The organism is Pseudomonas flavescens (assembly GCF_013408425.1).
GTDB lineage: Bacteria > Pseudomonadota > Gammaproteobacteria > Pseudomonadales > Pseudomonadaceae > Aquipseudomonas > Aquipseudomonas fulva_A.
In genome coordinates this window covers 4,634,808-4,691,413 of the sequence record NZ_JACBYV010000001.1, presented here as the reverse complement: position 1 = coordinate 4,691,413, position 56,606 = coordinate 4,634,808, and the positions used below count along the sequence as shown (strand labels likewise).

Genomic DNA, 56,606 nt, shown 5'->3' with positions numbered 1-56,606 from the left:
TGAAGGCCGCAGCGGCGGCGAAGAGGCTGAAGCGCTTGGTCAGTCGCATGGTGTTTCTCCGTGATTATTCTTGTCAGAGAGCCGGTGCGGGATCGATGACCAGAGAGAACGGAGAGCGGCGAACAGAGAGCAAAATCACGCTGCCGCTGACGACCTGTTGTCTTTGTTATGGTCACCGACTCGAATGCCGGTTGCCCAAGCGACATTGCAGATGCCATGCCAGCGCCCAGAATGCCCGTGCCAGAGCGGTAGAGGGTTTTCGCAGCGACTGAAACCAGCGAAAGCCCGCCTATTCGCGGACCGGCGACCGGCAAGATTCCGCCCAGAAAGACCGACGCTTCTCAGAAGCGGACGCAGAGCGTCCAGGCGGCGTTGTTCCCACGCAGAGCGTGGGAACGATCTGGCAACTCCACTATTGGTGGGCTGAAGCCCACCCTACACGGGGAGCGCGCAGACGTCGGTTGGGCCGGGCAGCAATCCGCCTCAGACGTAGGGTGGGCTTCAGCCCACCAGCAAGGGTGAACGGCCCATCAGGTGCTGCTCAATCCTCGTCGCCGCTTCCGGCGGGGCGATAGGTGCTGCGTTGCAAACCATGGCGCTGCATCTTTTCGTTGAGGGTACGGCGGGGTACCTGCAGCAGTTCCATGGTCTGCAGGATGCTGCCGCGACAGCGCAGCAGCGCGTTGTGCAGGCACTGCGCCTCGAAGGTTTCCATCTGCCCGGCGAGGGACTGGCCGGCCTGTTCCTGCGCCGCACCGCTCAGCCCCAGGGCGTGGCGCTCGGCGGCGTTGACCAGCTCGCGTACGTTGCCCGGCCACTCATGCCCGAGCAACGCGGCCAGCTCGGCGGGTGTCAGTGGTTCGAGGCTGCGACCGTGGCGTTGTGCGGCCTCTTCGGCGAAATGCTCGAAGAGCAGCGAGATGTCTTCACGACGCTCGCGCAACGCCGGAATCTGCAAGGTGGCGACATTCAGCCGATAGAGCAGATCCTCGCGGAAACGCCCGGCTCTCACTTCATCGAGCAGGTCCGGCTTCACCGCGCTGATCACCCGCAGGTCGACGTGGATGCTGCGGTTGGACCCCAACCGTTCCAGGGTTTTCTCTTGCAGCACGCGCAACAGCTTGACCTGCTGCGCCAGCGGCAGGCTTTCCACCTCGTCGAGGAACAGGGTGCCGCCGTCGGCATGTTCGATACGGCCGATGCGTTTGCTCTGGGCACCAGTGAAGGCGCCGCTCTCGTGGCCGAACAGCTCGCTCTCGAACAGATGCTCGGGAATCGCGGCGCAGTTGAGGGCCACGAAGGGCTTGTCGGCACGTTCGCTGAAGTCGTGCAGGCAGCGCGCCACGCGCTCCTTGCCGGAACCGGTCTCACCGCGGATCAGCACGTTCACGGAGGTGCCGGCCAGGTCGAGGATCTGTCGACGCAAGCGCTCCATGGGCCGCGACACGCCGAGCAATTGCGCGGCGATACCGTCCTTGAGGGCGAACTGCTGGCGCAGGCCGCGGTTCTCGCAGACCAGGCGACGTTTTTCCAGAGCTCGGCGCACGGTGTCGAGCAGGCGATCGGGGGTGAAGGGCTTTTCGATGAAGTCATAGGCGCCCTGCTTGAGCGCCTGCACGGCCATGGGCACATCGCCGTGCCCGGTGATCATGATGACCGGCAGATCGCGGTCGCAGGCGACCACCTTGTCCAGCAGTTGCAGGCCATCGGTGCCGGGCATGCGCACATCGCTGATCAGCACGCCGGGAAAATCCACGTCGATCAGGGCCAGCGCCTGGGCGGCGTTGGCGCAGGTACGCACGCTGAAACCGGACAGCTCCAGCCATTGCTGCGCCGCTTCGCGGATCGCTGCCTCATCGTCGACGACGATTACCTGACCACCCATATCACCTCCTTATTCTTGGATCGCGCAGTGTAGCGCCCGGTCATCGGCCCGCCAGCCACGGCGTCGTTACACGAAATGCCAAACCCGCCCGGTTCACCCCGCGCGCGGCAGGCGCAGGATGAAGATGGCGCCGTCAGGACCGTTGCGCGCCTCCAGGCTGCCGCCCAGATCACGCACGATGCCGTAGGAAATCGCCAGGCCGAGTCCGAGGCCCTCGCCCACCGGCTTGGTGGTGAAGAACGGCTCGAAGACGTTACCCAGATGCTCTTCGGGAATGCCGCCGCCCACATCGCTGACCTCCAGCGCACAGCTGTCGCCAAGCAACTCGATGGTCACCCCGAGGATACGCCGCGGGCTGTCGACCATGGCGTCCAGAGCATTGTTGAGCAGGTTGAGCACCACCTGCTCCAGGCGAATGGCATCGCCGGAAACCCGGGCCTCGCTGCGAATTTCGCGGCGCAACTCCACCTGCTCGCTGCGCAGGCGTGGCGCCAGCAGCAACAGCGCCTGCTCCAGCACATCGCTGAGCAACAGACGCTCGTTGAGCCCCGCCGGGCTCTTGCGGGCGAAGGTCTTCAGATGGCCGGTCAGACTGGCCATGCGCTGCAACAGACCATCGATGCGGATCAGGCCTTCGCGCACCTCGCGCTCGCGGCCGTTGTCGAGCAGCAGGCCGAGGCTGCCCAGATGCATCTGGATGGCCGTCAGCGGCTGATTGATCTCATGGGCCATGGCCGCCGACATCTGCCCCAGCGCCGCCATCTTGGCGGCATGTACCAGGCCTTCCTGGGCCTCTCGCAATTCGGCGGTACGCAGGGTCACCTCACGTTCGAGGTTCTCGCGGATGCTCGCCTGCAGGCGCTGGTTCTTGTGACGCTGGACCAGAAACAGCACCAGGAATACCAGGGTCAGCCATACACCGGCCGCGGCCAGACGATAGCTGCGCGCGGTGTCGCCCAGGCTGTTTTCCTCGATCAGCAGGTGCAGCGTCCAGGCTTCGCTGGTCAACTCCTGGCGCTGCCACAGGTAACTCTGCCGGCCATCCGGACCATCGATGTTCATCCAGTCCGCATTGCCCTCGAAGTACGGGCCGGGCTCCGTGGACAGCACCTCCAGGGGGCGCTCGGCGTACTTGCGCACCTCCACCAGCTCGGCGTGATCGAGTTCGTCGAGCTCATCCAGGGCACGGAAACGCCAGGCCGGCCGGCTGCTGAGAATCACCACGCCGTAGCTGTCGGCCACCAGCAGCACGCCGGGCTGGCCCACCCACTCGCGCTGCAGTTCCTCCAGCTCCAGCTTGACCACCAGCACGCCGATCACCGCGCCGTTATCGTCGTACACCGCATGGGAGAGAAAGTAGCCGGGCACGCCAGTGGTCACCCCGACCGCGAAATAGCGACCTGCGGTGCGGTGCAGCGCATCCTGGAAGTAGGGGCGGAAGCCATAGTTGCTGCCGACGAAGCTGCTCCACTCGTTCCAGTTGCTGGCCGCCAGGGTGAGGCCCTGGCGGTCGATCAGGTAGAGCACGCTGGCGCCAGCGGCGGCGTTGAGCATTTCGAAGCGACGGTTGAGCTTGTCGCGTAACTGCGGATCGTCCGGTGCCTGCAGCAGTGCCTGAATATCACCGTCCATGGACAGCAACTCCGGCACCGAACGGAAGCGGTCGACCAGGGTCTGGATCGATTGCGCATACAGCTGCAACTGGCCGTGTGCCTCGCTGCTGCGATCCTCCCAGGCCCGCTGCTCGGCATAGCGGCTGGCCAGCCACAGGCTGACGGCCAGGCCAAGGATCACCAACAGCACGATGGCAACGATGCGATAACGCAGAAACAGGGCGGTCATGCACGACTCGAATTTTTATGATGCCGGCATGTTAGCCCGAAATCACTTCAGGTCGAGTAGGGGATGCAGCCGCCGATGTAGCCTGGATTAGCCGAAGGAGTAACCCGGGGCAGCAGGTTCGGGCTGCTCAAGAGACCCGGGTCTCGCTACGCTCAACCCGAGCTCCAGGCGATACCGGTCAGGGGCGCGCCATCATCAGTTCGGGCACCGCACGGCCAGCGACCAGTTGCTCGTCGACCAGGCGCACCACGTCTTCCTCGCTATGCACCTGATACCAATGACCCGGCGGGTAGACCGTCAGCGTCGGGCCCTGATCGCAGGGAAACTGGCACTGGGTACGGGTGATATGCACGCCACCCTCGCACTCCAGACGGCCAGCAGCCTTGACCTTCTCCCGCAGCATTTTCCACAGCGGCAGAGCGCCACGGCGGGTGCAGCGCGGGCCGTTGCACAGCAGCACACGGTACTGGTGAGCGGGAATCTTCGACCAGGCGTGGCTGCCGGGCAGCGCTGGCACATCGAGGCAACTCAGGTGCAGCTCCGGGCGTTCGAGCAATGCACAGGCGGCCCCGGCTGCATCGGCATCGAGCTGGCCGAACAGGCTGGTGACAGACACCCGTGCAGGCTCGGTCAGGCGCGCCAGCTCGCTGCGCAGCCAGTCGACATGCTGGCTGCTGCTCTGCGCCTCCAGGTCGATCACCAGCAGCCTGCCGCTGCCCTCCTGCACGCGCTGCCAGAGGCCGTCATAACCGGCACCGGTATCGACGATTTCGGCCAGCGCAGGCTCGCCACGCAGCTCGACCAGGCGGGCACGAAACAGCTCGGCAAAGGAGCCGTCGAGCAGATCCGGACCAGCGAACAGCACCTGAGCGTAGGGCGTGGTAGTCATGGGTAGGCTCCGGGAAAAGGGCGGCAGTCTAGCAGTGAGCTAGACACCGTTGGTCAGCAACGCCTGCCAGAGCACTTCGGCTTCGGCGAACTCGCGATCCACAGCGGGCAAAATCGGCCGCTGCAACACCAGCACCGGCACACCACGCTCACGGGCCACCTGCAACTTGTGCTCGGTGGCAGCGCTGCCACTGTTCTTGCTCACCAGCACATCGCAATCGAGGCGCTCGAACAGCGCGCGCTCATCGTCCAGGCTGAACGGCCCTCGGGCGCCGATCACTTCGGCGCGGGGCGTGGCAGGCTGGCTCTGCAGGCAGCGCACGGTCCAGTGCTGGTGGGCGGGAATCTCGTGCAGATGCTCCAGTGGCTCGCGGCCAAGGGTGAACAGCGGGCGCTGAAAGTCGCCAAGCGCGGCGATCAGGCTGGGCCAGTCGAACACCTCGCGCCAGTCATCCTCGGAAGAGGCCTGCCAGCCCGGACGACGCAGCGCCCAGCAGGCGATCCCGGCCTGTCGCGCGGCATGGGCGGCGTTGTGGCTGATCTGCGCGGCGTAGGGATGGGTGGCGTCGACCAGCAGGTCGATACCCTGCTCGCGGATGAAGGCAGCCAGACCATCGGCCCCTCCAAAACCGCCGACGCGCACCTGGCAAGCGAGGTCATCCGGCACCTTGCCCAACCCGGCCAGGCTGTAGACATGCGCCGGGCCGAGGCGCCGGGCGAGGTTCAGCGCTTCGCCGATCCCGCCCAGTAGCAGGATGCGGCTCATAACGGCTTGCTGACCTGCAGCAGGGTGATCGGCAACGCGGCGCGCCAGGTGTCGAAACCGCCGAGCGGGCGCGCCTGGGCCACTTCGATACGGGTCAGCTCGCCGCCCTTTTCGCCACGAAAGGCGATCAACGCCGCCTCGCTCTGCAGGGTCACGGCGTTGGCCACCAGCCGACCGCCGGGCTTGAGCGCGCGCCAGCAGCTTTGCAGCACGCCGGGCGCGGTCACCCCGCCGCCGATGAAGATGGCGTCTGGCGCCGCCAGCCCGGCCAGCGCCTCGGGTGCACGCCCGGCCACCAGTTGCAGGCCCGGCACGCCAAGGGCATCGCGGTTGTGGGCGATATGGCCCTGGCGGCCTTCGTCGGCCTCGATGGCGATGGCCCGACAAGCGGGGTGGGTACGCAGCCACTCGATGCCGATGGAGCCGCAGCCGGCTCCCACGTCCCAAAGCAGTTCGCCGGGCAGCGGCGCCAAGCGCGCCAGGGTGATGGCGCGCACGTCGCGTTTGGTGAGTTGCCCGTCGTGGCGATAGGCATCGTCCGGCAGGCCCGGCGTGAGCGGCAAGCGCATGGCGTCATCACCGGCCACGCAGTCGATCGCCACCAGATTCAGATCAGCGGAGCGAGCCAGCGACCAGCCATCAGCCAGGCCATCGATACGCCGCTCGCGCTCACCGCCCAGGTGTTCGAAGACGCTCAGCCGACTGGGGCCGAAACCACGCTCGCGCAACAATCCGGCGATGGCCGCCGGGCTCTCGCCATCGTTGCTCAGGACCAGCAGGCGCACGCCGGGATGGATCTGCGTATTGAGCGCCGCCAGCGGGCGGCCAACCAGCGACACCAGAGGCGTGCTCTGCAACGGCCAGCCCAGGCGAGCCGCCGCCAGCGAGCAGGAAGAAGGCGCCGGCAGAATGTGCAGTTCCTCGCTCGGCAGCTCACGGGCCAGGCTGGCACCGACACCAAAGAACATCGGGTCACCGCTGGCCAGCACGCAAACCGGCGTGCCGCGGCGCTCGAGTACCGGGGCCAGGGAAAACGGCTTCGGCCAGGGCAGGCGTGTGGCACGGATACAGTGCGGCAACAGTGCCAGTTGGCGCTCGCTACCGAACACCTGCTCGGCGGCCAGCAACGCATGCCGCGCCGCCTTGCCGAGGCCGGGGTAGCCGTCTTCGCCAATGCCCACGACGGTCAGCCAGGGTGTCATGCGTTTTTCCTCATCCTAGAAACAGCCATAAGCTGCAAGCCTCAAGCGACAAGCCAACGAGTCGTCAGCAACCTGTTTCCGGCTTGGCGCTTGCCGCTGATCCACACGGCTTTTCATCCGGGTGGGCAAAGCGGGCATAATAGCGCCTTCGTCGGTGTCCGTCGGCTGCGTGGTACGTAGGCGCGGGCCTAAGAGGGAACACGATATAAAACGTGTTCAATATCTAGCGAGCTAGAGCCATGCAAGGCAGAAAGGGGCGAGAAAGCGGAGTTTACGACTGTAAATGAGCATTTCGAGTCGCTTTCTAACGCAGCAGGGCCGACGCGCAGCAGATATTGAGCAGGTTTTCAGCCGTGGCTGCCCCCGCAACTGTTGCAGCGAGCGCCTGTGCCAATCGCCACTGGGAAACCGGGAAGGCCGGCCACGCGCCATGACCTGCGAGCCAGGAGACCTGCCGACGGATTCAGTCGCATGTGCCCACACCGGGCGGGGTGTCCCGGTGATAGAAGCTCGTCCTTCTCTGGCCTATCCTCGAACGGATGCCCATGTGACCCGACCCCGGTGATCCGTTGAAACAGGCTTTTTGCATTCCATCCCCTGCTGTTCGCCCCTCGGCCTGTCCGGGGTTGCTGCGTATCGTGCAGGCGAAGGACGGCGGCATCTGCCGGATCAAGCTGGCCTGCGGGCGCCTCGATGCCACCGGAGCTGAGCGCATCGCCAGGGCCGCACAACGCCATGCAGGCGGCGTGATCGAAGCCACCAACCGCGCCAACCTGCAGATCCGCGGCATCCACGCCGGCAGTGAAGACGCGTTGATCGGCGAGTTGCTGGCCGCCGGCCTCGGCCCGCGCTCACCCGCTGCCGACGATGTGCGCAACCTGATGGTCAGCCCGGCCGCAGGCGTGGATCCGCAAGCGCTTGTGGATATCTCGCCACTGGCCATGCAGTTGCTGGCGACGCTGGAAAACACAGCGCATCTGCATGCCCTGTCGCCGAAGTTCGCCCTGCTGCTCGACGGCGGCGAACGCCTCGCGATGCTCGAACACCCCCACGATATATGGCTCAGCGCGCTGCCGCTGAACGGCGGTATCGGCTATGCATTCGGGCTGGCCGGCTGCCCGCCCTTCGCAGAAGAAGATGCAGCCGCGTTGGCTGTCGTGCCGCAAGCCTCTGCTCACGAACTGATCATCGCCTTGCTCGACCTGTTCCTGGAGCTGGCCACGCCAGAGCAGACGCGCATGCGGCATCTGCTGGAAAACCATTCTCCTGCCGATCTGCTGCAGCGTCTGCAGATACGGTTGGGAGATGTGCTGCTGCCTGCAGGCAACTGGCGCCGCACCCCGGCGCAAGACAATGCCCATCTCGGTATCCATGAGCAGCGTCAGCCGGGTCTCGTGCATATCGGCGCCGCCGCTGTGCTCGGTCGGTTGGATGCCGAACAGTTACTCGGCCTGGCAGATCTCGCCCGCCGTTACGGTGATGGCAGCATGCGTCTGACGCCCTGGCAAAGCGTATTGCTGACCAATATCCCCGAGACGGCTGCCGATGCAGTCATGCACAGCCTGCACGCACTCGGCCTGCTGACCGATGCCAGCGCGCCGCTGACCCGTATCATCGCCTGCACCGGCGCCAGCGGCTGTGCCAAAGGCCAGGCCGACACCAAGGCCGATGCCCTGCGCCTGGCCGACCGGCTACCCGCTGGCAGCGGGCAGCCGGGCATTCACCTCACGGGATGCAGCCGCTCCTGCGCCGCCGCCCATCGCACACCCTTCACCTTATTGGCTGTGGCCGAGGGTCGTTACGACCTGTTCGCCCGCCAACCGCTCGGCACCGGCTTCGGCCAATTGCTGGGCCACCACCTGACACCTGACGAAGCCGCCGAATTGCTGGCCTCGCTCACCGCTACCCGGAGTTTCACCCGATGACCGATTACATCCGCGATGGTCAGGAGATCTATCGCCATTCCTTCTCCATCATCCGCGCCGAGGCCGACCTGAGCGCCATTCCGGCGGATCTCGAGAAGCTCGCGGTGCGGGTCATCCACGCCTGCGGCATGGTCGATGTGGTGCAGGATCTACGCTTCTGCGCGGGTGCCGGTGCGGCCGGCCGCCAGGCCCTGGCCAATGGCGCGGCGATTCTCTGCGACGCGCGCATGGTTGCCGAAGGGGTGACGCGCACGCGCCTGCAGGCCGGCAATCCGGTGATCTGCACCCTCAACGATGCCGGCGTACCGGAGCTGGCCAAGAAGCTCGGCAATACCCGCTCGGCGGTAGCCCTGGAGCATTGGCGCGAGCATCTCGAAGGCTCGGTGGTGGTGATCGGCAACGCCCCCACCGCGCTGTTCTATCTGCTCGACATGCTCGCTGCAGGCGCCCCCAAACCAGCGCTGATTCTCGGCTTCCCGGTGGGCTTCGTGGGCGCTGCTGAGTCCAAGGACCTGCTCGCCAGCACCTTCGCCGAGCATGGCGTGCCCTACGTGATCGTGCAGGGCCGTCGGGGCGGTAGCGCCATGGCCGCCGCCGCGGTCAACGCCCTGGCCACGGAGGTCGAATGATGACCGGCATGGACCGCCCCGGCAAAGGCCGCCTGCTGGGCCTGGGCGTTGGCCCGGGCGACCCCGAGCTGATCACCCTCAAGGCCCTGCGCCTGCTCAAGTCGTCACCCGTGGTCGGCTACTTCGTGGCCAAGGCCAAGGCCAATATCGGCCAGGGTGGCAACGCCTTCGGCATCATCGAAGGTCACCTGGACGACAGTCAGCAGCGCCTGCCACTGGTCTACCCGGTGACCACCGAAAAGCTCGAGCCGCCGCTGTCCTACGAGGACGTGATCAGCGACTTCTACGACACCTGCGCCGCCCAGGTCGCCGAGCACCTCGACGCGGGCCGCGACGTGGCGGTGATCTGCGAAGGCGACCCGTTCTTCTACGGCTCCTACATGTACCTGCATGACCGCCTGGCCGAGCGCTACGAGGCTCAGGTGATCCCCGGCGTGTGCTCGATGCTCGGTAGCGCGGCGGTGCTCGGCGTTCCCCTGGTGTACCGCAACCAGAGCCTGTCGGTGCTTTCCGGTGTGCTGCCCGAAGACGAGCTGCGCGAGCGCCTGCGTGATGCCGAAGCCGCCGTGGTGATGAAGCTCGGCCGCAACTTCGAGAAGGTCCGCCGGGTGCTGCAGGACCTCGGCCTGCACGACCGTGCTCACTACGTGGAGCGGGCGACCATGGCCAACCAGCGCATCGTGCCGCTGGATGAAGTCGAACCCATGGCCTCGCCGTATTTTTCGATGATCGTGGTGCCCGGTGAGAAATGGCGGGGTTGAACCGAAACAGCTGTCTCGCAATAGGCACCTTTTCCGTAGGAGCCAGCTTGCTGGCGATATCGATGGCCAAATCGATAGCTGTGTTGCGGTTCGGATCGCTTCGCCGGCAAGCCAGCTCCTACATGATTGCAGCGAACTCGCCTGCCTGTTCCTGACAGTGGATAAACCATGACCTCTTCACCCGCCATCGTCATCCTCGGCCCCTCTGCGCTGGCCACTGCGCGGCGCATGCAGACACTTTATCCACAGGCCGTGATCCATGGTCTGCGCGGGCGGGTCGAGGCCGACCAGGCCTACGAAGACTTCGGCGACACCCTGCGCAGCCTGTATCGCAGCGGCACGCCGATCATCGCCCTGTGCGCCGCCGGTATCGTCATTCGCAGCCTGGCACCGCTGCTCGCCAGCAAGGGCGCCGAGCCACCGGTGCTGGCCGTAGCCGAAGACGGCAGCGCCGTGGTGCCGCTGCTCGGCGGCCTGGGCGGCGTCAACCGCATGGCCAGGGAGATCGCCACGGCACTGGATACCCGCGCGGCCATCACCACCAGCGGCGAACTGCGCTTTGGCACCTGCCTGCTCGATCCGCCGAGCGGCTATGCCCTCGCCGACCTGGAGCAGGGCAAGCGCTTCGTCTCCGACCTGCTGGGCGGCGAAAGCCTGCGCATCGATGGCACCGCGCCGTGGCTGAACGATGCCAGCCTGCCGCTGGCCGAAGATGCCGGCCGTACCGTACGGATCACCACCGAACAGCGCCCGACGCAGCCTGACGAACTGCTGATCCATCCACGCACGCTGCTCGTTCTGGTCGACAAGGCAGATGACCTTGCCGCGGCCATCCGCCAGGCATTCGAACAGTCGCGCCTGGCGCCGAAATCCCTGGCGGCTCTGCTCGCCCCCCAGGCACTGATCAGCGACAAGCGCCTGGCCCAGGTCGCCAGCGAGCTCGCCGTACCACTGCGCTTCGTCCGCGCTGACGATGGACTGCCACCTCGGGTGCACCGCAGCGAAAACCTGCAGGTGCTGCAGGCCGACTCGCCCGAAGCGGCGCAATCCATGGGCCGCCCCCGCGGTCGCCTGAGCGTGATCGGCCTGGGCCCCGGCGCCGCCGAACACATGACCCCCGCCGTTCGCCGCGCGCTGGACGAAGCCGAAGATCTGCTCGGCTACGAAACCTACGTGAAAATGGCCGAGCCGTTGCGCCCGGAACAGGTGCGCCACTGCAGCGACAACCGTGAAGAGCTGCAACGGGCCCGCCATGCCTTCGAACTGGCGGCCAGCGGCCGCCGCGTGGTGGTGATTTCCTCCGGCGACCCCGGCGTATTCGCCATGGCAGCGGCGGTGCTGGAGGCGTTGGAAGAAGCGGGCGCACCGATCGACTGGAACAGCGTCGAGCTGGAAATTCTGCCCGGTGTCTCCGCTGCCCTGGCCACCGCCGCCAAGGTCGGTGCGCCGCTGGGTCACGACTTCTGCCTGATCTCCCTGTCGGACAATCTCAAACCCTGGGCGGTGATCGAAAACCGCCTCGACCATGCCGGCGCGGCGGACCTGGCGATGGCCTTCTACAACCCGATTTCCAAAGCTCGCCCCTGGCAACTCGGCCGCGCCCTGGAAATCGTCCGCCAGCACCGTACGCCCGACACCGTGGTGGTGCTCGGCCGCGACATCGGCCGCCCCGCCGAAGCCCTGCGCGTGCTCGACCTCGGCGAGCTGACCCCGGACATGGTCGACATGCGCACCCTGGTGATCATCGGCTCCAGCCAGACCCGGCGCTTCCCCCGAGGCGATGGCGGTGAGTGGGTGTACACGCCGCGCAGTTATCCACAGTCCTAGCCTGCCTATGACCAACATTCTGTTCATCTGCAGCCGCAACCAGTGGCGCAGCCCCACCGCCGAAACAGTATGGAGCAAGCATCCAGGGCTCAGCGTGCGCTCCGCAGGCACCAGCCCGAGGGCACGGAGGACGGTGAGCGCAAGCGATATCCAATGGGCCGACGTGGTGTTCGTCATGGAGCACAAGCACAAGAGCCGATTGCTGGCCGACTTCGCTCGGCTGCTGAGCCATAAACGGCTGCACGTTCTGGATATTCCGGACGAGTATCAGTACATGGACGCTGAGCTGGTGCAGATTTTCGAGGAAAGCGTCGCCGCCTACCTGGGCCTCGACTGACGATAGGCCGGTTCAGGCCTCCTTTACACCAGCTTTACATCTGCCTGACGTCACCTTGCACAGGCCTCCCGATAATCGATCCTGCCCAACCGTCTGGTCGGGCTGTCGATTCTCTGGAGCCCATGATGAAAGCAAGTCTCCCCCGTACCGCCGTCGCCGCACTGTTGCTGGCGACGCTTTCCCTGAACGCGGTGGCTGGTCCCGGCGGGCCGGGTGGTGGCCCTGGGGGTCCGGGCGGATATCACGGGCATGGCGGCCCGGGACCAGGCTGGGGTGGCCCGGGGCCGCGGCATGGCCATGGCCTGCCGGACTACGCTCGTGAGCTGTGGATCGGCAGTGCGCTGTACTTCGTCGCGGCCGGCACCTACTACATGTGGAACGCCGATCGCAGGCAGTACATCGTGGTCGAGGCGCCGCCGGTAGCAGTGGCGGCCCCTGCGGCCAATTACAACGTGATCGCCTATCCGGCCCGCGGTCAGAACGCGGACTTGCAGGCCCGCGATCGCTACGAGTGCCACAGCTGGGCGGTCGGCCAGAGCGGTTTCGACCCGGCTACCGCCGTCAGTGCACCCGCCGCCAGCGCCACCGACTACTACCGGCGCGCCTTGGGTGCTTGCCTGAGCGGGCGCGGTTACAGCATCAATTGAGCAGCGCCTTGAGGTCGTCGTAGAGCGCCTGGGGAATCTGTACACCGTCGATGAGGCTGCGTGCGCGGGCATCGTAGCGGCGCTGCGAGGGCAGGCGCGCGCCCTGCCCCTCGATGCCGTCGAACAGCGCCTCGGCCCTTGCCAGATGCTGATCGGCAGCCGCACTGAGAAAGCGCTGCGGGTCGAGGGCGATGATCAGTTCGCCGTGATAGGGCGACGATTTGCTGCCGGCGTCGTAGGCCAGGGACTCGGCGCTGGTCAGGTCACCGATCAGCGGCCCGGCGATCAGCTCCACCATGGCCGCCAGCGCCGAGCCCTTGTGCCCGCCAAAGGTCAGCATGGCGCCGTTCATGACCGCCTCGGCGTCGGTACTCGGCTGGCCGCCGGCATCGATGCCCCAGCCCTCCGGGATGGCCTTGCCGGCACGACGGTGCAACTCGATGTCGCCACGGGCGATGGCGCTGGTGGCGAAGTCGAAGATGAACGGATGCTTGCCGGCGCGCGGCCAGCCAAAGGCGATGGGGTTGGTGCCGAAGATCGGCTTGCTGCCACCGGCCGGTGCTACCCAGGCATGGCTGGGATTGCACGCCAGGGCCACCAGCCCGGCTTCGGTGAGCGCCTCGATCTCTACCCACAATGCGGAAAAATGCACACAGCGGTTGATCGCCAGCGCGGCGATGCCGTTGGCCCTGGTTTTCTCTTCGAGCACCGGCAACCCTGCCTGGAAAGCCAGCTGCGAGAAGCCGCCGCGGGCATCCACGCGGACGATCGAGGGTGCCTGGTCGATCACCTCGGGCTCGGCATCGGCCACCACCTTGCCAGCCTTCAGCGAACTGACGCAGCCCAGCACGCGGTACAGGCCGTGGGAGGCGCAGCCGTCGCGCTCGCCGGCCAGCACGGTGGCGGTCACTGCCCGCGCCTGGGCTTCGCTGAAGCCATTGTGGCGCATGATCGAGAGCGCCAGCTCTTCGGCTTCGTCCAGGGTCAGTCGAATCATCTTGAGCTCCTTGTTCGAGGCGGCCGCAGGGCCAGATTGACGTTATACAGTGAGACCTGAAGCAGTCGCTGGCTTGATGCCTTTGCTCCCGGCAGATGACGAATTCAGCATAGTCCGATCAGCGCTTGCAACGTCCCGGAACCTGGCGTTGAGCGCAGCGATAGCCAGGAAGCGCTGCAGCCGCACCCTTGTTTGTACGAGTGCATAATTACACTGATAGAATGCGACGAATTCTCATTCCCACCGAACCTATCCCGTGCATTCCACTCCACCGGCACCTCACCACCCGCACCAGGCCATCGATCAGCTCTACAGCCACCACCACAGCTGGCTGCAAGGCTGGCTGCGCAAGCGCCTGGGCAATGCCGCCGATGCGGCGGACCTGGCCCAGGACACCTTCGTGCGCCTGCTCAGCAATGCCCCGGGCGAGCCACTGAACCTCACGACGCCCCGCGCCTACCTGGCCACCATCGCCAACCGCCTGACCATCAACCTCTACCGCCGCCGCTCGCTGGAGCACGCCTACCTGGCCGCGCTGGCGGAAATACCGGAAGAGCTGGCGCCATCGCTGGAGCATCAGGCTCTGGTGCTCGAAGCGCTCGACGAGGTCGATCAGGTACTTGCCGCACTGCCCGCCAAGGCCCGGCAAGCGTTCCTGATGGCGCAGCTGGAGGGTTATACACAGGAGGAAATCGCCAGCCGACTCGGCCTTAGCGTGCGCTCGGTGCAGCGCCACCTCGCACGGGCCTTCGAGGAATGCATCGTGCTCGCCAGCCAGGGCGCGAGGCATGAGTGAGTCGCCCATCGACCGGCGGATCGCCCGTGAGGCGGCCGGCTGGTTCGTGCGTTTACAGAACAGTGGGGGCAGCGCCGCCGAGCATGCTGCCTGTGCCGAATGGCGGGCCCGACATGCCGATCACGAGCGAGCCTGGCAACTGGCCGAGCGTTTCAGCGCTCATGCCCAACAGCTTGCCGGAGGCGCCGGACGGGCGGCCCTGGAGCGCCCACGCAATCTGCAACGGCGACAAGTGCTCAAAACCCTTGCCCTGTTGATCGCCGCCGCCCCGCTCGGCCTTGCCGCACACCGCAGCCTGCCCTGGCGTGAATGGCAGGCGGACGAGCGCACCGCCACCGGTGAGCAGCGCACCCTGCACCTGCCGGATGGCGGACAGCTTCGCCTGAACACCGGCAGCGCAGTCGATATCGCCTACGACGACAGCGTTCGTCGCGTACGCCTGATCGCCGGCGAGCTGCTCATCGAGGTGCCCGGTGAGCAGGCCAGGCGGCCCTTCATCGTCGATACCGCCGACGCGCAAATCGTCCTGCTGGGCAGCCGCGCTCTGGTGCGCCAATACCCGCAAAGTACCTACCTCGCTGCGCTGGAGGGTGCTGTCGAAGTGCGTCCGCGGCTGTCACGAGGCGATGACGGCCTGCTGCGTCTGGCGACCGGCCAGCAGACCTACGTCAACGCTCGCACTGCAGAGCCTGCGGTGGCACTGGCACAGCATCGTCTCGACTGGCTAAGCGGCGTGCTGCGTGCAGAAAAGATGCGCCTGGATGACTTCATCGCCGAGCTGGATCGCTATCGCCCGGGTCTGCTGCGTTGCGATCCGGCGGTGGCCGGGCTGCTGATCTCCGGTGCCTTCCAGCTGCGCGATACCGACCAGATTCTCCGCGCCCTGAGCCAGACCCTGCCGGTGAGCGTCCACTACCGCACGGCCTATTGGGTCACCGTCACCGCGCGTGCCACCGCGTAAGAACCTGTTCACGAGCTAGCGCACTGCAGGGCCAGGCGCCCCCGCAAAAACAAGCGAAGAAGCGGACTGGGCTCGTACGCGTGTTTACGAGTTGTACATGAGCATTGCGACGGGAACGCCTGGTTCGGGCTGGCAATCCAGCTTGTTTTGACGCCGCAGGGCCGAAGCGCAGCAGATCGTGAGCTGGTTCTGAGAATCATTGTCGTGTTTTCTTCTGGCTGCGTGTCCCTCCCGTAACCACATCATTCTCACTGGGCGGGGACGGCAACATGGCGACGACGCAGGGCATGCAACCATTGGCACGGGCGGTATACGCTGCCGCACTGGGGCTGATCATCGCGGGCGGCAGCCTCACTGCGGCCCAGCTGCAGGCCGCCGAGCAGGCAACCGAGCAGAGTCGTGCCTATCAGGTACCGGGCGGTAACCTGAGCAGCGCCCTGTCCGACTTCGCCAGTCAGGCAGGCATCACCTTGCCCATCGAGCCAGCCCTGGTGGAAGGTTTGCGCAGCCCCGGCCTGAACGCCGCCACCAGCGTGGAAGGCGGGCTGCGGCAACTGCTGCAAGGCACCGGTCTGCAAGCTGCACCGCAAGGCAATGGCCTGTATCTGCTGACACCGCAGGAAGCGGGCGCGGGCTTGGAGCTGGGCGCCACCAGCATCACCGGCCAGGGCCTGACGGCGACGACCGAGAACAGTGACTCCTACACCACCGGCACCATGCAGACCGCCACCAAGCTGCCCCTGAGCCTGCGCGAAACACCGCAGTCGGTCAGTGTGGTCACCCGCAAGCGCATGGACGACAAGGCCATGACCAGCATCAGTGACGTGGTACAGAGCACACCCGGCGTTTTCCTGAACAATTCGGGAGGTGTCGGCAGGCCGTCTTTCAGCGCCCGCGGCTTCGATGTCGACAACGTCATGTACGACGGCTTCCCCACCAGCCTGCTGACCTACCTGCCCAGCGGCGAAGCCAACCTGGCCATGTACGACCGTGTGGAAATCGTCCGCGGCGCCACGGGCCTGGCCCAGGGCGCCGGCAGCCCATCCGGCGCCATCAACCTGGTGCGCAAGCGCCCGACCCATGAATTTCAAGGCACGCTTACCGGCAGCGCCGGCAGTTGGGACAACTACACCGGCACCCTGGATGTCGGCGGCCCGCTCAATGAAAACGGCACCCTGCGCGCCCGGACCGTGATCTCCCGGCAGGACGCCAAGAGTTTCCGCGATTCGGTCGAACACGATCACGACCTGTTCTACGGCGTGGTCGACGCCGATCTCAGCGAAAGCACCACCCTGACCCTCGGCGCCTACCGGCAGAAGAACTACAGCAACTACATCTGGGGCGGATTGCCCATGGCCCGTGGCGGCGGTCATCTGGGACTGCCCCGCGACACCTTCCTGGGGCATGACTGGGAGTATTCGGACAACCGCACCACCGGCTACTTCGCCACCCTGGAGCACGGTTTCGCCAACGACTGGACGCTGCGCCTGGCAGCGATGCAGGCGAAAACCGATACCGAGGTGCTGGCTTCTTCGATCTGGGCATACGACCGCCACTACCTGTGGACACAGGCCATGGAGCAGAAGGAAGTCGGCTACGACCTGGCGCTCAGCGGGCCCTTCCAGCTGTTCGGTCTGGAGCACGACCTGACCGTGGGCGCCAGCAAGCGTGAGCTGACTTACCGCACGGGTGACAGCTGGAGCGACTTCATCGATGACGACGTCGACCTCTTCGCCTGGAATCCCCGTGGTCACGCGAAACCGAACATCGTGGTCGACCCCTCCTGGACGGGTGAGCTGACCACCCAGGACAGCGTCTACGCCACGACCCGCCTGCGCCTGAGCGAACCGTTGTCGCTGATCCTCGGCGGTCGCGTCGACTGGTACGAATACGATGATCGCGAAAGCAGCGAAAGCGATTACAAGGTCACTCGCAACCTGACCCGCTATGCCGGTGTGGTCTATGACCTGGATACGAACCACTCGGTCTACGTCAGCTACACCGATATCTTCAAACCCCAGAACGATCGCGGCCTGGACAGAAAACCGCTGGAGCCGATGGTTGGTGAGAACTACGAAGTCGGTATCAAGGGCGAATACTACGGCGGTGCCTTGAATGCCAGCCTGGCACTGTTCCAGATCGACCAGAAAAATCGTGCCCAGACCCTGACGGGCCAACTCGGCTGTGGTTCCACGCCTGACAGCTCCTGCTACGAGGCCGCCGGGCTGGTGCGCAGCCGCGGCATCGACCTGGAAATCCAGGGCGCCTTGAGCGACCACTGGCAGGTCGCTGCGGGTTACACCTACACCCAAACCAAGTATGTCAGCGACGCCAACGCAGCCCGCGAAGGCGAGGACTTCGACCGCAAGAAACCGCGCCAGCTGTTCAAACTGTCGACGCTCTACACCTTGCCCGGGGAGCTGCAGCGCTGGCGCATAGGGGGTGATGTCTACCAGCAGAGCCGCATCCGCACGTCAGGTGGTACCGGTGCCACCGCCTGGAAGAACCAGCAGGGTTCCTACACCGTGGTTGGCCTGGTGGCCGGGTACAAGGCCAGCGAGCAGCTGGATCTGCAGCTCAACGTCAACAACCTGTTCGACCGCACCTACTACACCAGCGTGGCCAACGGCGAGTGGTACCCCTACGACATCTACGGCGACCCACGCAATTTCAAAGTGACGGCCCGCTACAGCTTCTGAGAAAGCGGCCCGCAGCCCGACCCAGGACCGGGGCCACCCTACCGGGGTTACCGGCGGCGAGGCGTGCTGCCTGTAGAGTGGGCTTCAGCCCACCAATCGCCGGCCGTTACGGTTGGCGGCAACCTCACGAGCATAAGGGCGGGATAACGCGCTGGTGGGCTGAAGCCCACCCTACCGGGGTTACCGGCGGCGAGGCGTGCTGCCTGTAGGGTGGGCTTCAGCCCACAATCGACTGGCCGTTACGGTTGGCGGCAACCTCACAGAGCGTAAGGGCGGGATACCGCGCTGGTGGGCTGAAGCCCACCCTACCGGGGTTACCGGCGGCGAGGCGTGCTGCCTGTAGATACCGTCTTGCCCATTACCTCGCAAGCGCTAATTCGGCATCAAAAGGCATCCCCGATTTCAGCACGCCATAGGCGATGCACAGCAACTTGCGCATCGCCGCGCAGACGATCTGTTTGCCGGTTTTGCCTTTGGCCCTCATGCGTTCGGCCATTGCCCGTATCGCCGTGTTGTGCGTGATGGACACCACGCCAGGCATGTACAGCCCCGCCCGCAAGGTGGCCGAGCCGGTGCGAGATATCCGTGTTTGGCCTTTGAATTTCCCGGACTCTTGAAGCCTGGGATTGAGTCCTGCATAAGCCGTTACAGCTCGGCTGCCATCAAAACTGTCCAGATCGCCCAGTTCGGCCAGCAGCAGCGCTGCCGTCTTGTCCGCCACGCCGTCGATGCTCATCAACAGGTCTCGCTTGCCCCTGAGGTCGTCGTTGTCGTCGAAGTGTTTCTTGATCGCCTCGAGCGTTTCTTTGATCTGCTGGCGGGTGTGCTCAAGCACCGATCTGATTGACTCCACTACTCGTGCATCGCTCGTGACATCCAGGCGGTTCTGCTCCATTTGCTCGAGCTCCTGAAGATCCTTCAAGCGACGTACCAGGGCCTTGAGGCGGCGAAGCGACGGCGGATCAGGCTTCCAGATACGCAGCTCGTCCTGATGCTTGTCGCCGTAGCTGGCAATCAGCTTCGCATCGACCTTGTCGGTCTTCACCCGCTGTAACTGGCTGCGCGCGTAGTAGGCAATCTGCGCAGGATTGAGCACGCTGACGCGGTAGTTTCTCTCGTAAAGCCACTCGGCTAGCGCCTCGTGGTACACACCGGTCGCTTCCATCACGATCCAGGCCTGTGGATCGGCGTGTTTGAGCAGCCACTGCTGCAGGGCCTCGAACCCTGCCGGATCATTGGCGAGCTTGCCCTTGGTGCGGTGCTTGCCGTTTGCCTGCACCGTGGCAATGTCGAATGAGTATTTGGCGATGTCGATTCCGACTACAGACATGGTCTTCTCCTCTTCTGTCTGATCGTCACTGCATCCGTCCAACCTTGTTGATGCGAGCTCGAAGCTCTGGATACCGTTCGGACTTATCAGGATGAGTGTGGAACCATGCAGCGCAATCTACGAAACAGGCTCTAGGCCTTAGGGTGGGCTCGACTTGCATGGCTCCCCCGATGATCAGTCGGGAACTATCGCCTCTCGTGAGGCTGTAGTCGAGATACAAGGGTGGGCTTCAGCCCACCAATCGCCTGGCCGTTACGGTTGGCGTCAACCTCACAGAGGGTAAGGGCGGGATACCGCACTGGTGGGCTGAAGCCCACCCTACCGGGTTACCGGCCGCTAGGCAGCCAGTTGGCGACGGAGTTCGGCCAGGACCGGTGCGCTGTCCGGGCGTACGCCGCGCCACAGGTGGAAGGCTTCCACGGCCTGCTCGACCAGCATGCCGAGGCCGTCGAGGGTGCGTGCAGCACCCTGCTCCGCAGCCCAGCGATTGAAGGCGGTGGGGCCGGCGCCGTACATCATGTCGTAGCTGCAGGTGTGGCCCGGCTGGATAAGGCTGGCGGCGATCGGCGGCAGCGCGCCGGACAGGCTGGCGGAGGTGCCGTTGATGATCAGATCCACCGGCGCATCGATCCAGTCGAAACCACTGGCCACCACGGGACCAAGATCGCTGAACTGCCGGGCCAGGCGCTCGGCCTTTTCCACGGTGCGGTTGGCGATCACCAGAATCTGCGGCTGTTGTGCCAGGAACGGTTCGAGAATGCCGCGTACCGCGCCACCGGCACCGAGCAGCAGAATGCGCTTGCCGCGCAGGTCGATGCCGGCATTCACGGTCAGATCACGCACCAGACCGGCACCGTCGGTATTGTCACCGAGCAGACTGCCGTCATCGAGCTTCTTCAGGGTATTCACCGCACCGGCGCGGCGCGCGCGCTCGGTCAGGCTGTCGGCCAGGGCATAGGCCTGCTCCTTGAACGGCACGGTCACGTTACCGCCATGGCCTTCGGCGAAGAAGGCCCGGGCATAACCATCGAAATCCTCCAGCGGCGCCAGCAGCGTTTCGTAGCTCAACACCTGGCCAGTCTGCTCAGCGAACAGGCGGTGGATCAGCGGCGACTTGCTGTGGCCGATTGGGTTGCCGAATACACCGTAGCGATCCATGAAATTTCCGTTCGCAAAAGCCAAAGGCGGCAAGCCTGAAGCTTTTTGCGCAGACCTTCAAGCCTGGTTCTGGACGTTCAGCCAATCGCGGTCAGTCAGGAAATATTCGGTCAGGCGTGCTTCCTCGCTGCCCGGTTGCGCTTTCCAGTCATACCCCCAGCGCACCTGCGGTGGCAGCGACATGAGAATCGACTCGGTACGCCCGCCCGACTGCAAACCGAACAGGGTGCCGCGGTCGTAGACCAGATTGAACTCCACGTAGCGGCCGCGACGATACTCCTGAAACTCACGCTGTGCCGGGGTGAAGGGCATGGCCTTGCGGCGCTGCACGATGGGCAGGTAAGCCTCGATGTAGGCGTCGCCGATGGCGCGGATGAACGCGAAACAGGTGTCGAAATCCCACTCGTTGAGGTCATCGAAGAACAGCCCGCCGATGCCACGTGGTTCACCGCGGTGCTTGAGGTGGAAGTAGCGATCGCACCAGGCCTTGTAGCGCGGATAGACATCGGCGCCGAAAGGCGCACAGGCCTGCTCGGCAACCCGGTGCCAGTGCACGCAGTCCTCTTCGTTGCCGTAATAGGGGGTCAGGTCGAAACCACCGCCGAACCACCAGACCGGCTCTTCGCCTTCCTTCTCGGCGCTGAAGAAACGCACGTTGGCGTGGGAAGTCGGCACATGGGGATTGTGCGGGTGGATCACCAGAGACACGCCAAGGGCCTGGAAGCCGCGCCCTGCCAACTCCGGGCGATGGGCACTGGCCGACGGCGGCAGGCTGTCGCCGAACACGTGGGAGAAATTCACCCCACCCTTCTCGATCACCGCGCCGTCGCCGATCACCCGCGTACGCCCGCCGCCGCCGCCCGGACGCTGCCAGGCGTCTTCGATGAAGTGGCCCTGGCCATCCTCGGCTTGCAGGGCAGCACAGATACGGTCTTGCAGGTCGAGCAGGTAGGCTTTGACGGCCTCGGTCTGGTTACTCACGGGGGCACCTTGTGTCACGTACGTCGGGTGAAATCGGCGGCCAGCATATCACCGGGTGTCGGCGCTCTGCAGTTGACGCGGGTCAACGGCAGATGCGACGTTCGACCGCTGAAGAAAAAACCGTTCAACGCCCCGGTGGATTCGGGGTCTATTGCACTCACCTTCATGCAGGAGCAAGACGATGGCCAAACGCATCCAGTTCAGTCGCCACGGTGGCCCCGAGGTACTCGAATACGTCGACTACCAGCCGGCCGCCCCTGGCCCCCACGAGGTGCGTGTGCACAACCAGGCCATCGGCCTGAACTTCATCGATACCTACTTCCGCAATGGCCTGTATGCGCCCCCTTCGCTGCCGTCCAGCCTGGGTACCGAGGGTGCCGGTTTCGTCGACGCGATCGGTTCCGAGGTGAAGGACTTCCAGGTGGGCGACCGCGTGGCCTACGCCACCGGCCCACTGGGCGGCTACAGCGAGCTGCATGTGCTGCCAGCGGAAAAGCTGGTCAAGCTGCCCGACGCCATCAGCTTCGAGCAAGCTGCAGCGGTGATGCTCAAGGGGCTGACCGTGCAGTACCTGCTGCGCCAGACCGCCGAACTGAAGAGCGGCGACATCGTTCTGTTCCACGCTGCCGCAGGGGGCGTCGGCTCGTTCGCCTGCCAATGGGCCAAGGCCCTGGGCGTCAAGCTGATCGGTACCGTGAGTTCGGCAAAGAAGGCCGAGCGTGCAATGCAACAGGGCGCCTGGGCGACCATCGACTACAGCCATGAAAACGTTGCCCAGCGCGTGCTGGAACTGACCGATGGCAAGAAATGCCCGGTGGTCTACGATGGCGTCGGCAAGGACACCTGGGAAACCTCTCTGGACTGCGTGGCGCCACGCGGCCTGCTGGTCAGCTTCGGCAATGCGTCCGGTGCGGTGACGGGAGTCAACCTGGGCATCCTCTCGCAGAAGGGCTCGCTGTACGTCACCCGCCCGACCCTGGCCAGCTACGCGGATACGCCGGAGCGCCTGCAAAAGATGGCTGACGAACTGTTCGGCATGATCGCCAAGGGCAAACTCGACGCCGAGATCGGCCAGCGTTATCCACTGAGCGAAGCGGCCACCGCACAGACCCTGCTGAGCGACCGGCAGACCACCGGCTCGACCATTCTGTTGCCCTGAGCGCCTGGCCATGGGATCCGTAGGGGTGGCATTGAATCGCTCCCTGCGCTCAGCTTCAGGGGCGCTCTGCGTCCCCTCGAGCGAGCGCTGATCGAGCCATCGGTGGGCTGAAGCGGATCGCCGCCCGGCCCACCCTACAGGGCATGTGGGCGTGGCATAGGGTGGGCTTCAGCCCACCAAATCCGACGGCCGACAGTATGGGAGCGAGCACGGCCGGTGGCTTTTAATCAGGCTGGCCTGCGCACGTCGCCGGTCACCAGGTCACGAATCACGCTGGGATTACGGCGCCCGCCCAGGGCGCCGCCCAGCACGGCGTCCAATTGCCTTGGAAAGTACTGCTCGACCCGTAGCCGCGAGCGCGCGGCAGGGCGGCCGGCGGGATTGGCGGAGGTCGACACCAGTGGTCCGGTCAGAGCACACAACTCGCGTACCCGCGGGTGGTCGCTGACGCGCAGGGCAACGCTGTCGTGCTCACCGGTGATCCACTCCGGCAGGCGATCCTGGTGTGGCACCAGCCAGGTATTCGGGCCGGGCCATGTGCTGGCCAGGCGGTCCTGCCAGATCTCGGGCAGATCCTCGAGCAGAAAGTCGAACTGGCGGATGTTGTCGGCCACCAGAATCAGCCCCTTGCGCACGGGCCGTTCCTTCAGCGCCAGCAGACGGTCCACCGCCATTTCATCCCAGGGATCGCAGCCAAGCCCCCAGACCGCTTCGGTCGGATAGGCGATGACGCCGCCGGCGCGTACCACACGCGCTGCCTGCTGAACCTGCCAACTGGTGATCATGGATATCTCCCCCGGAAAACACTGGCCGCAGTGTATTACGCCTTGCAGCCCACCCAAAGCCCGGCTTCGCAGGCAACCCGCCCATCCAGCTCGAGCTCGGTCAATGCGGCCAGTACTTCTGGCAGTGGCCAGCCGCTGGAGTGGGCAAGCGCTTCACTGCTGTGGGGCGCCGCATGCAACAGCGCTAACAGTGGATGGGCTGGCGCCTGCGGAGCCGTTTCGGTAACCACCGCATGCTCGGCAGCGGGCGCCTGCCAGCCGCGCAGGGCTTCGAGGATGTGGTCGATGCTTTCTACCAGCGTGGCACCGTCACGAATCAGCTGATGGCAGCCCTTGGCACCCGGATGATGAATGGAGCCGGGAATCGCATACACCTCGCGCCCCTGCTCCGCCGCGATACGTGCGGTGATCAGCGAGCCACTCGACGGGCTGGCCTCGACCACCAGCACGCCCAGGGACAGGCCACTGATGATTCGATTGCGGCGTGGAAAATTGCTCGCCTGGGGTGGCGAATCCAGCGGTAGTTCGGAGACCAGTGCCCCGCCACCGTCGATGATGTCCCGGGCCAGGCGTTTGTGGCGTGCCGGATACAGACACTGCAAACCCGTACCGAGCACAGCGACGGTGTGCCCGCCCACATCCAGCGCACCCTGATGCGCCGCCCCGTCGATGCCCAGCGCCAGCCCGCTGGTGATCACGAAACCACCGCGGGCCAGGCTGCGAGCGAAACGGTGCGCGGTATCCAGGCCCGGCTTAGACGCCCGGCGGCTGCCGACCATGGCCAATTGCGGGCGCTCGAGCAATGCCGGGTCACCGGCAACGAACAGTAGCGGTGGTGCGTCGGGGATTTCTGCCAGCAAAGCGGGATAGCGCGGGTCATCCCACATCAGCAGTTGCTGATCGGGCACCTGTAACCACTCCAGGCTAAGCCGCGCCCGCTCACGCACTTGAGCACTGCGCCGCGCGTCTGCACAGGCCAGCGGCAAGCCAAGAGAGCGCCAGGCACTGGCCGGCGCGCTGAGGGCGGCAGAGGCACTGTCGAAAGCACTGAGCAATTTGTGAAAACGCTTCGGCCCCAGCTCCGGCAGACAATGCAGGCGCAGGCGGGCTTCAAGTTCGGCGGGAGACAGCGAGAGCGACATGGCGGATCATCCTTGATCGTGGGCCTTATCGAATAGCACAAGCCCCGCGTTGGCGGGGCTTGTAGGTGTTACGGATTGCGTACCTTGTCCATCACCGCCAACTGCCGCGAGGCGTTGAGGATCAGTCCGTAGCTGAGCTTGTCGTAGGTGCGGAACACCATGAGCAGGCCGGCACGTTCATCAGGAATCTTCACCGACTCGCCGGTGACGCGATCACGCACGGTCTCGCCCGTCTTGTAGACGGCCAGTACGTTACCGATCTCCAGACCGTCACGGGCGCCCTTGTTCAGGGTGACCACGTCGAACTGGCCGATCTGGCTGACGCCACGCGGAACGTCGAGAATCAGGCCCTTGATTTCGGTAGTCGGCTCGCTGGGCATGAACGTCGAGTTGATCGCCCGTTCCTCGGTGGGGAACAGGCGGTCGCCGTTGCGAACTTCCTGAGTGGTACGGGTCAGGTTGAGGGTACCCACGCCCTCTTCCTCGGCGACGATTTCACCGCCACCGATATCGTCGGCGTTGATGCCGAGAAATTCCTTGGTGTCCGGATCGGTGTAGGTCTTGCCCTGACGGAAGATGCCATACACCGGCTCGGCCGGGTCGAAGCTGCCACGGGCGTAGACGCGGTCACCCGCACCACTGACCACGCGCTCGGCATTGCCGGCGACGATGTAGGGTGCGCCCTGGAACTGTTCCGGGCTATCGACGATGCGGTTCTTGAGCAGGAAGCTGTTGATCGCTTCCAGCGGAATGGTCGGAATGGCTTCGGCCATCGGCGTGCTGCGAACCTTCGGCGACAGCTTGATGGTGCCGCGCGAATCGCCCCGGCCCAACATCAGGCGTGGTTGGCCGTCGATGTAGACCAGGCTCAACAGATCACCCGGGTAGATCAGGTGAGGGTTTTCCACCTGTGGGTTGGCGTGCCAGATTTCCGGCCATTTCCAGGGCTGTCGCAGGAACTTGCCGGAAATATCCCAGAGGGTATCGCCCTTCACGACCGTGTAACGATCGGGGTGGCCTTCCTTGAGTTGCACCTCGGCGACTGCCAGACCGCTCGCGGCGACCAGCAGCAGGGCGAGTAGTGATTTCCTCATGCGGTGAATCCCTTTATTATGTGGCTTCGCGTGAAGCGCCCTAGCGCCGCGACAGAACCCAGTAAAACCGCGGCGTGAAGCCGTTTTTTCGATGCTGCCGTCATCTTAGCAGCGGATTTTGAATTTATTCCACAAGTGCATCACAAACGCATATGGCGATTTTAAACATCCTCGAATTTCCCGATCCGCGCCTGCGTACCATCGCCAAACCGGTGGACGTGGTCGATGACGGCCTGCGTCAATTGATCGATGACATGTTCGAAACCATGTATGACGCCCCCGGTATCGGCCTCGCCGCGACCCAGGTGAATGTGCACAAGCGCGTGGTGGTCATGGACCTGTCCGAGGACAAGAGCGAGCCGCTGGTGTTCATCAACCCGGCCTTCGAATCGCTCACCGAGGAAATGGATCAGTACCAGGAAGGCTGCCTGTCGGTGCCCGGCTTCTACGAGAACGTCGACCGTCCGCAGAAGGTCAAGATCAACGCCCTGGACCGTGACGGCAAGCCGTTCGAGATGATCGCCGAAGGTCTGTTGGCCGTGTGCATCCAGCACGAATGCGATCACCTCAACGGCAAGCTGTTCGTCGACTACCTGTCTACGCTCAAGCGCGACCGCATCAAGAAGAAGCTGGAAAAGCAGCACCGCCAGCAGGTGTGACGCCACCCTCTGCAAAGGCTTGCCACGGCAAGCCTTTTCTTTTTCAGCTGCAGCGCCCAGCGCTCCCGAGCAACAGCGAGACACCATGACCGAAGCTCTGCGTATCGTATTCGCCGGCACCCCGGAATTCGCCGCCGCCCACCTCAAGGCGCTGCTCGACACGCCGCACCAGATCATCGCGGTGTACACCCAGCCGGATCGTCCGGCGGGCCGCGGACAGAAACTCATGCCCAGCCCGGTCAAGCAGCTTGCCCTGGAACACGACATTGCCGTGCTGCAGCCGCCGAGCCTGCGTGACGCCGCGGCGCAGGCGGAGCTCGCCGCGCTGGCGCCGGACCTGCTGGTGGTGGTCGCCTACGGGCTGATCCTGCCTCAGGTGGTGCTCGACATCCCACGCTTCGGCTGCATCAACAGCCATGCGTCCCTGCTGCCACGCTGGCGGGGTGCCGCGCCGATCCAGCGTGCGGTACAGGCTGGCGACGCAGAAAGTGGCGTCACCGTGATGCAGATGGAAGCGGGTCTGGATACCGGGCCGATGCTCCTCAAGGTGCGTACGCCAATCACTGCCGACGACACCGGCGGCAGCCTGCATGACCGGCTGGCCGAGCTCGGCCCGCCGGCAGTGGTCGACGCCATCGCCGGTCTGGCCAGTGGCACGCTGATGGGCGAAGTACAGGACGACGCCCAGGCCAACTACGCCCACAAGCTCAACAAGGACGAAGCGCGCCTCGACTGGAGCCGCCCGGCCGATGAGCTGGAGCGACTGATCCGCGCCTTCAACCCCTGGCCGATCTGCCACAGCACCCTGAACGACGCGCCGCTCAAGGTGCTGGCCGCCCGCCTCGCTGACGGTCAGGGCCAGCCCGGCGAGATCCTCGCCGCCAGCAAGGACGGCCTGACCGTCGCCTGCGGCGCAAGCGCCCTGCTGCTTACCCGCCTGCAGCTGCCTGGCGGCAAGGCGCTGAACTTCGCTGACCTGTACAACAGCCGCCGTGAGCAGTTCGCCGTCGGCACGGTGCTGGTATGAACCCCAGGCTGGCAGCCGCCCGCGCCCTGGCGGCGGTACTCGAAGGCAAGGCGTCGCTGGGTAGCAGCCTGCCGCCGCTGCTCGACAAGGTCGAGGCACGCGACCGTGGCCTCGCTCAGGACCTGGCCTTCGGCGCCGCGCGCTGGCAGCCACGTCTGGCGCTGATCGCCGACAAGTTGCTGCGCAAGCCTTTCAAGGATGGCGACCGCGACCTCGAAGCCCTGCTGCTGATTGGCCTCTACCAACTGTTCTACACACGCATTCCCGCCCACGCGGCCATCGGCGAGACGGTTGGCTGCGTCGACAAGCTGAAGAAGACCTCGGCCAAGGGCCTGCTCAATGCCGTGCTGCGCAACGCCCAGCGCGACAGCGAGAGCCTGATCAAAGAACTGGATCGCGACCCGGTGCTGCACACCGCTCATCCGCGCTGGCTGCAAAAACAGCTCAAGGCATTCTGGCCCGAACACTGGCAGGCGATCTGCGCAGCCAATAACGCCCACCCGCCGCTGATCCTGCGGGTCAACCGTCGCCACGGCAGCCGCGATGACTATCTCGCTCGGCTGCGCCAGGTCGGTTTCGAAGCAGAGCCCTGCACCTTCAGTCGCGATGGCATCCGCTTGCTGCAAGCCTGCGACGTGACCCTGCTGCCAGGGTTCGCCGAGGGGCATGTCAGCGTGCAGGACGAAGCCGCGCAGCTGGCTGCCGATCTGCTGCAACTGGCGCCCGGGCAACGCGTGCTGGACGCCTGCGCCGCCCCCGGTGGCAAAACCTGCCACCTGCTCGAAGCCGAGCCCGGGCTGCAACAGGTGGTCGCCGTGGACCTGGAAGCCAAACGCCTGCTGCGCGTGCGCGAGAACCTCGATCGCCTGCAGCTCGATGCCACCCTGATCGCCGCCGATGGCCGCGATACCGCTGCCTGGTGGGACGGCAAGGCGTTCCAGCGCATTCTCCTCGATGCGCCCTGCTCGGCCACCGGGGTGATCCGTCGCCACCCCGACATCAAGCTGACCCGTCAGCCCGACGACATTCCGGCGCTGGCCAACCTGCAGGGCGAACTGCTCGACGCACTGTGGCCCACGCTGGAAGTCGGCGGCATGCTGCTCTACGCCACCTGCTCGACCCTGCCGACGGAAAATACCGAGGTGATCGGCGCGTTCCTGGAACGTACGCCAGGTGCCCGCGAACTCGACATCGCCGGCCCCTTCGGCCTGCAACAGCCCCATGGCCGGCAACTGCTCGCCCAGCAGGACGGCCACGACGGCTTCTACTATGCCAAGCTGATCAAGATCGCAGCTGCTGGAGCACCCCGATGAAGATCATCATTCTCGGCGCAGGCCAAGTGGGCGGAACGCTGGCCGAGCACCTGGCCAGCGAAGCCAATGACATCACCGTGGTGGACACCGACGGTGACCGCCTGCGCGACCTCGGCGACCGCCTCGACATCCGTACCGTCCAGGGCAAGGGCTCGTTCCCGACCGTACTGCGTCAGGCCGGTGCCGACGATGCCGACATGCTGGTGGCGGTGACCAACAGCGATGAAGTCAACATGGTCGCCTGCCAGGTCGCCTATACCCTGTTCCACACGCCGACGCGCATCGCCCGCGTCCGCGAAGCGGCCTACCTGACCCGCGAAGCGCTGTTCGACAACGAGGCGATTCCGGTCGACGTGCTGATCAGCCCCGAGCAGGTGGTGACCAACTACATCAAGCGCCTGATCGAATACCCCGGCGCCCTGCAGGTCATCGACTTCGCCGACGGCAAGGCGCAACTGGTGGCGGTCAAGGCCTACTACGGCGGCCCGCTGGTCGGCCAGCAACTGCGCCAGCTGCGCGAGCACATGCCCAAGGTCGATACCCGGGTGGCGGCGATCTTCCGTCGCGACCGGGCGATCATGCCCCAGGGCGATACGGTGATCGAGGCCGATGACGAAGTGTTCTTCATCGCCGCCAAGGCCGACATTCGCGCGGTGATGAGCGAGATGCGTCGCCTCGAGGAAAGCTACAAGCGCGTGGTGATCGCCGGTGGCGGGCACATCGGCGAGCGCCTGGCCGAAGCCATCGAAAGCCGCTATCAGGTCAAGATCATCGAGATGAACCCGGCGCGCTGCCGCTACCTCTCGGAGAACCTGGAAAGCACCATCGTGCTGCAAGGCAGCTCCTCCGATCGCGACCTGCTGGTGGAAGAGAACATCAAGGATGCCGACATCTTCCTGGCCCTGACCAACGACGATGAAGCCAACATCATGTCCTCGCTGCTGGCCAAGCGCCTGGGCGCGCGCAAGGTGATGACGCTGATCAACAACCCGGCCTACGTCGACCTGATTCAGGGCGGCGAGATCGACATCGCGATCAGCCCGCAATTGGCGACCATCGGCAGCCTGCTGACCCACGTGCGTCGTGGCGATATCGAGAGCGTGCACTCGCTGCGCCGCGGCGCAGCCGAAGCCATCGAAGTCATCGCCCACGGTGACGCGCGCTCGAGCAAGGTGGTCGGCAAGGCCATCAAGGAAATCTCGCTGCCGCCTGGCACCACCATCGGCGCGATCATCCGCGACGAAGAAGTGCTGATCGCCCATGACGTGACGGTGATCGAGTCCGGCGACCACGTGATCCTGTTCCTGATGGACAAGAAGCACATTCGCGACGTGGAACGGCTGTTCCAGGTCGGACTGACGTTTTTTTGAGTGGCCAGCCTCGAGCGCTTTACATGCCGCGTGAGGCTTGCCGCTTGAAGCTGCCGACGAAGGAGGCGCCATGAGCACCGAAGCACTGGAAAAGATGCTCGCCAAGGGTGTGGATAACTCGCTACTGCGCTTCGGCCTGGGCAAGGGATATCTGGATGCCGGCGAGGCCGCGAAGGCCGCCGAACACCTGCAGCGCTGCGTCGAACACGACCCGCAGTACTCGGCCGCATGGAAATTGCTCGGCAAAGCCCACCAGGCCGCCGGCAACCCGGACGCCGCCCGCAGCGCCTGGCAAAGCGGCCTGCAAGCCGCACAAGCCAAGGGCGACAAGCAGGCGGAAAAGGAAATGAGCGTGTTCCTGCGCAAGCTGGACAAGAACGCCAGCGCTTGAGCCGCGGCGCAGTGCGCAGCCTCCAGCCCGTAGCCTGGGTTGAGGGCAGCGATACCCAGGTACTCGTTCCCGGATGCCGCGGCGCTCTACCCGGGCTACCGAAAGCCATTGAGCCCCATCTATTTGCGCGCCTGCACTTCCCGAGTCAGCAGATCGATAAAGGCCTGCGCCAGCGGCGAGCGTTCCTGGCGCCGCTTGACCAGCCATACCGCGGTGGTGGCATCGGCATCCATCAGGGTGCGGAACACCACGCCGTCGATGCGGATGCGCCGGAACGAGGCCGGTAGCACGGACACCCCGAGGCCCGCGGCCACCAGGCCGATGATGGTCAGCGCTTCGTGAGCCTCCTGAGTGACCCGCGGGGTGAAGCCGGCCTGCCGGGCCAGGTTGAAGAACTGGCCATACAGACCTGAGCCGTAATTGCGTGGAAAGTACACGAAAGGCTCATCAGCCAGTTCGGCCAGGGCCAGCCCCCGATCCTGCTCGCCGGCCAGCGGATGGCCAGCATGCAGCAGCGCCACCAGCGGCTCGCTGAGCAGCTCCACGGCGTCCAGCTCGGCGGGCAGCTCCAGCGGGCGAATCATGCCGATCTGCAGTTTCTTTTCCAGCAGCGCCTGGCTGACCTGGCGGCTGGTCATTTCCTGCAGGTTGAGGTGCACCGCCGGAAACGCCTGGCGAAAGGCGAACACCGCCCGCGGGATGATCGACACGAACGGCGCCGATGCGGTGAAGCCGATCTGCAACTCGCCGATCTCGCCCTGTTCGGCGCGGCGCACCACATCCACCGACTTGCTGACCTGGGCCAGGGTCTGCCGGGTCTCCTCGAGGAACAGTCGCCCAGCATCGGTGAGCGCCACATGGCGGTTGCTGCGCTCGAACAGACGCACCCCGAGTTCCTGTTCCAGCGCCTGTATCTGCTGGCTCAGCGGTGGCTGGGAAATGCCCAGCAGCTCGGCGGCGCGGCCGAAATGCAGCTCTTCGGCGACGGCCACGAAGTAACGCAGATGGCGCAGCTCCATGAATTCTCCATAGGTCGTAAAACATATCGATCGTGTCGAATATTATATTGGAAAGAACTTGCTCGCCTATTTATCCTTGTGACCATTCCCAATTACAAAAAACCAAGCCATGCCGGCATCCGCCAGTGCATACGGCAGCGTTTCGCCTGGGAATCGAGTTTTCAAGAGGTCGTAATGAGTCAGCCCGTTCCACACGCACCCAACGAGTGCGTGCCCGCCAGCAGTGAGCAGCCTGCCCGCCGCAGCCTCGCCGCAGAGCCTGTTTATATCCAGAAAGGCACCCGCGCCTTCCTGCGCACCATTCTCGCCATGTGCTCCGGTGGTTTCGCCACCTTCGCCCTGCTCTATTGCGTGCAGCCGATGATGCCGATGCTGGCGCAGCAGTTCGAGCTCAGCGCCGCGCAAAGCAGCCTGATCCTGTCGGTTTCCACCATCACCCTGGCCGTCGGCCTGTTGATAACCGGGCCACTGTCCGACGCACTCGGGCGCAAGCCGGTGATGGTCGTCTCGCTGCTCGCCGCTGCCGTGTTCACCGTCGGCAGCGCGCTGATGCCGACCTGGGAAGGCGTGCTGGTGATGCGCGCACTGGTCGGCCTGGCCCTCAGCGGCCTGGCCGCCGTGGCCATGAGCTACCTGAGCGAGGAAATCGACCCGCTGCACCTGGGCCTGGCCATGGGCGTATATATCGGCGGCAACGCCATCGGCGGCATGAGTGGCCGTCTGCTCAGCGGCGTACTGGTCGACTTCATGTCCTGGCACGCGGTGCTGGGCACGCTCGGCGGCCTGGGCCTGCTGGCCGGTGCGCTGTTCTGGCGCCTGCTGCCCGAATCCCGCAACTTCCGCCCCCGCTCGCTGCGCCCACGCAGCCTGCTGCAGGGCTACACCCTGCAATTCCGCGATGCCGGCCTGCCGTGGCTGTTCCTGCAGGGTTTCCTGCTGATGGGCGCCTTCGTGACCATGTTCAACTACATCGGTTACCGCCTGATCGAAGCACCCTTCAAACTCGACCAGACCAGTATCGGCCTGCTCTCGGTGGTTTATCTATCGGGTATCTACAGCTCCGCGCAGATCGGCGCTCTGGCCGACAAACTGGGCCGTCGCAAGGTGCTCTGGGCGGTGATCGGCCTGATGCTGGCGGGTCTGGTGCTGACCCTGTTCGATGTGTTGCCGGTCATCCTGGTCGGCATGCTGCTGTTCACCTTCGGCTTCTTCGGCGCCCACTCGGTGTCGAGCAGCTGGATCGGCCGCCGCGCCACCCAGGCCAAGGGCCAGGCCTCATCGCTGTACCTGTTCTGCTACTACCTGGGTTCCAGCGTCGCCGGCACCCTGGGCGGCGTGTTCTGGCAGGCTGGCGGCTGGGACGGCCTGGGCCTGTTCATCGGCTCGCTGCTGCTGGTGTCCCTGGCCGTGGCCCTGCATCTGTCGCGCCTGCAGGCGTTGCCGGTGGCCATGCCTACGCGCTAAGTCATCAACGTCGCAACGAAAAACGCCGGACACCCTGAGGGGCTCCGGCGTTTTCGTCTGATGATGGTTCAGTTCACCACGGTACGCTGCGGCAGCCTCTTCACGATGGCGCCAAGCAGCACGCCATACAGCGGCACGAACAGGATCAGGCTGACCGCCAGCTTGATCACGTAGTCGACCACGGCGATCTCCACCCAGTTGGCCGCCATGAAGGGGTCACTGCTCTGCCAGAAGGCGATGGAGAAGAACGCCAGGGTATCCATGGCCTGGCCGAACACGCTGGAGGCTGCCGGAGCGACCCACCAGTGCTTCAGCCTGCGCAGGCGGTCGAACACCTGAATATCGAGCAGTTGCCCAAGCACGTAGGCCAGGAAGCTGGCCAGGGCGATGCGGAACACGAACAGGTTGAATTCGCCGAGGGCCGCCACGCCACCGAATGCACCCTCGTGGAACAGCACCGATACGATGTAGGACGCGACCAGTGCCGGCACCATCACCCGGGCGATCACCACCCGCGCGGCGTGCTTGCCGATCAGCCTGACGGTCAGGTCGGTCGCCAGGAAGATGAATGGAAAGCTGAACGCGCCCCAGGTGGTGTGCCAGCCGAAAAGGGTGATCGGCAGCTGCACCAGGTAGTTGCTGGCGATGATGATGAGGATGTGAAACGCGATCAGCGCAGCCAATACGGCGCGGCTGACCGATGCGGGAAGCAGGGTCATGGCATGTCCTTTTTCGTGGAATGGGGTTAGGGAACCCATTGCTGCGACCGACATGGCCACGAGCGGCGCGCAGTGTACCGCCTGCACCGGCACCAGGACAGCCCGCCCGGCGGATGGCATACGGCTTCATCGGTGGCGACTTGAAGGCGATAGCGGTCATCGGTGCAGTACCTGTGGGAGCGGGCCATGCCCGCGATTTTTTCGCGGGCATGGCCCGCTCCCACAGAATGTAGACCGAGCTTCTACTCCCACCATTAAGCTGCAGGGTGGGCTTCAGCCCACCAAACCGAACGGCTGCTTTCGCCTTACAACTGTCGTTTCGCCGACTCCGTCAACCGTTGCTGGCCAGCTGGGTTTCTTCCGGCATCACCCGGCGAGCCAGCTGGAAATGCTTTTTCCAGTAGCCGTCGCTGAGTTTGTCGATCCGCACGTTGCTGCCACGACGCGGGGCGTGAATGAAGCGGTCGTTGCCCAGGTAGATGGCCACGTGGTCGACGCTGCGCCCGCGAATGCGGAAGAACAGCAGGTCCCCAGGCTCCAGATCGCCCTTGGCCACCTTGGGGCCATCGACCCGGGACAGGGCGCGGGAGGTCCGGGGCAGCTCGAGGTCATCGACCTTCTTGAACGCATAGTTGACCAGGCCGCTGCAGTCGAAACCACGCTCCGGGCTGGTACCGCCCCAGCGGTAAGGCGTGCCCAAGGTGCTCATGGCTCGCTTGACCACGCTTTGCGCCGGCGTGTGCTCGACCTTGGTCGGTGGCACCACGCGGCTGCTGCCGTCCTGCAGGTGAACGCGAAAACTGGCGGAGGCATTACCGACGGCGGCGCAGCACAGGGCACCACCGAGAAACAGAGACAGGAAAAATTTATTCAACGTGATGACCTTGAAGATACCCAAGCCGCCGTGAATCCTTTCCTGAAATCAGCCACTTGTAACATTGATGAAATAGAGAGGGGGCACTCCGCTCGTCCCGCAGGACGGACAAGCGAAATCGACGGCAAGTTCAATCTTTTCGTCGATCCCTCGACCAGCGGTCGTGCTGTTTATCAGTATGCACGGAACCTGCTGTCCAGCTGCTGAATGAACCCGGAGGATCGATACAGCCTTGCCGATTTTCAGCGCCAATTGCCTTGCGCTGCCGTGCTGACAGCCCTAGGGTTAGGGCTCCCTATGCAAAAGGACGATGCCGATGAAGCCCCTGAAGACCGTGATCGCCGTCAGCCTGCTGGCCATGAGCGCCAGCTTCCACAGCATGGCGGAAGACGCCAAGTGCGCCACCGTCAGCCTTGCCGATCCGGGCTGGAGCGACATCGCGGTTACCAACGGCATCGCCAGCCTGCTGCTCGACGGCCTTGGCTACAAGCCGCAGACCCGTACCCTGGCGGTGCCGATCATCTTCGCCGGATTGCAGAAGGGGCAGGTCGATGTATTCCTCGGCAACTGGATGCCGGCCGGGCAGCACGACTACGAGCGCTACGTCACCAGCGGCCAGGTCGACAAGGTGGTGGAGAACCTCGGTGGCACCGAGTACACCCTGGCGGTACCGACCTATGCCTACGAAGAGGGCGTGCAGGACTTCAAGGACCTGAACAAATTCGCCGCGCGCTTCGGCAAGAAAATCTACGGCATCGGCTCGGGCTCACCGGCCAACGACTACATCCGCCAGATGATCGCCAACAACGAGTTCGATCTTGGCGACTGGGAACTGGTCGAGTCGAGCGAGCAGGCCATGCTGGTGCAGGTCGGCAGGGCCGAGAAGCGTGGCCAGTTCGTGGTCTTTCTCGGCTGGACACCGCACCCGATGAACATCCAGTACGACATGCAGTACCTCAAGGGCGGCGAGAAATTCTTCGGCAGCACCGGCTCGGTCAACACCCTGGCGCGCAAGGGCTACGTGGCCGAGTGCCCGAACGTCGGCAAGCTGCTGACCAACCTGAAGTTCACCCAGGACATGGAGAACACCATCATGGACCAGGTGCTGAACGGGAAGGTCGCCAACGCCACGGCCATCAAGACCTGGATCAAGGCCAACCCTGAAGTGCTCGATGGCTGGCTCGACGGTGTAACCACCCGAGACGGTGGCGATGCGCTGCAAGCGGTCAAAGCCAAGCTCTAGCCCAGCCTCGCTGCTGCCTGCCACCGTTGCGCTGCAGGCAGCAGCGCAACCTTAGTGGCGCGGGACCTCGAACGACAGGGTCGCCACGTGTACCACGCTGTCGTAGCGCTTGCCGTCGACGGTGGCGGCGCCGTTGACCTGGGCGGTCACTTCCAGCACGTAGCGAGCGGGGAAGGAGGGGTCGAGGGTCACGATGCCCTCGGCATTGGGCTTGAGGGTTCGCGTCCATTGCTCGGACGTGTACACATTGACCTGCGAGGCCGACACCACGGTGCCTTTCCAATGCAGTTCGAAGGCGTTGCCGTTGGGCTCGGTCGGCACCAGTTCCAGGTCATTGACCGCCTTGGTTTCGCTGCGCCCGGCCTTGGCTTCGTAGATAACCAGCTTGTCGCCTTCCGGCAGCTTGGCACTGACGCGCAGATCCCCCTGGCCGTCGTCGACGATCGGGTAAGCATCGCCACTGGCATGCAGCGCGGCGGCCTTGCCGTCGGCCTGACGGGTACTCGCTTCCAGCAGCTTGCCGAGGCTCAGTTGCTCCGTTGGCTGGAAATCACTCAGATAAGCCTTGGCTTGCGGAGCAGGGCCACGCTCGATCCACAGGTACTCGGCCTGGGCGAAGGGCAGGGCCAGGCTGCAGCCCACCAGCAGGGCCAGGGAAGCCGCATGGCGGCAACGGATCGGGGTCATGGGAACTCCTTTTCACGGAATTGAACGAGAGGCCCGGCACCAGCGCCGGGCAAAAAAAGTGGTGGTTCATCTACAAAGACGGATAACTCGGGGAAAACCCGCACTCCGCGATGAAAAAACGCCACGACTCATTCGACAGCCATGAAAAGCAGCGTGCCCACGCAAAGGTGGGCACGCCAGGAAGTTGCAGCAGCCAAGCTGTCAGTCGCGGATGAAGCGCAGCCCGACCCCATCGGGATCGACGCGCATCACTTCCATTTCCAGGATCGGTGCTTCGAAGGGCATGTCCTGCACCTGGCCGGTCACTCGTGTACCCAGCTCCAGAGCTGCCAGGTCCTCATGCCGGACGTACACGCCACCATCGGAAAGATCGCGGGTCTGAGCAACCCGTTCACCGAAGCTCGGATGGCAGATCTTGATGCGGCACTTCATCGGTGTACGGGGATACTGGCGCTGGTTGGCGGACATGTCCTGAACAGCCTCGTGCGAAAAGATTTGCCCTGTTAATAACTCAATTTTCCGCTTACGCCCAGCCCACCGGCGCCTCGTTGCGAGGCGCCGTGGATTTCAGTACCAGCGCTCCTCACCTTCGGGGCGCTTCTTGAAGCGTTTCATGCTCCACATGTACTGGCTCGGGTAGGCACGCACGTATTTCTCTACCACGGCGCTCATGGCCGCCACGGCGGTGTAGGTGTCTTCGCTGTACATGCCTTCCGGCGCGGCTTCCAGGATCACCTTGTAACCGGAGCCGTCTTCCAGACGCAGCGCATGCAGGAACACGCCTACCGCTTTGCCACCGGCGAGCATGCCCGGCACGAACTTGCTGGTCAGCGCCACGGTGCCGCAGAAGGGCACGAACATGCCGGACGACAGGCTCGGCTCGGGGTCCGCGGGGATGCCCACGGCACCGCCCTTGCGCACTTCCTTGATGACGCTGAGGATGCCTTCCTTGGTCGACGGTGCCACGCGGTTGCCCAGCTGCACGCGCTGCTCACGGAGCAGATCATCCACGGCCTTGAGCTTTGGCGGACGGTAGAAAATGATCGGTTTGCACTGCGAACAGTAGAAGTGGTTGAGCACTTCCCAATTGCCCAGATGGCTGGTGATGCCAACCACGCCCTTGCCGGAGGCGAGGGCGGCTTCGAGCACTTCCAGGCCTTCGACCTCACGCACGCGGGCCAGCGACTTGTGCGCCGGCCAGACCCAGGCGCAGGCGCTTTCGGTCAGTGTGCGACCAATGTCCATCAGGCTGCGGCCGACCAGCTTGTCGTGCTCGGCGGCACTCAGTTCAGGAAAACACTTGGCCAGGTTGATGCGCACCACATCGCGCGAGCCCGAAGGCAGCTTCCACATCAACCAGCCGATCATCGCGCCGAGCGACTGCACGGCTCGCCATGGCAACAGGGCGAACAAGCGCAGGGAACCGACCACCAGAGCGCCTTTGAGCTTTTCCACAAGCTGCTCCCATCCAAAAAGGGAGCGCATTGTAACCGGCTGAGGGTCGCGTGACTGTTACATACACGTGCAGAAACGAGGAAACGTTCAGTAGAGCATGGTTTTCAGGCGTTCCTGCAACTCGCGCTCATAGGACTGCGCATCAAATTGCGGGTCCATGACCGCCTTGAGGATGTCGCCCGCCGACGGCAGGCTGGAGCGCTCGACATGGCGCTCGGCATCCCACAGCCCGGAGCGCACCGCCGCCTTGGAACACTGGAAATAACAGGTGTCGACGCTGATACGCAGCACGCTGCGCGGCAGCTTGCCCTGTGCGCTGCAACGTTCCAGCAGGGCGGGATCGACGGAAATGCTGGCACGGCCATTGACCCGGAAGCTCTCGCCAACCCCGGGAATCAGGAACAGCAGCGCCACGTGGGGGTCGTGGACGATATTGCGCAGACTGTCGATGCGGTTGTTGCCCGGGCGATCCGGCAGCAGCAGGGTGCGCTCATCGACGACCCGCACGAAGCCCGGCGCATCGCCACGGGGCGAGCAATCCAGCCCATCCGGGCCGTGGGTACCAAGCACCACGAAGGGCGACGCAGCGACCAGTGCCTGATAGGGCTCGCTGAGGTAGGGGATTTCCTTGCGCAACGACCGCTCGTGGGCTTGGCCGTAGAGCGCCTGCAGTTGTTCCAGGGTGTCGATGGTGGTACTCAAGGGCGTGCCTCCTGTTGCAGCTCTGCGTAGCGATCACAATCGCGGGTGTGGTCCATGACCATGCCGGTGGCCTGCATGAAGGCATAGCAGATGGTCGGGCCGACGAAAGTGAAGCCGGCCTTTTTCAGCGCCTTGCTCATGGCCTCGGCTTCGGGGGTGACCGCCGGCACGTCGCCGCGGCCGTCGAAGTGATTGATTTTCGGCTGGCCGCCGACGAACGACCAGAGCAGCGTCACCGGATCGTCGAGGCGCAGCCAGGCCTGGGCGTTCTTGCGCGCGGCCTGCAGCTTGAGACGATTGCGGATGATGCCGGGATCCTGCATCAGGGTTTCGATATGGGCGTCGCTCATCGCCGCCAGCCGTTCGGCATCGAAACCGAACAGGACTTCGCGGTAGCGCTCGCGCTTCTTCAGCACGGTGATCCACGACAATCCGGCCTGGGCGCCTTCGAGCAGCAGCATCTCGAACAGGTGCTGTGGGTCGCGGGACGGCACGCCCCATTCTCTGTCGTGATAAGCCTGATAGAGCGGGTCGTCGTTACACCAGAAACAGCGGGGCATGGCAATCGGCTCGGCGATGGGCGAGCGCAGACTATAACCGGGGATCGATTACGAGTGAGCCAGCGCCGACTCTCGTAGCCTGGGTAGAGCGCAGCGAAACCCGGGAAGCAGTTGATCGTTCCCACGCTCTGCGTGGTAATGCATTGGCAGGACGCTCTGCGTCCGTACATCGTTATCCGAGTTCGCAAATCGTGGCGCGAGCGCCACAGGATGAATGCCCACGCAGAGCGTGGGAACTATAGGCCCCTGCACATCCGTCACTCAGGATTCGCGTTCGAGAAACGCCGCCAGCTCGGGCGACACTTTGTCGATATCCACCGCCGCGTGATGCACGCTGCCGTCCTTGCCTTCCACGGTCAGCCACAGCTGATCGCTGAGTGTGGCCTTGGCGGGAATCTGGATTTCCACCCAACGATCCCAGCGGTTGCCAGAGAACACCAGGCCCGCGGCACGCAGTGAACGTGGCTTGCGGATCTTCAGATAGGCCGCGCGTATCTGGTCATCGCAGGTTTCGCAAAAGCGTACTTCGAAGGCCTTGAATGGCGTACCCAGTACCCGATGCGGCGCCTTGCGCTGCGCCTCGGCCAGGGTGAACGCCCAGGGGCCGACCTGGCCGTGCACGGCATCGTCGCTGTGCAGCGGCTTTGGCGAAGCGGTCAGTAACAGGCCAAGCACCGCCAGGGGCACCAGCAGCAACACGCCGGTGGCTCCACGACGCATCCAGTGCAGGCGCTCGACCGGCTGCGCCACGAGGTTCTCGACCAGCGCAGGTTTCTTCTCGCGACGCGGCGCGGCCTTACCCGGCGAGGGCTGCCAGGGCCACTTCGGCAGGTAGAAAACCAGCACGATCCCGGCGACCGACAACCAGCCCAGCCAGGCCGCCGCACCGACACTCACGCCCCACCGACTGAGGCTCAGGGCCAATGCCAGGGCCAGCAGCGACCAGCCTGCGATACGCAAAGCACGCAACCAAAACGGCGACAGTACCCGGCGCAGCAGGTGCTTGCAGTGCTTGTCCATGGCCAGCGCCAGGGCGATGAACCCACCCAGGCTGGCGAGCAGAATGGAGAGGTTCAGGGTCATGCCGGACCTCCCGATTGCAGCACCCAGCACAGCAGCGCGATCACCGCGGTGGGGATCAGCATGCCCAGCCAGGCGCGGGTCACGCTGCGCACGCTGAACACCCAGATCACCGCACCGGCATACAGGGTAAAGCTGAGCATCGTGGCGGCCAGCACGGCCTGGCTTTTCGGCAGCGGCCAGACGAGCGACAACAAGACGGTCAGCGCGGAGGTCAGGGCATAGCCACCCAGTGCAGCAGCCAACACGCGCGAGGCGACCAGCCAGCGATAACGCGCCATCGAACCTTCTTTCATGCCAGCGCCTCCTTGCCCGACAACGCAGCTGCCGCATCGGCCTTCAGCCAGCGACGACGAATCTTCATGGCGCCATAGGCGAACAGCGCCGCCAGGCCGAACATGCTCAGATCGAACCCGGCCAGCACCCAGTCACCCTCGACGAGGGTCACGCCCAGATGGCGGTCGGTGGTCAGGCCGTTGATCACGGGAACCAGCCCGTAGGCCGCCACGGCCATCCAGGCCATCTCCAGCCAGGCCTTCTTCAGCGGCCGCAGCGAAGCATAGAGGAACAGCCAGCCCCAGGTCAGGAACAGGCAGTGCATCTCCCAGTCCGCACGATCCCCCATGCCCACCGGCAACAGCCGGTTGGCCCAGAAGTAGGCGGCCACCGCCACCGGCAGGCCGACCAGGGTACCGGCATTGAGCACTTCCACGACGCGCAGGCCATAGGCGTCGAACAGTGCCGCAGCATCATTGCGCTTGAGGTGCTGATTACGCCGCTTGACCGTCCACAGCACCAGCCCGGTACCGATCATCCCGCAGCCGAGCAGGCCGGCGATCAGGTACAGCCAGCGCAGCCACCAGTCGGCGAACAACCCCTCGTGCAGGCCGATCAGCATGCGGTGGGTCTTGCCGGCGCCGTGGGTCTTGTCCGGGTAGAGCGTAGGCTGGCCATCGGCAGCGGCGAAGCTCAGCATCACCGGGTCGTAAACGTTGACCGAATCGCCGATGATCCGCTGCACGTCGACACGCGCCGGCTCGCCCTTCACCTGGCTGATGGTCAGGCTCGACACGCCGCGCTCGGGCCATTGCGCTTCGGCGCGCTGCACCAGTTCTTCGAGCGAGGCTTGCGGCCGACTGGCGGGCAGATGCTCGCGCTTGTCACGGGCAAAGAGGTCATCGAACAGCGCGCGCTGCTGCAGGTTGCCGGTGCCATATACCGCCGCGACCCCTGCCGGCATGTAGTTGAAGACGAAGAAGACCAGGCCGCTGTAGGTGATCATCAGGAAGAACGGCAGCGCCATCACGCTGATCACGTTGTGCGCGTCCAGCCAGGAGCGCTGCCCCTTGCCAGGGCGGAAGGTGAAGAAGTCCTTGAAGATCTTCTTGTGGGTGATGACTCCGGTGAGAATCGCCAGCAGCATCAGCATGGTGCACACGCCGACGATGGTGATGCCCACGTTGTAGGGCATGTAATGCAGTATGTAGTGCATCTCGTAGAGGGCGGCACCGCCACCGGTGGCGCGCGGCTCGACTTCCTGGCGCGGCAGGCCGGTTTCGGCGTTCAGCTCTTCACGGCCGCGGCGGCCGAAATCGTGGCCACGCTCGGGCAGGTCTTCCCAGGCGATCGCCAGGCCCTGCTCGCCACGCGGACGCAGCGAAGTATGCGGCAGGGTGATGGTCCAGCTCTTGGCGTTGCTGGCGACCTGCTCCAGGCGCTTGAGGCCGCGCTCGAGCATTGCGCTGCGTTCCACGCCTTCGACGCGTACCTGCAGCGGCCGCTCGGGCTCCATCCAGCGGGTGATTTCATCGTCCACGTAACCGGCGGTGCCGGTCACGAACACGAAAAACAGCACCCAGCCCACCACCAGCCCCGTCCAGGTATGCAGCCAGGCCATGGACTGGCGAAATCCCTCTTTCATCGACACACCCTGTTTATTGTCATGAACACGGTCGGCTCTGCGTGCGACGCAGGCCTGACACCGTGGCTGTCCGTAGATAAACGATGCCGCTCTGCAAGACGATTCGAGCATCTGCATGCGAGTAGGCGGAGCTCATCCCCATCTCCATAAAGACGGACGAGCGCAGAAAAACCGGCATTTTAACGCGAGTGATTATTATTGACAGGATATTTCATGGGGTCGTAGCCGATGTGGCCAACGCACCACCGTCGCGCACGCAAGTCGGTCAGTAGAGACGGCGCAGCATGCGGGCTGCGCCTTGCTTCGGGTATACTCTCCGGCTTTCTGTCGCAGCCCCAACAGGTGAATTTTTCGTGAGCCAGACAACGCCTGCCGTGCGCACCTTCCAGGACTTGATCCTCGCCCTGCAACAATACTGGGCCGAGCAAGGCTGTGTGGTATTGCAACCCTACGATATGGAAGTGGGCGCCGGTACCTTCCACACTGCCACCTTTCTGCGTGCCATCGGCCCGGAAACCTGGAATGCCGCTTACGTGCAGCCATCGCGCCGCCCGGCCGACGGTCGTTATGGGGAGAACCCAAACCGTCTGCAGCACTACTACCAGTTCCAGGTGGTGCTCAAGCCGAACCCGGAGAACTTCCAGGAGCTGTACCTGGGCTCGCTGAAGGCCATCGGCATCGATCCGCTGGTGCACGACATCCGTTTCGTCGAAGACAACTGGGAATCGCCGACCCTGGGCGCCTGGGGTCTGGGCTGGGAAATCTGGCTCAACGGCATGGAAGTCACCCAGTTCACCTATTTCCAGCAGGTTGGTGGCATCGAGTGCTACCCGGTCACGGGTGAGATCACCTACGGGCTCGAGCGCCTGGCCATGTACCTGCAGGGCGTCGACTCGGTCTACGATCTGGTGTGGACGGACGGCCAGTTCGGCAAGGTGACCTACGGCGACGTGTTCCACCAGAACGAAGTGGAACAGTCGACCTACAACTTCGAACACGCCAACGTCGAGAAGCTGTTCGAGCTGTTCGATTTCTACGAGAGCGAAGCCAATCGCCTGATCGCACTGGAGCTGCCACTGCCGACCTACGAGATGGTGCTCAAGGCCTCCCATACCTTCAACCTGCTCGACGCCCGCCGCGCCATTTCGGTGACCGCGCGCCAGCAGTACATCCTGCGCGTGCGCACCCTGGCCCGCGCCGTGGCGCAGAGTTATCTGCAGGCCCGACGCCGCCTGGGCTTCCCGCTCGCCGCCCCCGATCTGCGTGATGAAGTACTGGCCAAGCTGGAGGCAGCAGAATGAGTGCGCTCGATTTTCTCGTTGAACTGGGCACCGAAGAGCTGCCACCCAAAGCCCTGAAGAACCTCGGCGATGCCTTTCTTGCCGGCGTTGAAAAGGGCCTCAAGGCCGCTGGCCTGAGCTACAACAGCGCGCGCATGTATGCCGCGCCGCGCCGCCTCGCGGTGCTGGTCGAACAGCTTGCCACCCAGCAGCCGGATCGCACCGTCAATCTCGACGGCCCGCCGCTGCAGGCCGCCTTCGACGCCGACGGTAACCCGACCCAGGCCGCCCTCGGCTTCGCCAAGAAGTGTGGCGTCGAGCTGGACGCCATCGATCAGAGCGGGCCGAAGCTGAAGTTCAGCCAGCACATCCCGGGGCAGGGCGCCGCCGGGCTGCTGCCGGGCATCGTGGAAAACTCGCTGAACGAACTGCCGATTCCCAAGCGCATGCGCTGGGGCGCGCGCAAGACCGAATTCGTCCGCCCGAGCCAGTGGCTGGTGATGCTGTTCGGTGACCAGGTGATCGATTGCGAAATCCTCGCCCAGAAGGCTGGGCGCGTGTCCCGCGGGCATCGCTTCCATGCCAACCACGAGGTGCGTATCTCGGCCCCGGCCATGTACGCCCAGGAACTGCGTGCCGCCTATGTGATCGCCGATGCCAGCGAGCGTCGTCAGCTGATCGCCAAGCGCGTCGACCAGTTGGCTGCCGAGCAGCAGGGCACGGCCATCGTGCCACCAGCACTGCTCGAGGAAGTCAGTGCGCTGGTCGAGTGGCCGGTACCGCTGGTCTGCTCTTTCGAAGAGCGTTTCCTTGAAGTACCGCAGGAAGCCCTGATCACCACCATGCAGGACAACCAGAAGTACTTCTGCCTGCTGGACGCCAACGGCAAGCTGCTGCCGCGCTTCATCACCGTGGCCAACGTCGAAAGCAAGGATCCGGCGCAGATCATCTCCGGCAACGAGAAGGTGGTGCGCCCGCGTCTCACCGATGCCGAGTTCTTCTTCAAGCAGGACAAGAAACAGAAGCTGGAAAGCTTCAACACGCGTCTCGCCAACGTGGTCTTCCAGGCCCAGCTCGGCACCGTCTATGACAAGGCCCAGCGTGTCTCGGCCCTGGCCGGCTTCATCGCCGAGCGCATCGGTGGCGACGCCCGCCGTGGTGCCCGCGCCGGTTTGCTGAGCAAGTGCGACCTGGCCAGTGAAATGGTCGGCGAGTTCCCGGAGATGCAGGGTATCGCCGGTTACTACTACGCGCTGAACGACGGCGAGCCACAGGACGTTGCCCTGGCGCTGAACGAGCAGTACATGCCGCGCGGTGCCGGTGCCGAACTGCCGAGCACGCTGACCGGTGCCGCCGTGGCGCTGGCGGACAAGCTGGACACGCTGGTCGGTATCTTCGGTATCGGCATGCTGCCCACCGGCAGCAAGGACCCCTACGCCCTGCGCCGGGCGGCACTGGGCGTGCTGCGCATTCTCATCGAGAAGGGTCTCGATCTGGATCTGGGTGCCACCGTCGACTTCGCCATCCGCCAGTTTGGCGGCAAGGTCAAGGCACAGGGCCTGGCGCCACAGGTGCTGGACTTCATCTTCGACCGCCTGCGTGCGCGTTATGAAGACGAAGGCGTGGATGTCTCCGTGTACCAGGCCGTTCGTGCGGTGAACCCTAAGTCGCCGTTGGACTTCGATCAGCGCGTGCAGGCCGTTCAGGCCTTCCGCCAGCTGCCGGAGGCCGAGGCCCTGGCCGCGGCCAACAAGCGTGTGTCGAACCTGCTGAGCAAGGCCGACGGGCAGATCGCCAAGAGCATCGAGGCGCATTACTTCGATACGCCAGCCGAGTTCACCCTCAACGCGGCCATTCAGCAGGCCGACAACGCTGTGCAGCCACTGGCGCGAGAGCGCCAGTATCGCGAAGCACTGGCGCAGCTGGCGTCGCTGCGCAAGCCGGTGGACAGCTTCTTCGAAGCGGTGCTGGTCAACGCCGAAGACCCCAAGGTACGTGCCAATCGCTATGCGCTGCTGGCGCGTCTGCGCGGGCTGTTCCTGGGTGTCGCCGATATCTCCGTGCTGGGCTAGAGCAGCCGCAAGCTGCAAGCCACAAGCTGCACGTAGCGGCTTTGGCCTGCAGCTTGAGGCTTGGAGCTTGCAGCTATGAAGCTGATCATTCTCGACCGCGACGGCGTCATCAATCATGACTCCGATGCGTATATCAAAAGCCTCGACGAGTGGATCCCGATAGCGGGCTCCATCGAGGCCATCGCTCGCCTGAGCAAAGCGGGCTGGACGGTGGCGGTGGCGACCAACCAATCCGGTATCGCCCGCGGTTACTACCCGCTGGCCGTGCTGGAGGCCATGCACACGCGGCTGCGCGAGCTGGTGGCGGAGCAGGGCGGTGAAGTCGGCCTGATCGTGCAGTGCCCGCATGGTCCGGATGATGGCTGCGATTGCCGCAAGCCGAAGCCCGGCATGCTGCGCCAGATCGCCGAGCACTATGGCGTACCACTGAGCGGAATCTGGTTCGTCGGCGACAGCGGCAGTGACCTGCAAACGGCACTGGCCGTCGATTGTCAGCCCGTGCTGGTGAAAACCGGCAAGGGTCAACGCACCCTGGCCAAAGCATTGCCAGCGGGAACCCTGGTATTCGATGATCTGGCAGCGGTCGCTGCTCAGCTTCTCACTTGATAGCGCAGGCCAGGCCTGCAACGGTAATTGCTCACATGTCGACAGTGCAGTTCTTCAGAACCTTCCTCTTCTATCTGTTGCTGTCCTCCAGCTCGTTCGTCTGGTGCATCATCAGCGTGTTCGTCGCACCCTTCCTGCCGTTTCGGGCACGCTACCGGTTCGTGGTGCAGAACTGGTGCCGCTGCGCCGTATGGCTGGCCAAGGTGGTCGCCGGCATTCGCTACGAGATCAAGGGCCAGGAGAACATTCCCGACCAACCCTGCGTGATCCTTGCCAAGCACCAGAGCACCTGGGAAACCTTTTTCCTGTGCGCCTACTTCGAGCCACTGAGCCAGGTGGTCAAGCGCGAGTTGCTGTACGTGCCGTTCTTCGGCTGGGCGATGGCCATGCTCAAGCCAATCGCCATCGACCGCAGCAACCCCAAGGCGGCCCTCAAACAGCTCGCCAGCCAGGGTCGCGCACGTCTGGAGCAGGGCGCCTGGGTGCTGGTCTTCCCTGAAGGCACACGGATTCCGGACGGCCAGATCGGCAAGTTTTCCCGAGGTGGTACGGCGCTGGCGGTTAACAGCAAGCTACCGGTGCTGCCCGTCGCCCACAACGCTGGCCAGTTTTGGCCGAAAGAGGGCTGGGGCAAGAAGCCGGGTACGGTGCAGGTGGTATTCGGCCCGCCGCTGTTTGCCGAGGGCGAAGGCCCGCGAGCGATCGCCAACCTCAACGACCGCGCTTTCGCATGGGTCAGCCAGGCGCAACAGGAACTCGGTGCTCTCGATCCACAGAGCACTGCCGTAGAGACGGCCAACGATCTCGCCTGAGTCGTCACGATCTGTGGATAACCTGTTGAACGTTTTACCGTAAAATCTAAATAGTCCTCTCAAGGTACTGATAAAAATGGACTTTTATCGGTACCTGAAATGTCGATAAATTGGGCATAAGTTTTCATGCGGCAACATGACAATGATCACGTTGGCGTATCGCTTGTGGGTGCCCGACCGGCTAAGCTGGCGTTCGGCCACATACAGAAAGATGGCGGAAGGGAGTTCCAAACATGCTTTCGATTTATCAGCTCAAACCTCGCTTCCAGAACCTGCTGCGCCCATTGGTTCAGCGCCTCTTCGACCGTGGCGTGACAGCCAATCAGGTCACGTTGAGCGCTGCCGCCGTGTCGGTGCTGATAGGTCTGCTGCTCGCCTTTTTTCCCGACCACCTCTGGCTGTTCGCGCTGATCCCGCTGTGGATGCTGCTGCGGATGGCGCTCAATGCGGTGGACGGCATGCTGGCCCGTGAGTTCGGCCAGCAATCCACACTCGGCGCTTACCTCAACGAACTCTGCGACGTGATCGCCGATGCCGCGCTGTTCCTGCCTTTCGCGCTATTGCCCGGCGTGTCTCCCGTGCTGGTGGTGCTGTTGGTCATCGCCGCGCTGATCAGCGAGTACGCCGGCGTCATGGGGCCCATGGTGGGCGCTTCACGGCGCTACGACGGGCCGATGGGCAAAAGCGACCGCGCCTTCTGCTTTGGCGTGCTCGGCGCTGGTGTAGCTACCGCGCTGCTGCCGCTGAGCTGGATAAACCCGATTCTCGCGATCATCACCGCGCTGCTGCTGTACACGCTCTACAACCGCGTACGCCAAGGTCTGGCGCAAGCGGCTTCCCCCACTGTGGAATAGGGATGCTCCAATGAATGAAGTCCGCTCCAATACCTTCACGACCCATGACGGCGTCAGCCTGTTCTACCGTCACTGGCCTGCTGCAGATGCACAGCCCGACACGCCCCGTCGTGCTGTCGTCATGTTCCACCGCGGCCACGAACATGGCGGGCGCATGGCCCACCTGGTCGAGGAGCTGGGCCTGCAGGGTTTCGATTTCTTCGCCTGGGACGCTCGCGGTCACGGTGAATCACCGGGTGCACGGGGCGATAGCCCAAGCTTCGCCACCAGCGTGCGCGACGTGCAGACCTTCATCGATCACATCGCCAGCGCTCACGGCATCGATACCGCGGACATGGTGGTACTGGCGCAAAGCGTCGGTGCGGTGATCATCGCCACCTGGGCGCATGACTACGCACCGAAGATCCGCGCACTGGTGCTCGCCTCACCCGCCTTCAAGGTCAAGCTGTACGTACCGTTCGCACGGCCCGGGTTGAAGCTCATGCGCGCCTGGCGTGGCAATTTTTTCGTCAACAGCTACGTGAAGGCCAAGTACCTCAGCCACGATCCGCAGCGCATAGCGTCCTTCGAACAGGACCCGCTGATCAGCCGGCCGATCTCGGTGAACATGCTGCTGGGCCTGTACGAGGCTGCCGAGCGCGTGGTCGCCGACGCTCAGGCGATCCAGATCCCCACCCAGTTGCTGATCTCCGGCAGCGATTTCGTGGTGCACCGCAAGCCCCAGGAGCAGTTCTTCGAGCGCCTGGGCAGCCTGGACAAAGAAATGCACAGCCTGCCCGGGTTCTTCCATGACACCCTGGGCGAGCGTGACCGTGCCCACGCACTGACCCGCATTCGCCGCTTCGTACTGAAAGCCTTCGAGCAGCCGCTGCAGCGACCCTCACTGCTGGACGCCGACCGCCTCGGCTGGAGCTGCGCCGAGGCGGAAGAACTGGCTGCACCGCTGCCGAAGAACTCACTGCGCGATCTCTACTGGCGCGCCACGCGGGCCAGCATGCGGCTTGGCAGCAGTGTTTCTGCGGGCGTGAAGCTGGGTTTCGACACCGGCTTCGATTCCGGCAGTACCCTGGATTACGTTTACCGCAATACGCCCACCGGCAGCTCGCCAGTGGGCCGACTGATCGATCGCAACTACCTGAACTCCATCGGCTGGCGGGGTATCCGTCAACGCAAGGTGCACGCCGAAGAACTGCTGCGCCTGGCCATGGGCAAATTGCGTGAGCAAGCGCGCCAGGTACGCATCGTCGATATCGCTGCAGGCCACGGCCGCTACATCCTTGAAGCGCTGGAGCAGGGTACCGACAAGCCCGACTCGATCCTGCTGCGCGACTACAGCGACATCAACGTGCGCGACGGTGCCGCGCTGATCGAGCAGAAGGGCCTGGGCAGCATCGCCCGCTTCGTCAAAGGCGATGCTTTCGACAAAGCCGACCTGGCTGCGCTGGATCCGAAGCCGACACTGGCAGTGGTCTCCGGCCTCTATGAGTTGTTCGGCAGCAACCAGATGGTCGGCGACTCGCTGGCGGGTCTGGCGGCAGCCGTGGAAGAGGGCGGCTACCTGATCTATACCGGTCAGCCGTGGCACCCGCAACTGGAGCTGATCGCTCGCGCGCTGACCAGCCACCGTGGCGGCGAGGCGTGGGTGATGCGTCGGCGCAGCCAGGCGGAAATGGATCAGTTGGTCGAAGCGGCAGGCTTTCGCAAGCTGACTCAACGTGTCGACGAGTGGGGCATCTTCAGCGTGTCCCTGGCGCAGCGGGTGTCTTGATGACGCCCGCCGCGGTCATCCGCGAAAGCGGGTTATGGAAGCGCGGCGTCCTCTGGCTGCTACTGCTCGCGCCACTGTTCTTCGGCACCTATGGCTTCGCCAACTGGTTCACCGGGCAGCGCGATGACGTCGGCAGCCTGGTATTCGCCTGGGAGCGGCAGATTCCCCTGTGGCCCTGGACGATCATTCCCTACTGGTCGATCGATCTGCTCTACGGCCTGGCCTTCCTGCTACCGGCCACCCGTGGTGCAGTGGACAGGCTCGGCTTGCGTTTGCTGACCGCGCAAGTGATCTGCATCACCTGCTTCCTGCTCTGGCCGCTGCGCTTCACCTTCGACCGTCCGGCGCTGGATGGCCTGTTCGGGCTGATGTTCGACGTACTGATGGGCTTCGACAAACCCTTCAATCAGGCACCCTCGCTGCACATCACCCTGCTGGTGGTGCTCTGGGCCTGCTTTGCCCATTCGGCGGCTGGTGTATGGCGTGTCGTGCTGCACGTCTGGTTCTCTCTGATCGGTTTGTCGGTACTGACCACCTGGCAGCATCATTTCATCGACGTGCCGACCGGCATGCTCGCCGGCTTCCTGTGCCTGTGGCTATGGCCCAGCGAGGGGCGCAGCCCACTGTTCGCCTGGCGCCTGGCTCGCGATCCGAAGCGCTGGCGGCTGGCCTTGCGCTACGCCTTCGGTGCAGCGCTGTGCAGTGCGCTGGCGATCCACTTCGGCGGCTTCGCTCTGTGGTTGCTGTGGCCGGCGGTTTCGTTGCTGATGGTGGCGCTGAACTATGCACTGTTCGATGCACAGGGTTTTCAGAAGCGTGCCGACGGCCGCCTCAGCGCTGCCAGCACCTGGTTGTTGGCGCCTTATCTGCTGGGTGCCTGGATCAACTCTCGGGCCTGGACGCGCAAGCATCCGCAACCCGATGAAGTGGCCGACGGCGTCTGGTTGGGTCGCATTCCAGCCAAGGGAGAAGGGCAGGCCTTCAGCGCTATCGCCGACCTGTGTGCCGAACTGCCGTGCCGGGTTGAAGGCAAGGTCTACCGCGAACTGGCTTGCCTCGATCTGATCGCCCCGAGCACCGCGCACTGCCTGCAGGCGGCGGTGGCCATCGACGATCTGCGCGAGCACGGGCCGGTGCTGGTGTGCTGCGCGCTTGGCTACTCGCGCAGCGCCACCGCTATCGCTGCCTGGCTGCTGCACAGCGGCCGCTGCAGGAGCGTCGCAGAGGCGGTTTCAGTGCTTCGCCAGGCTCGCCCCCAGGTTGTGCTTGGAAACGCTCATTTACAGGCGCTGGAGGGCATCTTGAGCCAACCGGCCGCCACAGCTGGAGGCGCCTTGCATGACCGATGAAATGCACCTGCAACTGATCGCCGGGCTGTTGCGCCGCGGCAAAGCACTCGACCGTTTCTCCAGCGCCCTGACCCTGATCGCTCTGGTTATCGGCCTGGGACCGCTGCTCGGTTTCATGGCGCTCACTACCGGCGGTGCAGTGTGCGTACTTCTGCTGGTCTGCGGCCTGCTGCAGAAGTACTACGCGCTGCGCGTGGCGCTGGATGCCGAGCTGTTCACGCACGTGTCGGGCGACCCGACGCAACTCGCCCGCCGCACCGCCGAGCTCGATCAGGCGCTGGTCATGCTTGGCCATAAGGCCGATCAGCGTTCTCGCTCCTGGGATCAACGCGGCCAGGGCGCGCTGCGTCTGCTGCGACTTCAGGGCCTGTGGCTCGGCCTGCAGGTATTCATCGCCCTGGCGGCCATCGTCTTGATGCCCTGGCTTTCACACATTCGATTCGGATAAGGAGCTGTCCATGCTTGCGTCACTGGTCGCCTTTCTCATCACCTCCGGTGCGCGTCTGCTCACGGGAGCCCGCGCCTTGTGGCTGGGCAGCACCGCGCAACCGGTACAGCGCATCTACTACGCCAACCACAGCAGCCACGGTGACTTCGTGCTGCTGTGGGCATCGCTACCTGCCGAATTGCGCAAACGCACCCGCCCGGTAGCCGGGTCGGATTACTGGATGAGGGGCTCATTGCGCAGCTTCCTGATCCAGCGGGTTTTCAATGGTGTGCTGGTGGACCGTCAACGCAGTGACCCAAATGCCAACCCACTGCAGTCGATGCTCGACGCATTGGCAGAGGGCGACTCGTTGATCGTCTTCCCGGAAGGCACACGCAACCTCGAGGACGGCCTGCTGCCCTTCAAGGCAGGTCTCTATCACCTGGCCAAGACGCGGCCGGACGTGGAAGTGATCCCGGTGTGGATCGCCAACCTCAATCGGGTGATGCCCAAGGGCCGAGCCCTGCCATTACCGCTGCTGTGCACCCTGAATTTTGGCGCACCACTGGGCTTGGGCGAGGAAGAGGGCAAAGACGCTTTCCTCGAACGCGCCCGCGACGCTCTGCTGGCCCTGGCTCCCGAGGAGGTTTGAGATGGATCGCAATACCTTGCTGTTGTTCGCCGGCATTGGCGCCCTGCTGCTGCTCGCCAGCCTGATCGGCTGGCTGCTGAAATTTCGTGCCGGCCCCGGTCCACATCCGGTCATCGACAACCTCAATGCGCGCATCAATGCCTGGTGGGCGATGGTGCTGGTGATCGGCTTCGCCTTCCTGTTCGGCAATATCGGCGTGGTGGTGCTGTTCTACTGCGTGTCGTTCTATGCCCTGCGCGAGTTCATGACCCTGACGCCGACCCGGCGCAGCGACTATCCGGCACTGGTCGCGGCGTTCTACTTCGCGCTGCCGATGCAGTACCTGCTGATCGGCATTGGCTGGTACGGTCTGTTCGCCATCTTCATTCCGGTCTACCTGTTCCTGCTGCTGCCGATCCTTTCCTCCCTGGGCGGCGACACCACACGCTTCCTGGAGCGCACGTCCAAGGTGCAGTGGGGGCTGATGATCGCCGTGTACTGCATCTCCACCGTGCCGGCGCTGCTGACCCTGCAGATCGCCGGTTACGAGGGCCGCAACCTGCTGCTGATCGCCTGGCTGGTGATCGTGGTGCAGATATCCGACGTGCTGCAGTACGTCTGCGGCAAGCTGGCGGGCAAACGCAAGATCGCCCCCAACCTGTCGCCGTCGAAGACCGTGGAGGGCTTCTTCGGTGGCGTGGCCCTGGCGACCCTGATCGGCGCGTCGCTGTACTGGATCACCCCGTTCGCCTTCTGGCAGGCCGGCCTGTTCGCCTTGCTGGTGTGCCTGCTCGGCTTCGCCGGCGGCTTGGTGATGTCGGCGATCAAGCGCGATCGCGGCGTGAAGGACTGGGGCCACATGATCGAAGGCCACGGCGGCATGCTCGACCGCCTCGATTCGGTGTGCTTCGCGGCCCCGGTGTTCTTCCATATGGTGCGGTACTGGTGGGCTTGAAGCTCAAGTATCGATAACTAGCTGATTAACAATAAAAAACCCGGCTTTAAGCCGGGTTTTTTGTGCGTCGCAAATGCAATTCTCAGACGTCGAGGTTGGACACCGCCAGGGCGTTGGTCTCGATGAAGTCGCGGCGTGGTTCCACTTCGTCACCCATCAGGGTGTTGAAGATCTGATCCGCAGCGATGGCATCTTCGATACGCACCTTGAGCATGCGACGAACTTCCGGGTCCATGGTGGTTTCCCAGAGCTGATCCGGGTTCATCTCACCGAGACCTTTGTATCGCTGAATGCTGTGACGCTTGGTGCTTTCGGTCATCAGCCAAGTCAGGCCTTCCTTGAAGGTGGTGACCGGCTTCTTGCGTTCGCCGCGCTGCACGTAGGCACCTTCTTCGAGCAGGCTGTTCAACTGGTCACCCAGAGTGGTGACGGTCTTGTAATCGTTGCTGGTGAAGAAATCACGGTTGAAGGTGATGTAGCTGGAGTTGCCGTGGGAGATCAGCTCCACCACCGGCAGCCACAGGTGGCGCTCGGTGTCTTCGCGCAGACTGGTCTTGTAGGCCAGGCCGGACTTTTCCATGGTTTTCAGGCGAGCGTCGAACAGGGTCAGCCAACTTTCCATCGCAGCCTTGTCGGCCATCAATTCGCTGGTGACACCCGACAGGTAGACGAAATGCTCGGTGAGCTCCATGGGATACAGGCGCGAAAGGCGCTTGAGGGTCTTCATCACCAGGCGGTAGTCGTTCACCAGGCGCTCAAGCGCTTCACCGGACAGGCCAGGCGCACTTTCGTTGACATGCAGGCTGGCGTCTTCAAGGGCCGACTGGGTCATGTATTCCTCCATGGCCTCGTCGTCCTTGATGTACTGCTCCTGTTTGCCCTTCTTGACCTTGTACAGCGGCGGCTGCGCGATGTAGATGTAGCCGCGCTCTACCAGCTCCGGCAGCTGACGGAAGAAGAAGGTCAGCAGCAGGGTACGGATGTGCGAACCGTCGACGTCAGCATCGGTCATGATGATGATGTTGTGGTAACGCAGCTTGTCGATGTTGTATTCCTCACGGCCGATGCCGCAACCCAGAGCGGTGATCAGCGTGCCGACCTCCTGGGAGGAAATCATCTTGTCGAAGCGTGCTTTCTCGACGTTGAGGATCTTGCCCTTGAGCGGCAGGATCGCCTGGGTCTTGCGGTTACGGCCCTGCTTGGCAGAACCGCCCGCGGAGTCACCCTCCACAATGTACAGTTCGGAAAGGGCAGGGTCCTTCTCCTGGCAGTCGGCCAGTTTGCCTGGCAAGCCGGCAATATCCAGCGCGCCTTTACGGCGAGTCATTTCACGAGCTTTACGCGCCGCTTCACGGGCACGAGCAGCGTCGATCATCTTGCCGACAACGGCCTTGGCTTCGTTGGGGTTTTCCAGCAAGAAGTCAGAAAAGTACTTGCCCATTTCCTGCTCGACCGCGGTTTTCACTTCGGAAGAGACCAATTTGTCCTTGGTCTGCGAACTGAATTTCGGATCTGGCACCTTGACCGAAATGATCGCGGTCAAACCTTCACGGGCGTCATCACCCGTGGTGGCGATCTTGTGCTTTTTGGCCAGGCCTTCCTGCTCGATGTAGTTGTTCAGGTTACGCGTCAGCGCAGAACGGAAGCCAGCCAGGTGGGTACCGCCGTCACGCTGAGGAATGTTGTTGGTGAAGCACAGCAGGTTTTCGTTGAAGCTGTCGTTCCACTGCAGGGCCACTTCCACACCGACACCGTCATCTCGTTGCACGGAGAAGTGAAACACCTGGTTCACGGCTGTCTTGTTGACGTTCAAGTACTCAACGAATGCACGCAGGCCACCCTCGTACTTGAACAGCTCTTCCTTGGCGGTACGCTCATCCTTCAGAAGAATGCCGACACCAGAGTTCAAGAACGACAGTTCGCGCAGGCGCTTGGCCAGAATGTCCCAACTGAAATGAATGTTGGCGAAGGTGTCAGCCGACGGCTTGAAGTGGATCTGCGTACCCGTGGTATCGCTGTCACCAACCGCTGCGATTGGGGCTTGTGGCACGCCATGCACGTAGGTCTGTTCCCAGATCTTGCCGCTGCGGCGGATGGTCAACACCAGCTCCTTGGAGAGCGCGTTGACTACCGAAACACCAACACCGTGCAGGCCGCCAGAAACCTTGTAGCTGTTGTCGTCGAACTTACCACCGGCGTGCAGCACGGTCATGATGACCTCAGCAGCAGAAACGCCTTCTTCCTTGTGAATGTCGACCGGAATACCACGACCATTGTCACGCACACTGATCGACTCATCCGGGTGGATGGTGATGGTGATGTCACTGCAATGACCGGCCAGGGCCTCGTCGATGGAGTTATCGACCACCTCGAAGACCATATGGTGCAGACCGCTGCCGTCATCGGTGTCGCCGATGTACATGCCAGGCCGCTTGCGTACGGCATCCAGGCCCTTGAGGACCTTAATGTTATTGGAGTCGTACGTTTGGTTTTCGCTCATGCTTCACTCCCGGTGGTCGAGGTCTGGGTGATACGTCCATGTTCCACGTGGAACATGGAAACCGGCGTATCCGTTTGCCAGCCATCGCTCAACAATTCATGGTCTACACAGGTGATGAATACCTGGCAGTTCAAATCTTCCAATAAACGGCACAATGCGCGGCGGTGCTGTTCATCCAGTTCTGACGGCAAGTCATCCACCAGATAGATACATTGGCCACGCTTGGCCTGATCAACCAAATGCCCTTGGGCAATCCGCAAGGCGCACACCACCAGCTTCTGCTGGCCCCGGGACAAGATGTCCGCTGCATTGTGCGCACCAAGCCTCAACCTGAGGTCTGCTCGCTGCGGGCCGGATTGAGTATGCCCAATCTGCTGGTCACGCAACAAAGAAGACGTCAGCACTTCATTCAGGGGGCGGTCTTTGTCCCACCCCCGGTAGTAGCTCAGCGTAAGCCCTTGGAGCTCAACCAGCTCGCTGAGGGTACGCTCGAAGACAGGCTTCAGTTGCTGTATGTAGGATCGCCGATAACTGTCGATTTCATCGCTGGCCAGGCACAACTCGCGATCCCAGGCCGCTTGAGAAACGGCATCAAGTGTACCACGGCGAAGCCACGAGTTCCGCTGCTTGAGGGCCTTCTGCAGGCGTTGCCAGGCGGGGAGAAACCGAGGTTCCACGTGGAACACTCCCCAGTCGAGGAACTGCCGGCGAATTTTCGGAGAGCCCTCCAGTAAACGGAAGCTGTCCGGATTGATCAGTTGCAGGGGCAGGGTTTCGGCAAGTTGCGCAGCACTGCGCGCGTTCTGACCGTCGATGCGGATCTGGAACTCGCCCTGGCGATCGCGCGAAACGCCAAGATTGCTCTGCCGACCGTCCGCCAGACTTACTTGCCCGAACAGGGTGCAGACCTGTTGCTCGTACTGGATGACGGGCAAGAGACGGGCACTGCGAAACGAACGCGCGAGTCCCAGCAGGTGAATACCTTCGAGAACGCTGGTTTTACCGCTGCCATTAGCGCCGTACAAAATATTGATGCGCGGGGAGGGAGCCAACGTCG

General features: G+C 64.0%; 52 protein-coding genes, 1 pseudogene and 1 riboswitch (2 of these 54 cut by a window edge). Of the genes and pseudogenes, 27 read left to right on the top strand and 26 right to left on the bottom strand.

Annotated elements, in window-relative coordinates:
• The 6 genes from FHR27_RS20990 to FHR27_RS20965 form a co-directional block, all read right to left on the bottom strand.
• Positions 1-49: the 5' portion of a TAXI family TRAP transporter solute-binding subunit gene (locus tag FHR27_RS20990; protein WP_179539461.1), read on the bottom strand. 908 nt of this gene lie to the left of the window's left edge; only the first 49 of its 957 coding nucleotides appear in the window; the start codon lies at positions 47-49; the stop codon falls past the left edge of the window.
• A gap of 492 nt (positions 50-541) precedes the next feature.
• Positions 542-1,885 carry a sigma-54-dependent transcriptional regulator gene (locus tag FHR27_RS20985; RefSeq protein WP_179539460.1) on the bottom strand — a complete coding sequence of 448 codons (1,344 nt, stop codon included), beginning with the start codon at positions 1,883-1,885 and terminating at the stop codon, positions 542-544.
• Between the two features lie 93 nt (positions 1,886-1,978).
• Positions 1,979-3,727, bottom strand: a complete 1,749-nt coding sequence (locus FHR27_RS20980) for a sensor histidine kinase (protein WP_179539459.1) — start codon at positions 3,725-3,727, stop codon at positions 1,979-1,981.
• A gap of 178 nt (positions 3,728-3,905) precedes the next feature.
• On the bottom strand, positions 3,906-4,616 hold the full coding sequence (locus FHR27_RS20975; protein ID WP_179539458.1) for a (2Fe-2S) ferredoxin domain-containing protein: 711 nt from the start codon (positions 4,614-4,616) through the stop codon (positions 3,906-3,908).
• 39 nt (positions 4,617-4,655) lie between these two features.
• The gene (locus FHR27_RS20970; protein ID WP_042554993.1) at positions 4,656-5,381 is read right to left on the bottom strand and encodes a cobalt-precorrin-6A reductase; all 726 of its coding nucleotides are present in this window, start codon (positions 5,379-5,381) and stop codon (positions 4,656-4,658) included.
• Positions 5,378-6,583: a bifunctional cobalt-precorrin-7 (C(5))-methyltransferase/cobalt-precorrin-6B (C(15))-methyltransferase gene (locus FHR27_RS20965; protein WP_042554992.1), complete on the bottom strand. Its 1,206-nt coding sequence runs from the start codon at positions 6,581-6,583 to the stop codon at positions 5,378-5,380. Before FHR27_RS20965 ends, FHR27_RS20970 begins: the two co-directional genes overlap by 4 nt.
• Before the next feature lie 135 nt (positions 6,584-6,718).
• A riboswitch (cobalamin riboswitch) is annotated at positions 6,719-7,056 on the top strand.
• Positions 7,057-7,152: 96 nt separating this feature from the next.
• Between FHR27_RS20965 and cobG the strand changes: the two genes are divergently transcribed.
• The 6 genes from cobG (at position 7,153) to FHR27_RS20935 (ending at position 12,709) form a co-directional block, all read left to right on the top strand.
• The gene (gene cobG, locus FHR27_RS20960; protein WP_179539457.1) at positions 7,153-8,508 is read left to right on the top strand and encodes a precorrin-3B synthase; all 1,356 of its coding nucleotides are present in this window, start codon (positions 7,153-7,155) and stop codon (positions 8,506-8,508) included.
• Positions 8,505-9,137, top strand: a complete 633-nt coding sequence (locus FHR27_RS20955) for a precorrin-8X methylmutase (protein WP_042554990.1) — start codon at positions 8,505-8,507, stop codon at positions 9,135-9,137. The genes cobG and FHR27_RS20955 overlap by 4 nt, the downstream gene beginning before the upstream one ends.
• Positions 9,137-9,898, top strand: a complete 762-nt coding sequence (locus tag FHR27_RS20950) for a precorrin-2 C(20)-methyltransferase (protein ID WP_444964380.1) — start codon at positions 9,137-9,139, stop codon at positions 9,896-9,898. Before FHR27_RS20955 ends, FHR27_RS20950 begins: the two co-directional genes overlap by 1 nt.
• A gap of 168 nt (positions 9,899-10,066) precedes the next feature.
• On the top strand, positions 10,067-11,725 hold the full coding sequence (cobJ, locus tag FHR27_RS20945; RefSeq protein ID WP_179539456.1) for a precorrin-3B C(17)-methyltransferase: 1,659 nt from the start codon (positions 10,067-10,069) through the stop codon (positions 11,723-11,725).
• 133 nt (positions 11,726-11,858) lie between these two features.
• Positions 11,859-12,062, top strand: coding sequence for a cellular communication/signal transduction (locus FHR27_RS27100; protein ID WP_306456097.1), 204 nt, complete (start codon positions 11,859-11,861; stop codon positions 12,060-12,062).
• Positions 12,063-12,187: 125 nt separating this feature from the next.
• Positions 12,188-12,709, top strand: coding sequence for a hypothetical protein (locus tag FHR27_RS20935; protein ID WP_179539454.1), 522 nt, complete (start codon positions 12,188-12,190; stop codon positions 12,707-12,709).
• Here FHR27_RS20935 and FHR27_RS20930 read toward each other — a convergent pair.
• On the bottom strand, positions 12,702-13,706 hold the full coding sequence (locus FHR27_RS20930) for an Ldh family oxidoreductase (protein WP_179539453.1): 1,005 nt from the start codon (positions 13,704-13,706) through the stop codon (positions 12,702-12,704). The two genes, FHR27_RS20935 and FHR27_RS20930, sit on opposite strands and share 8 nt — an antisense overlap.
• A 256-nt stretch (positions 13,707-13,962) precedes the next feature.
• Between FHR27_RS20930 and FHR27_RS20925 the strand changes: the two genes are divergently transcribed.
• The 3 genes from FHR27_RS20925 to FHR27_RS20915 all read left to right on the top strand — a co-directional run bounded on the left by FHR27_RS20925 (position 13,963) and on the right by FHR27_RS20915 (position 18,162).
• Positions 13,963-14,502 (top strand): sigma-70 family RNA polymerase sigma factor, encoded by a 540-nt coding sequence (locus FHR27_RS20925; RefSeq protein ID WP_179539452.1) that lies wholly within the window; start codon positions 13,963-13,965, stop codon positions 14,500-14,502.
• Positions 14,495-15,463 carry a FecR domain-containing protein gene (locus FHR27_RS20920; RefSeq protein WP_179539451.1) on the top strand — a complete coding sequence of 323 codons (969 nt, stop codon included), beginning with the start codon at positions 14,495-14,497 and terminating at the stop codon, positions 15,461-15,463. Before FHR27_RS20925 ends, FHR27_RS20920 begins: the two co-directional genes overlap by 8 nt.
• 269 nt (positions 15,464-15,732) lie before the next feature.
• Positions 15,733-18,162: a TonB-dependent siderophore receptor gene (locus FHR27_RS20915; RefSeq protein WP_257026963.1), complete on the top strand. Its 2,430-nt coding sequence runs from the start codon at positions 15,733-15,735 to the stop codon at positions 18,160-18,162.
• Between the two features lie 358 nt (positions 18,163-18,520).
• Here FHR27_RS20915 and FHR27_RS20910 read toward each other — a convergent pair whose 3' ends face one another.
• From FHR27_RS20910 to hemF, 3 genes are all read right to left on the bottom strand, one after another.
• Positions 18,521-19,492, bottom strand: a complete 972-nt coding sequence (locus FHR27_RS20910) for an IS110 family transposase (protein ID WP_179539450.1) — start codon at positions 19,490-19,492, stop codon at positions 18,521-18,523.
• Between the two features lie 336 nt (positions 19,493-19,828).
• The gene (gene aroE, locus FHR27_RS20905) at positions 19,829-20,650 is read right to left on the bottom strand and encodes a shikimate dehydrogenase (protein ID WP_179539449.1); all 822 of its coding nucleotides are present in this window, start codon (positions 20,648-20,650) and stop codon (positions 19,829-19,831) included.
• Positions 20,651-20,707: 57 nt separating this feature from the next.
• Positions 20,708-21,631 (bottom strand): oxygen-dependent coproporphyrinogen oxidase, encoded by a 924-nt coding sequence (gene hemF / locus FHR27_RS20900; RefSeq protein ID WP_179539448.1) that lies wholly within the window; start codon positions 21,629-21,631, stop codon positions 20,708-20,710.
• A gap of 181 nt (positions 21,632-21,812) precedes the next feature.
• Here hemF and FHR27_RS20895 point away from each other — a divergent pair, with 181 nt between their 5' ends.
• Positions 21,813-22,790 carry an NADPH:quinone reductase gene (locus FHR27_RS20895; protein ID WP_042556031.1) on the top strand — a complete coding sequence of 326 codons (978 nt, stop codon included), beginning with the start codon at positions 21,813-21,815 and terminating at the stop codon, positions 22,788-22,790.
• A gap of 227 nt (positions 22,791-23,017) precedes the next feature.
• Here the strand turns inward: FHR27_RS20895 and FHR27_RS20890 are convergent, their stop codons facing one another.
• The 3 genes from FHR27_RS20890 to FHR27_RS20880 form a co-directional block, all read right to left on the bottom strand.
• Complete coding sequence (locus tag FHR27_RS20890) at positions 23,018-23,575, bottom strand: L-threonylcarbamoyladenylate synthase (RefSeq protein WP_042556032.1); 558 nt, start codon at positions 23,573-23,575, stop codon at positions 23,018-23,020.
• A gap of 35 nt (positions 23,576-23,610) precedes the next feature.
• Positions 23,611-24,717, bottom strand: coding sequence for a DNA-processing protein DprA (dprA, locus tag FHR27_RS20885; protein ID WP_042556033.1), 1,107 nt, complete (start codon positions 24,715-24,717; stop codon positions 23,611-23,613).
• A 68-nt stretch (positions 24,718-24,785) separates the two neighbouring features.
• Positions 24,786-25,811, bottom strand: coding sequence for a LysM peptidoglycan-binding domain-containing protein (locus FHR27_RS20880; protein ID WP_179539447.1), 1,026 nt, complete (start codon positions 25,809-25,811; stop codon positions 24,786-24,788).
• Between the two features lie 152 nt (positions 25,812-25,963).
• On the opposite strand from FHR27_RS20880, the gene def reads away from it, so the two are divergent.
• The 5 genes from def to FHR27_RS20855 all read left to right on the top strand — a co-directional run bounded on the left by def (position 25,964) and on the right by FHR27_RS20855 (position 30,571).
• Positions 25,964-26,470, top strand: coding sequence for a peptide deformylase (gene def, locus FHR27_RS20875; protein WP_042556035.1), 507 nt, complete (start codon positions 25,964-25,966; stop codon positions 26,468-26,470).
• Positions 26,471-26,555: 85 nt separating this feature from the next.
• Positions 26,556-27,497: a methionyl-tRNA formyltransferase gene (gene fmt / locus FHR27_RS20870; protein WP_179539446.1), complete on the top strand. Its 942-nt coding sequence runs from the start codon at positions 26,556-26,558 to the stop codon at positions 27,495-27,497.
• A complete protein-coding gene (gene rsmB, locus FHR27_RS20865; RefSeq protein WP_179539445.1) occupies positions 27,494-28,810 on the top strand; it encodes a 16S rRNA (cytosine(967)-C(5))-methyltransferase RsmB in 1,317 nt (438 codons plus the stop codon). The genes fmt and rsmB overlap by 4 nt, the downstream gene beginning before the upstream one ends.
• Complete coding sequence (gene trkA / locus FHR27_RS20860) at positions 28,807-30,180, top strand: Trk system potassium transporter TrkA (protein WP_042556038.1); 1,374 nt, start codon at positions 28,807-28,809, stop codon at positions 30,178-30,180. Before rsmB ends, trkA begins: the two co-directional genes overlap by 4 nt.
• A gap of 70 nt (positions 30,181-30,250) precedes the next feature.
• On the top strand, positions 30,251-30,571 hold the full coding sequence (locus FHR27_RS20855) for a tetratricopeptide repeat protein (RefSeq protein WP_042556039.1): 321 nt from the start codon (positions 30,251-30,253) through the stop codon (positions 30,569-30,571).
• Positions 30,572-30,690: 119 nt separating this feature from the next.
• Here FHR27_RS20855 and FHR27_RS20850 read toward each other — a convergent pair whose 3' ends face one another.
• Complete coding sequence (locus FHR27_RS20850) at positions 30,691-31,590, bottom strand: LysR family transcriptional regulator (RefSeq protein ID WP_042556040.1); 900 nt, start codon at positions 31,588-31,590, stop codon at positions 30,691-30,693.
• Between the two features lie 174 nt (positions 31,591-31,764).
• On the opposite strand from FHR27_RS20850, the gene FHR27_RS20845 reads away from it, so the two are divergent.
• Complete coding sequence (locus FHR27_RS20845; protein WP_042556041.1) at positions 31,765-33,054, top strand: MFS transporter; 1,290 nt, start codon at positions 31,765-31,767, stop codon at positions 33,052-33,054.
• A 68-nt stretch (positions 33,055-33,122) separates the two neighbouring features.
• On the opposite strand, the gene FHR27_RS20840 is transcribed toward FHR27_RS20845, so the two are convergent.
• Together FHR27_RS20840 and FHR27_RS20835 are read right to left on the bottom strand one after the other, a co-directional pair.
• Positions 33,123-33,773, bottom strand: coding sequence for a 7-cyano-7-deazaguanine/7-aminomethyl-7-deazaguanine transporter (locus FHR27_RS20840; protein WP_042556042.1), 651 nt, complete (start codon positions 33,771-33,773; stop codon positions 33,123-33,125).
• A 331-nt stretch (positions 33,774-34,104) separates the two neighbouring features.
• Positions 34,105-34,647, bottom strand: a complete 543-nt coding sequence (locus FHR27_RS20835; protein WP_082045891.1) for a C40 family peptidase — start codon at positions 34,645-34,647, stop codon at positions 34,105-34,107.
• A gap of 358 nt (positions 34,648-35,005) precedes the next feature.
• Here FHR27_RS20835 and choX point away from each other — a divergent pair, with 358 nt between their 5' ends.
• The gene (choX, locus tag FHR27_RS20830; protein ID WP_257027147.1) at positions 35,006-35,890 is read left to right on the top strand and encodes a choline ABC transporter substrate-binding protein; all 885 of its coding nucleotides are present in this window, start codon (positions 35,006-35,008) and stop codon (positions 35,888-35,890) included.
• Positions 35,891-35,941: 51 nt separating this feature from the next.
• Here choX and FHR27_RS20825 read toward each other — a convergent pair whose 3' ends face one another.
• The 8 genes from FHR27_RS20825 to FHR27_RS20790 all read right to left on the bottom strand — a co-directional run bounded on the left by FHR27_RS20825 (position 35,942) and on the right by FHR27_RS20790 (position 42,295).
• Positions 35,942-36,577: a hypothetical protein gene (locus FHR27_RS20825; RefSeq protein ID WP_042556045.1), complete on the bottom strand. Its 636-nt coding sequence runs from the start codon at positions 36,575-36,577 to the stop codon at positions 35,942-35,944.
• 201 nt (positions 36,578-36,778) lie between these two features.
• Positions 36,779-37,045, bottom strand: a complete 267-nt coding sequence (locus tag FHR27_RS20820; RefSeq protein WP_042556046.1) for a PilZ domain-containing protein — start codon at positions 37,043-37,045, stop codon at positions 36,779-36,781.
• Between the two features lie 99 nt (positions 37,046-37,144).
• On the bottom strand, positions 37,145-38,032 hold the full coding sequence (locus tag FHR27_RS20815) for a lysophospholipid acyltransferase (RefSeq protein ID WP_179539443.1): 888 nt from the start codon (positions 38,030-38,032) through the stop codon (positions 37,145-37,147).
• Between the two features lie 87 nt (positions 38,033-38,119).
• Complete coding sequence (locus FHR27_RS20810) at positions 38,120-38,734, bottom strand: pyridoxamine 5'-phosphate oxidase family protein (RefSeq protein WP_179539442.1); 615 nt, start codon at positions 38,732-38,734, stop codon at positions 38,120-38,122.
• Positions 38,731-39,294 carry a DNA-3-methyladenine glycosylase I gene (locus FHR27_RS20805; RefSeq protein ID WP_042556049.1) on the bottom strand — a complete coding sequence of 188 codons (564 nt, stop codon included), beginning with the start codon at positions 39,292-39,294 and terminating at the stop codon, positions 38,731-38,733. The genes FHR27_RS20810 and FHR27_RS20805 overlap by 4 nt, the downstream gene beginning before the upstream one ends.
• A gap of 261 nt (positions 39,295-39,555) precedes the next feature.
• Positions 39,556-40,377 (bottom strand): DUF3325 domain-containing protein, encoded by an 822-nt coding sequence (locus tag FHR27_RS20800; RefSeq protein WP_042556050.1) that lies wholly within the window; start codon positions 40,375-40,377, stop codon positions 39,556-39,558.
• Complete coding sequence (locus FHR27_RS20795; protein ID WP_042556051.1) at positions 40,374-40,670, bottom strand: DUF3649 domain-containing protein; 297 nt, start codon at positions 40,668-40,670, stop codon at positions 40,374-40,376. Before FHR27_RS20795 ends, FHR27_RS20800 begins: the two co-directional genes overlap by 4 nt.
• Entirely contained in the window at positions 40,667-42,295 is a 1,629-nt protein-coding gene (locus tag FHR27_RS20790) for a PepSY-associated TM helix domain-containing protein (RefSeq protein ID WP_179539441.1), read from the bottom strand. Before FHR27_RS20790 ends, FHR27_RS20795 begins: the two co-directional genes overlap by 4 nt.
• Positions 42,296-42,648: 353 nt before the next feature.
• On the opposite strand from FHR27_RS20790, the gene glyQ reads away from it, so the two are divergent.
• The 10 genes from glyQ (at position 42,649) to FHR27_RS20740 (ending at position 53,049) form a co-directional block, all read left to right on the top strand.
• Entirely contained in the window at positions 42,649-43,596 is a 948-nt protein-coding gene (gene glyQ / locus FHR27_RS20785) for a glycine--tRNA ligase subunit alpha (RefSeq protein ID WP_042556053.1), read from the top strand.
• On the top strand, positions 43,593-45,647 hold the full coding sequence (gene glyS / locus FHR27_RS20780) for a glycine--tRNA ligase subunit beta (RefSeq protein WP_179539440.1): 2,055 nt from the start codon (positions 43,593-43,595) through the stop codon (positions 45,645-45,647). Before glyQ ends, glyS begins: the two co-directional genes overlap by 4 nt.
• A gap of 75 nt (positions 45,648-45,722) precedes the next feature.
• The gene (gene gmhB, locus FHR27_RS20775; RefSeq protein WP_179539439.1) at positions 45,723-46,253 is read left to right on the top strand and encodes a D-glycero-beta-D-manno-heptose 1,7-bisphosphate 7-phosphatase; all 531 of its coding nucleotides are present in this window, start codon (positions 45,723-45,725) and stop codon (positions 46,251-46,253) included.
• 35 nt (positions 46,254-46,288) lie between these two features.
• Entirely contained in the window at positions 46,289-47,065 is a 777-nt protein-coding gene (locus FHR27_RS20770; RefSeq protein WP_042556056.1) for a lysophospholipid acyltransferase family protein, read from the top strand.
• 233 nt (positions 47,066-47,298) lie between these two features.
• Positions 47,299-47,919 (top strand): CDP-alcohol phosphatidyltransferase family protein, encoded by a 621-nt coding sequence (locus FHR27_RS20765; RefSeq protein ID WP_179539438.1) that lies wholly within the window; start codon positions 47,299-47,301, stop codon positions 47,917-47,919.
• A gap of 10 nt (positions 47,920-47,929) precedes the next feature.
• A complete protein-coding gene (locus tag FHR27_RS20760; protein ID WP_179539437.1) occupies positions 47,930-49,687 on the top strand; it encodes a bifunctional alpha/beta hydrolase/class I SAM-dependent methyltransferase in 1,758 nt (585 codons plus the stop codon).
• Entirely contained in the window at positions 49,687-51,036 is a 1,350-nt protein-coding gene (locus FHR27_RS20755) for a phosphatase PAP2/dual specificity phosphatase family protein (RefSeq protein WP_179539436.1), read from the top strand. The genes FHR27_RS20760 and FHR27_RS20755 overlap by 1 nt, the downstream gene beginning before the upstream one ends.
• Positions 51,026-51,484, top strand: coding sequence for a hypothetical protein (locus FHR27_RS20750; RefSeq protein ID WP_042556060.1), 459 nt, complete (start codon positions 51,026-51,028; stop codon positions 51,482-51,484). The genes FHR27_RS20755 and FHR27_RS20750 overlap by 11 nt, the downstream gene beginning before the upstream one ends.
• Positions 51,485-51,494: 10 nt before the next feature.
• Complete coding sequence (locus tag FHR27_RS20745; RefSeq protein WP_042556061.1) at positions 51,495-52,115, top strand: lysophospholipid acyltransferase family protein; 621 nt, start codon at positions 51,495-51,497, stop codon at positions 52,113-52,115.
• A 1-nt stretch (position 52,116) separates the two neighbouring features.
• Positions 52,117-53,049, top strand: coding sequence for a phosphatidate cytidylyltransferase (locus tag FHR27_RS20740; protein WP_179539435.1), 933 nt, complete (start codon positions 52,117-52,119; stop codon positions 53,047-53,049).
• A gap of 82 nt (positions 53,050-53,131) precedes the next feature.
• Here FHR27_RS20740 and gyrB read toward each other — a convergent pair whose 3' ends face one another.
• Positions 53,132-55,549: a DNA topoisomerase (ATP-hydrolyzing) subunit B gene (gene gyrB / locus FHR27_RS20735; RefSeq protein WP_042556063.1), complete on the bottom strand. Its 2,418-nt coding sequence runs from the start codon at positions 55,547-55,549 to the stop codon at positions 53,132-53,134.
• Positions 55,550-55,552: 3 nt separating this feature from the next.
• Positions 55,553-56,606, bottom strand: a pseudogene (gene recF, locus FHR27_RS20730) (DNA replication/repair protein RecF); it runs 49 nt beyond the window's last position.

What these genes read in the sequence shown, in the direction of transcription:
- FHR27_RS20765 (WP_179539438.1), top strand. Translation starts at nt 47,299, where the DNA reads ATGCTTTCGATTTATCAGCTCAAACCTCGCTTCCAGAACCTGCTGCGC.
- FHR27_RS20745 (WP_042556061.1), top strand. Translation starts at nt 51,495, where the DNA reads ATGCTTGCGTCACTGGTCGCCTTTCTCATCACCTCCGGTGCGCGTCTG.
- FHR27_RS20930 (WP_179539453.1), bottom strand. Translation starts at nt 13,706, where the DNA reads ATGATTCGACTGACCCTGGACGAAGCCGAAGAGCTGGCGCTCTCGATC.
- FHR27_RS20750 (WP_042556060.1), top strand. Translation starts at nt 51,026, where the DNA reads ATGACCGATGAAATGCACCTGCAACTGATCGCCGGGCTGTTGCGCCGC.
- FHR27_RS20800 (WP_042556050.1), bottom strand. Translation starts at nt 40,377, where the DNA reads ATGACCCTGAACCTCTCCATTCTGCTCGCCAGCCTGGGTGGGTTCATC.
- choX (WP_257027147.1), top strand. Translation starts at nt 35,006, where the DNA reads ATGAGCGCCAGCTTCCACAGCATGGCGGAAGACGCCAAGTGCGCCACC.
- FHR27_RS20840 (WP_042556042.1), bottom strand. Translation starts at nt 33,773, where the DNA reads ATGACCCTGCTTCCCGCATCGGTCAGCCGCGCCGTATTGGCTGCGCTG.
- FHR27_RS20755 (WP_179539436.1), top strand. Translation starts at nt 49,687, where the DNA reads ATGACGCCCGCCGCGGTCATCCGCGAAAGCGGGTTATGGAAGCGCGGC.
- FHR27_RS20920 (WP_179539451.1), top strand. Translation starts at nt 14,495, where the DNA reads ATGAGTGAGTCGCCCATCGACCGGCGGATCGCCCGTGAGGCGGCCGGC.
- def (WP_042556035.1), top strand. Translation starts at nt 25,964, where the DNA reads ATGGCGATTTTAAACATCCTCGAATTTCCCGATCCGCGCCTGCGTACC.
- glyS (WP_179539440.1), top strand. Translation starts at nt 43,593, where the DNA reads ATGAGTGCGCTCGATTTTCTCGTTGAACTGGGCACCGAAGAGCTGCCA.
- FHR27_RS20915 (WP_257026963.1), top strand. Translation starts at nt 15,733, where the DNA reads ATGGCGACGACGCAGGGCATGCAACCATTGGCACGGGCGGTATACGCT.
- FHR27_RS20950 (WP_444964380.1), top strand. Translation starts at nt 9,137, where the DNA reads ATGACCGGCATGGACCGCCCCGGCAAAGGCCGCCTGCTGGGCCTGGGC.
- FHR27_RS20965 (WP_042554992.1), bottom strand. Translation starts at nt 6,583, where the DNA reads ATGACACCCTGGCTGACCGTCGTGGGCATTGGCGAAGACGGCTACCCC.
- FHR27_RS20845 (WP_042556041.1), top strand. Translation starts at nt 31,765, where the DNA reads ATGAGTCAGCCCGTTCCACACGCACCCAACGAGTGCGTGCCCGCCAGC.
- FHR27_RS20850 (WP_042556040.1), bottom strand. Translation starts at nt 31,590, where the DNA reads ATGGAGCTGCGCCATCTGCGTTACTTCGTGGCCGTCGCCGAAGAGCTG.
- FHR27_RS20890 (WP_042556032.1), bottom strand. Translation starts at nt 23,575, where the DNA reads ATGATCACCAGTTGGCAGGTTCAGCAGGCAGCGCGTGTGGTACGCGCC.
- fmt (WP_179539446.1), top strand. Translation starts at nt 26,556, where the DNA reads ATGACCGAAGCTCTGCGTATCGTATTCGCCGGCACCCCGGAATTCGCC.
- cobJ (WP_179539456.1), top strand. Translation starts at nt 10,067, where the DNA reads ATGACCTCTTCACCCGCCATCGTCATCCTCGGCCCCTCTGCGCTGGCC.
- FHR27_RS20985 (WP_179539460.1), bottom strand. Translation starts at nt 1,885, where the DNA reads ATGGGTGGTCAGGTAATCGTCGTCGACGATGAGGCAGCGATCCGCGAA.
- FHR27_RS20935 (WP_179539454.1), top strand. Translation starts at nt 12,188, where the DNA reads ATGAAAGCAAGTCTCCCCCGTACCGCCGTCGCCGCACTGTTGCTGGCG.
- trkA (WP_042556038.1), top strand. Translation starts at nt 28,807, where the DNA reads ATGAAGATCATCATTCTCGGCGCAGGCCAAGTGGGCGGAACGCTGGCC.
- FHR27_RS20820 (WP_042556046.1), bottom strand. Translation starts at nt 37,045, where the DNA reads ATGTCCGCCAACCAGCGCCAGTATCCCCGTACACCGATGAAGTGCCGC.
- FHR27_RS20740 (WP_179539435.1), top strand. Translation starts at nt 52,117, where the DNA reads ATGGATCGCAATACCTTGCTGTTGTTCGCCGGCATTGGCGCCCTGCTG.
- FHR27_RS20980 (WP_179539459.1), bottom strand. Translation starts at nt 3,727, where the DNA reads ATGACCGCCCTGTTTCTGCGTTATCGCATCGTTGCCATCGTGCTGTTG.
- FHR27_RS20880 (WP_179539447.1), bottom strand. Translation starts at nt 25,811, where the DNA reads ATGAGGAAATCACTACTCGCCCTGCTGCTGGTCGCCGCGAGCGGTCTG.
- aroE (WP_179539449.1), bottom strand. Translation starts at nt 20,650, where the DNA reads ATGGATCGCTACGGTGTATTCGGCAACCCAATCGGCCACAGCAAGTCG.
- FHR27_RS20895 (WP_042556031.1), top strand. Translation starts at nt 21,813, where the DNA reads ATGGCCAAACGCATCCAGTTCAGTCGCCACGGTGGCCCCGAGGTACTC.
- FHR27_RS20910 (WP_179539450.1), bottom strand. Translation starts at nt 19,492, where the DNA reads ATGTCTGTAGTCGGAATCGACATCGCCAAATACTCATTCGACATTGCC.
- FHR27_RS20975 (WP_179539458.1), bottom strand. Translation starts at nt 4,616, where the DNA reads ATGACTACCACGCCCTACGCTCAGGTGCTGTTCGCTGGTCCGGATCTG.
- dprA (WP_042556033.1), bottom strand. Translation starts at nt 24,717, where the DNA reads ATGTCGCTCTCGCTGTCTCCCGCCGAACTTGAAGCCCGCCTGCGCCTG.
- FHR27_RS20790 (WP_179539441.1), bottom strand. Translation starts at nt 42,295, where the DNA reads ATGAAAGAGGGATTTCGCCAGTCCATGGCCTGGCTGCATACCTGGACG.
- FHR27_RS20955 (WP_042554990.1), top strand. Translation starts at nt 8,505, where the DNA reads ATGACCGATTACATCCGCGATGGTCAGGAGATCTATCGCCATTCCTTC.
- FHR27_RS20795 (WP_042556051.1), bottom strand. Translation starts at nt 40,670, where the DNA reads ATGAAAGAAGGTTCGATGGCGCGTTATCGCTGGCTGGTCGCCTCGCGC.
- gmhB (WP_179539439.1), top strand. Translation starts at nt 45,723, where the DNA reads ATGAAGCTGATCATTCTCGACCGCGACGGCGTCATCAATCATGACTCC.
- gyrB (WP_042556063.1), bottom strand. Translation starts at nt 55,549, where the DNA reads ATGAGCGAAAACCAAACGTACGACTCCAATAACATTAAGGTCCTCAAG.
- FHR27_RS20760 (WP_179539437.1), top strand. Translation starts at nt 47,930, where the DNA reads ATGAATGAAGTCCGCTCCAATACCTTCACGACCCATGACGGCGTCAGC.
- FHR27_RS20855 (WP_042556039.1), top strand. Translation starts at nt 30,251, where the DNA reads ATGAGCACCGAAGCACTGGAAAAGATGCTCGCCAAGGGTGTGGATAAC.
- FHR27_RS20805 (WP_042556049.1), bottom strand. Translation starts at nt 39,294, where the DNA reads ATGCCCCGCTGTTTCTGGTGTAACGACGACCCGCTCTATCAGGCTTAT.
- FHR27_RS20970 (WP_042554993.1), bottom strand. Translation starts at nt 5,381, where the DNA reads ATGAGCCGCATCCTGCTACTGGGCGGGATCGGCGAAGCGCTGAACCTC.
- FHR27_RS20825 (WP_042556045.1), bottom strand. Translation starts at nt 36,577, where the DNA reads ATGACCCCGATCCGTTGCCGCCATGCGGCTTCCCTGGCCCTGCTGGTG.
- rsmB (WP_179539445.1), top strand. Translation starts at nt 27,494, where the DNA reads ATGAACCCCAGGCTGGCAGCCGCCCGCGCCCTGGCGGCGGTACTCGAA.
- FHR27_RS20770 (WP_042556056.1), top strand. Translation starts at nt 46,289, where the DNA reads ATGTCGACAGTGCAGTTCTTCAGAACCTTCCTCTTCTATCTGTTGCTG.